Below are 57671 nucleotides of genomic sequence, written 5' to 3'. Positions count from 1 at the left end.
AAGGTATATCCGGGTTTTTAGGAAAATATATGTAACCCATATAACTTATGTACCTTAAAGCGGGCTCATCACCCAGATGATTCTACCTTAATTTCCAAAAGCTAAGTAGTCAATGCTTATCATATAATGAAATAAGGATCTCAATTAGTACAAATGAAGAAGAAAAAGATGCCCTGATCTTTTTTAAAGCAATGTTGATCTGATTGTCAACAGTCTTCGGAGAAATATTGAGATACCTCGCAATTTCTTTGCTGGTCATATGTTTGTGCCTGCTCAGAGTAAATATTTCTCGACACTTGGTGGGCAGTGAAGCTACAGTTTCATCAAGAATTTGCTTAATATCATTTAAAGCAAGATTATGGATTCCATCATTAGTTGCAAAATTCATGATAAAATCTCTCTCTACAGATGCAGCGATAACTTTGTTATGTCTAATGATTTTAAATACCTGAAAACGTGTTGACTGGAAAATATATGATTTGAAGTTATAAATAAAGGCATTATTCCGCTTTAACCATAGATCTGCAAAGACTTCTTGCACTACGTCTTCTGAAACAGAAGCATTATGGAGTATTTTATTGGCGATCTGAAAAGACTGTTTCCAGTAACGAAAATAAAGCTTATCAAAGGCATCAATACTATCCTTTTTCAAGCCATCAAGCAGTTGCTTGTCAGAATAAGACGACGCTTCCATTTTAATTACCTGTAGTTAAAATCCCTAATATATAAATTCGTATTAAATAATAACATTTGTCTGCAGAATAAATAGTTTTAAAAAAGTCGAAAGAAAATTGATTGCTTTAACTGAGGTAATCAAGCTCACAGATGTAGTTTCTCATATGCTATTATTTTTTGAGAATTCAACGAGGTCACTACCCACTGTAGATGCAGCGTGTGCTCCGCTCGAAGTACCTTGCTTTAATCTTATACGGATATGTTTTTTGCATTTATAGAGCACTATTTTCCATTCGGTCTGAGTAAATGATGAAAATCTTTTGTAATTATTTGTGTAATAAGGTCCGAGGATCATAAAGTTTATAACCGGAAAATTTAAAAACATGATAATTTAAATATAAATAATAAGAGAGTAAATATGCATCTGAAAGCTATAATAAGTCTTATAATAGGGTTGCTGGTTCTACAACCTGCATATTTCTACCGCCAGGCGATTCCAAAAAGCTATCAAACTCTTTATCATATTACTATGCTATATGACTTAAGAAAAGTAACTTATTTATCTTAAGTATCGTCAAAAGAACAAAGCATATTGTCCCAATGCGATCAGGCTCTCGTTTATTTCCATTAAAGCGGTTAATACTTTTGAACCTGTGCCACCTGCTCCGATAAGGTTTACCGAAATGGGGTTGGTAGGACTTATTAACACATTGTCCGTAAAATGGACTGCTGTTTTTGCTGTATTCATCACAATAGATTTTTAAGTGTCTTATTATTGCTTTTCAATATTTCTTTAGGAAAGGGTTTGCCTGTTCCGATAAGGTCTTTCCATGTATTCACACAATTCCCTTTTATGGGGCTATGGTTTCCCAATAAGTGGCTGAAATAACTATTAAAAAAGTAGCTTTCCCAAGCCTGTACAAATTCCTCAACCGAAGCCAATTTTTAATGTCAATTGTTACCGTACCCATACACACCCTGCCATCTTCATAGATGTTAAAAAAGGGTGCGTAATGCAAAGGCGTTTTTTCTGTTGGTCTTCTATCTGTTGCAAGGGCAAAAACGGAAAGGCTGTTTTTATTGGCAAACCATAGCATTGGCGGTACTTGTGCCACTTCGTTGGGTATGCCTAAATCATTTACAAAGTACAGTTGTCGTTGGTGTGCTTTGGTGTACCATAGCACCCGTACCTTTCTCGCTCGGATTGATGTGCAGAATGTTTGTCGGCAAAATACCTTTTGGCTTTAAAAAGGCTTTGCTCTTTTCTTCATCAGTTTGTAAAGCCTTTGCCAATACATTGGCTTCTTTTACGTTCAATGGGTGGGCATTTACAGGCATTCCGTTACTGTCCATGTCAAAATGCTCCACGTACATATCGGTTTCCGTTCCTGCGGTTTCATAAAAAACCAATGCCGATTTTGGGTGGTACAATGTGCCGAAATTTTCGGTGACGTTATTTGCGTTGTTCATTTTTCTGTTCTTTTATAGTCATATAATACGTTGCAGAGGTCATCCAGTAGGGTAAACAGACGGTTCTCAAAATCAAGATTAACCTTAGTTAATTTGCTACCGTCAAATGATTTGCTAATGGTCGGCTCTTCCATTTCTCCATATTCATTAAACTCGTTATTGATACTGTCCGTAAGGCTTTCATATAGCCAACCTTTGGTATCTGCAACAAATGAGATATATTTTTGCATCCCTATCACTTCATTCTCATAATCATCATTATAGGGGTCTTTTTCGGGCATTGGTGCATTTCTAAAAATGCTTGCTGTCGGATATTCCGTATATAGGACAAAGGCATTACAAGCCACCTGCCAACATTGCGTGTCAAAGGTCTCAAGGCATTTAAATCGGTTCAAACGCTGTTCAAAGAACTTCAGATTGGCACGGTTAAATAATTTCTGTTCTATCTTGTTGCCAAGATATTCGGCATTTCTCAACTCGCTTAAATACATTGCGGTTTCGTCCGTTTCATCGTCATGTTCTACCCAATCTTTGTGCATTTGATACATCCAATACAGGTAGCTGTCCTGTTGCCTGTAATATGGAATATCTGCGATATGGTACAGGTAACTGCAAACCGAAATAAGTAGTTGTGCCGTCTTTTTGCGGTTTGGGTCTTTGAGCATCTTAAAGAGTGGCACAATAGGAATGTAATATAAGGTTGTACCCACGTTATACTTTTCCTCAGTTGTAAAAAACGTTTTGTTACTGCCCTGTACCAATTTGAAACCATCCCAATTTGTAGTGGTGCGTTTTACTTTGGTTTCCATATCCCACATTGCCAAAACCATATTGTAGGGAAAGCTATAATTCTGTTGGGTCTGCATAGGCTCAATGCTGTAATGCCCGGCAAGTTTGGAAAGGGACTGATAAAAATCCTTCTCCGTTTTCTGACAAGCCTGTACGGGTTGTGCCGTTTTCAGTTTAGGCAGAAATGTACACTTTAGAATACCATTGGTAGCATGGCTATTGGTACGGACTTCTGTTTGTCTTTCTGCACCTGGCTTGCATCCTTTGGTTTTTGTAGCCATTTTGCGAACTTGCCCAACTGTCGGTGCAACTGCTGTTGCCGTTTCTGTTCGGGTAGGCTGATAATGCCCGATATGATGCCCTTTTGCATAATTCATCGTTTTTGATTTTTGATTTAACCTTTCGTACCCATTACGCTCTCAAATTTGTACTCTACCGCATCATCTTTTATCTGCGGTGCAGATACTTTTGCAGTCGTTAGAATAGGGTACAGATTGGTGTAAAAATTCATGACCGCTTCCACGCTCCAACGTGGTTCGGGGTCAGTCAGTCTGATGTCCTGCCCTTTATCTTTGAGTATGAACACTCGTTCTAATTGCGTTGCTAATAACATAACTTTTCGATTTTCGGATTAACACTTTTATACTTCTTCACCTATTTCACGGGTAGGATAATCGGCAGTAACTTCTTCTTCTTGTTGTGGCTCTTGCGGTAGGGGCGCCAGTCCCTCCATTTCCCCAAAAAGGCTTGGTGCTGCAAATTTGTCAGATAACGATGTTTTGCGCTTGCATATCTCGTCCGCTTTTTCAGGAAATTCGGTAAGTCGGGAACTTTCATCCAAGCTTCACGGAACTTTCCTGCTGCCTCCAGTTCATCCGCCTTCGCCATGCCATCTTTAAACTTTTTGTCTTTGGCTTCTTTTTCTTTTTTCGCTTTGTCGGCTTTGTCTTTCTCGATTGCAGATTGCTTTTTAGCTTCTTCCAACTGCTTTAAGAATTTTTCCATATCCACCATTAAACCCGATACCTTTTGTATCGGTGTGGTGATCTGCTCAAAAAATCCCTCATCGAATTCCTGTGGTGTGGCGTTGAATGTCAAAGGCGGAATACCGTTTTTGGCAATATCTCCGCATTTCTCATTATTAAGCAATACCGTTACAATGAGATTGCTTTCTATCCCCTTTGAAATGTTCAGTTGCAATACGCCTGTGAAGTCCAGTTGATGTATTTGTTTAAAAAAATTAGTCGGTGCCATAATTTAATCTGATTTTGTATTCTACCATTATTTTGATTGTTGTTTCGTCATGCCCAATGGCACGTAAACGTTTTTCGTATGCTTCCATCCTAACTTTGTAATCCTCCTCCGTTTTTTCTCCTCTTAGTATCAATAGGTGGGTATTCCAACCTGCCATCGCTTCTGCTATGATGATGTCAAGCTTGAATGCATACAGCCGTTCCTCCAGCTATGCCTTACTACATAATCCTATTTCTGCATATTGAGTTAAGGCGTTCCAGAAAATTAGCGACCAGTCCTGTTTGTCCCTGCGTTCTGCATCTACAAATTGGTTAAAAAGCCAGTCTGCATATGCAAACTTACTTTTACAGTCTTTCTTAGCTATATCCTGATGTCTCTGCATTCGTTCTTTTTTTACGATTTTGATATGTTCAAGGTCTAGAAACGGATGTTTTTTACTTTTTTCATTTGCCATAACCGTATGAATTTTTTGTTTGTTAAAGTGATTTTTCAGCGGTGTAAACGCCATTTCCATAATAGCCTATCAGCCGTTCCCAAAGCCGTATCAGGCTGTTGGCATCGACATAAAAAGATTCCGATCTGTTACAGTAGATGATGTATATCGCTTCATCTCTGTATAGCGTTTCTAGGCTCATTTCCTTAGCTATACTTTTTGCTTCTTCTCTTGTTGCTATCATATAGATTGTTTTAGGTAGGCTACCACCGATTAAGGCGGTAGCCTGTGGTTGTTTAATTAAGGCTGAAGATTTCAGCACCGTCCAAAGCAAATGCGGTACACAATTCAAATGCTTTCTGTGATTTGAGTTGGGCAGTACCACCCATTACAATACTCTGCAACTTGGTTTCGTCATTCTTGTAATTTCTTACATTCTGATAGTAACCTGTAACAGCATTGTACGCTCCGAACAATGTACCTTTGGTTGTTTCCATTTGCTGCGTGTCACTGAGCATCGCATAGGCGAAGGCATCCTCGACGGTATTTTTAAATACAGTGGAAATTTCTTCTTCCGCTCCTTTTTTAATAAGGTCAAGCGTTTCCTTGTTCGGGCAAAGTGCCAGTTGGATGAGTTTTCTTACTTCTTTGTCGTTTACCTTAACTTTCGTCCACTCGTTGAAAATGCCCTCTAACTGTCCACTTAACGTATTGGCAAGTCCCATAATCTTGTGTGCATTCTCAATCCGCTGTTTGGCTCCTGAAGTGTGTTTGATACGCACAACATTGGTCATACTCTTTAGCGAAGCGTTAAGGGTGTTCTGGCATACGATCCTAATGGGGGTAAATGCTGCGGTAATGCTTCCGCTCCCATCGTGTGAAGTGGTTAGGAAGATGTATTTTTCCGTTACATCATCGCCATTGCCCACACGGATATACCCGGGCAGTTTCGCGGTGATAAATATTCGTTCTCCGTTACCTAATGCCCCTGCGGTCTCGTACAGGATGCCCTGGCCACCGCCTACAATACTGTCAAAGAAATTAAAGGACTCGCGGTTCTGTACGATGTGGTAATCTTTACCGACTACGCCCAATATGGCATTGTTATCGGTACGGATGTTGGCGAAATAGTCAGGAACATCTAATTCGCTACTGCCTATCTCTATCCCCTCCGAAGTTTCGATAATGCTCGAACCTTTGGTAAATAGCGGTGATTTAACTACTTCATAATCCAGTCCTGCATATTTGATAGCTTCTTCACTTGTTGGGTATTGTTCCACGATTTGCCCCAAACCGTGCCACGCTTTTTGTTTCACGCTGAAAAATGAATACCGTCCTGTTCTCTCGTTGCAATTAATATTATGTGCCATGATGCTTTAGATTTTGATGTTAAAAAAAGATTGAATTTTCGCTGTTAAAATGGGAGATCATCCTCTGATTTATTCTTTTTTGTTCCTGTAGTAGCCTGTGCGGTCTCGGCTTTTTTGCTACCTCCATGCAATTTAATCTGTGAGGTATTGAAGTTCAGCCCCGCATGTGCTTCTCCGTCTTTTCCTATCCACGCCCTTGTACTTACCCTGCCTGTGAGTTCTACCAGGGTGCCCTTTGTGAGTAGTTTTGCCACATTCGCAGATAGCCAGTAGGCACAATCAAAAAAGGTTGTTTGCTCTACACGCTCGCCCTGTCCGTTGCGGTAGCTGTCGCCCACCGCAACTGAAAAGTTCACTACTTGTTTTTCATTTGACAATGTGCGCACTTCCGCATCTCTTGTCAGTCTTCCGATAATGTTCATAATCGTCCTGTTTTAAAGTTTTTAAATTTTGTTACGTTCGCTTTTCTTGTTCCCGGCTTCCTGTGATCGGCTCGCTTGATTGGCTTTGCCTTGCTTCGCCTGATATTTTCCAAAAGAAAAACCGGAAAAAAGAAAGCAGATAATTCAAGCGGGCTGCGCGGAAAACCAAAAGGAAACGGAATAAGTCCCGAAGGGTGGTAAGGCAACACACTAGCTTCGGCGGAGCCTTCATTTTGTCTTGCCATTATGCCGTAGTCTTTTGGTTGGGTTAGGGTGTTGGGAGCCAGCTATACCTTAGCTGCCTTTTTACCGGTTGATGATGGAAACTATATTATAATTCTTTGTAATAAATAATCAGCCTATCAAGCCTGCAAAGGAGATTTGAAAATCGACGGATTAGGAACCGAATAGGACAAGATTTTCAATTTGCCTTTTTTTAAGTAGCCATAAGCTTATTTACTGGGTGCTGAGAACATGGCGCAAATGGGCTTAGGCTATAAAGTTTTAGGAAAATTCCGGCAGGACTTATTAATGAAATTGGTTGTAATTAAAAAAATCACTATTGAAAAAGCCATCGGTTTGGATAAAAGTCTTAGCACCAATGGCCAGCCATTGGCTAGCTCAAATTAGGTTTTGTGTATGCGATATTTTATATGGTTTTTATAGTTTTGCCTCTCGCCGGTCTCAGATAGTCTCTAAGGAGGGTACTAAATTTTTCATTTAATTTATGTAGTTTATCACTATAAATCAGAATAATAATTAATTAACTGTACACGAGCTTAAATAGCTTTACTGTAAATAAATAAACCATAATCATATATGAGCGAGTTGGAAATAAATCATCAGCAATTTGATAGTCAATTTGCATTTTTGACCACCTGTTTAGGAAGAGTTAAGAACTTATATGCCCTTTTCGAAGAAGAAATAAAGGGTGACAAGTTCGATTATACTTTAAAGTTTGAAGATGCATCAGGAAAGATCAATACATTTTATGAGGAATGCCTAAATAGCATTTTCGATTCGCAATATAATTTTAAATCAGATGTGAATTCATTTTATAAGTTGGCACCCTCTTACGAAGAGTACACTACTTTTTACGCAAGCGTTGCCACACAAATTGCCTTGATGTGTACTTCTATAGGTGAATTTTATCAGAGCCGAAACGTGGACCTGATAGGCGAAGTTTTAATGAATGTAGACGAGGTGATCAATATCATGAAATCTATAGAATATAATCGGCAAAATTTAGGTGATGATCCTTGGGATTACGTATCAGAATTTTTAGAAATAGAACATGCTAACCGAACAGACATACTTGAAGAAATTGTTGATCATAGTTTATCCAAAGAACAATTTTTGGAATTGGTGAGTAAGTATGTCATTAGGGGCTGATATTGTACGAGATCCACCAATAGCTTTTTTAGTCAATTACTAAGAATTATTAAATACCTGAAAGAATTTATCCATAAAAACTGAAATCCAAATTAGCATCCTCAACATGTGAGAGATAAGATCACCGACAAACCCTTTAGCTATCGTAAATTTTCATTATTGGCTCATGTACAGTATGTTCCGGCTGAAATGATTACATTTAAAAGGAATTTAAAAATATCCGTTATGATGACACATATCGCAGGCGAGTTAGTAGCTATGGCCCAGCATGACCTGAAAATCAGGGATGAACTATCCAAATCAGGTAAACTTTCTCCTGGATATAATCCTGACATGGAGAAAGTCCATCGGTACAATGCTTCAAGATTAGAAGAAATTATAGATGCGATCGGTTATCCTTCGATAGAAAAAGTAGGAAGAGAAGCGAGCGACGCAGCATGGTTGATCGTTCAGCACGCCATTAGCGAACCAAACTTTATGAAAAAATGCTATAACCTGCTTTCTGATGATCCAAACGCCAGTCCCAAACAACTGGCTTATCTTTATGACAGGCTTTGTTATTTTGAAGGTAGGCCGCAGAGATATGGTACCCAGTTTGATAAAAACTGTGTATATCCTATAGAGAATTTAGAAGAGATGAAGCTCTTGCGAAAAGAATTGCAATTGGAACCTCGTGATGAAGCTCTTATCATCGAAGTGAAAGATAAAACCGCTCAGTCAGACTTACACCGGGACAATCAGGAGTTTAACCGATGGCGAAAAAAGGTTGGATGGATTTGAGCAGAAAATTTGGAAATTTTTCATCGAGATTCTGTACCCTCTGGTGTATCAAATATAAAAATCCTTTTCACTAATGAAAAGGATTCAAAACACGAGTTAAATATAAAAATTATGTAAACATAAGTTTGGTTAAAAGTACATATTTATCCTCCTCATATTTATGCCATAAATCTCCCGTTGTATTATCAGTTATGGTAATTTTATAATTTCATTGTTCGTAAGAATTATTTATGCTGATCCTAAACTTGCTGGACTTCATGTTCAAGAAAAAATTATAATTTTTTTCGAAATCGTTGCAGTCAATAGGATTTAAGCTTAAAATTTATATTCGTTAAAACCCAAATAAGTCAAAAGAATAAAATCCAAAGCACGTTATCTAGTTTGTTAAACAGATATTACGTATCTCTGTTAAGACAAATGAAAACAAGCTGACAGTATAAACTCAACTAGCAAGTCATCGCTTTTATTTCTGAAGAAAATTTGAATCGCTGAAAAGTAACCCTTTAGCATTGCAGCGTGCGTCTAGTGATGCCCAGCAACTGGCAAACGTGAAGGTCTAAAACTGTTAATTCCATGTCCTGATCTTTTTATCGATTTAAATTACATCTTGGTAAACCATTCTAGCCATCGGTTGCACTGAGTGGTAGTTTTTGTCCGTAAATGTCTTTATTAGTCCTTACAAGGATGTCATCACTCATATATATTAGATCAGGATATTCATAATATAAAATTGTTAAATTAGCAATTACCAAATTCCAATTTATGCTTCTATCATTATACCCTAACATTGCCGCGAAGATTTTGACACAGGAAACTAATTCATTCAATATTGCAAAGATCCGGATTCTAAGCACCTTACTGTTATTATATGGCATCCTTTTTACAGTTCTGACTCTCTTTTTCTCTTTTACTGAAAGAAACTATCTCTTATGGCGGACTGCCATCCTGGATATTGTAATTCTGCTGAATCTTTATTTTCTGATGAAAGGATTTTCCTGGAAAAAGATTGGTCATTCATTTTTGTGCTGTCTATCGATTCTGGTTTTAACAAATGTTATATTCATTCGGGAAGGTATAAATCTAGTCACAGGGCAGTTTATCGTTCTTATAGTTACCTGTGGTTTTTACATTTTTGAAGAAAGGTGGGGAATCACTTATGCAGCTATCAATATTGTACCCCTGCTAATTTTCGGATGGTTCAGCAAATTTATCAAGATCAATTTTGATTTGCAGTTTCAAAGTCTAAACTATCTGGCTTACCAGGTAATACTTGTATATAATTTTGTGTCGATTCTTTACATTCATTACTTTTTTTTTAGAGCACTTAAATTAACTTTCAAAAAAAATCAAGTGCAGCGTGAACGGCTGACAGAAGCTTTACGGGCAGCCAAGTATACTGCTGAAGAGAAAACTAATTTTCTTTCGACAATGTCCCATGAGCTACGTACGCCGCTAAATGCAGTAATAGGCATGACAAATGTGCTGATAACTAAACCGCATTTGAAAGAGCAGGTAGAGAATTTAAACGTACTTCAATTTTCTTCAGAAAATTTGATGAACATCATAAATGATATTCTTGATTTCAATAAGATTGATGCGGGAAAACTAGAAACAAAATCTATTGAGTTCCGTTTGGACAATCTTCTTTCGAATCTTTGCAGTACCTTCAAAGTAGCTGCGGAGAATAAGGGTATCGATTTTAAATGTACGCATTCCGAATCCCTGCTCGGTAGAATCTTAAAAGGCGATCAGCCCCGGCTAGTCCAAATTTTATTTAACCTTGTGGGAAATGCTGTCAAATTTACAAATGCCGGATATGTAAACGTGAAAGTAGAAACATCACAGATAGATGAAGTACATCTAGCTGTCAACTTTTCAATTGAAGATAGTGGCATCGGCATACCAAAAGAGGAGATCGCCTTCATCTATGAGCCTTATGCGCAGGCGAATTCTGGCATAAACCGGCAATATCATGGTACAGGTCTTGGCTTGACCATTGCCAAAAGATTGATTGATTTTCTTGGTGGCAATTTAAATTTGGACACCCAGGAAGGAATAGGTTCATCATTTAGTTTTTCTCTTGAATTTAAGAATGTTGGACAGGAATTTGTTCACGAAAAAAGATCCAGGCCAGAGCTCAGAGATTTGAGTGACCTGAAAATCCTTGTAGCCGAGGATAATCCTATAAATGTGCTTGTGATGACTGAGATTTTATGGGGCTGGTCGATATTACCCATTGTTGTCGAGAATGGAAAGCTTGCCGTTGAAGCAGTATTGGAAAATGATTATGATGTGGTACTAATGGATATCAATATGCCGGTGATGGATGGGTTTGAAGCGTCCAGGTTGATTAGAGAATTGCCGGATCAGAAAAAAGCAGCAACTGTAATTATTGCTGTAACCGCATCCATAGGTGCAGCGATTGAAAAAACCAAGGGATATGAATATCTGGACAATTGTCTGCTTAAACCGTTCAAACCCGAGGATCTCCACGATATGCTGAAGCAAATCCTTTGACTTCCACTGTGAATTCAAAACCGCAATTTATTAACGGCTTTTGGAAGCATAGGAAAGTTGGTGGCTAGGTAAAAGAGATGTATTTCAATCGTAACAACGATGATTTACCAAAGTAATTTTTTCCATAAATTCAGAAGAGGCGCTGGATGTACTTTTTTCTAAAACAGATAACCCCGGAATTAATCCAGGGGATATCGTCGGGGTTGCGGTTCCCTTTTAAATTCTAATAAGGATTTATCTATGCTTTCTATCAGTCCAAAAATAAAACATTATCTAAACTTTTCAAACTAAAACTCTACCTAAGATTATGAAAGCATTAATCTAACCAAAAGGAGCAGTTAGAAGTTATTTCTTCTCCATCTTTTCATACTTATCTAACCAAACGCCAACTTTTTTTGAGCCCTCTATCAGTAGTAGGAAAAATACCAAAATGTCTTTAGTCCAATCCTGAAACAAACTTCAAGGATGAAACTTTAGCCCTGAATAAAACTTGGGGGCATATCTACGGCTTGCGGTTCCCTCTTAAAATTTTTTTTAGCTGTGTTACTAATGATTTTGTGATTTTACCTTCTCTACCATTTTTAGGACACTTTTTGGCAATTCTAAACGATGCTCTAAAATTTCAATGTAAATCTGCCTCCTAGGAGCTATAACTTGTCCAAGAGCATCTTTCTTATCACTGAACATCATCACGGCCTTTATAGCTGTTTTGCCAGTTAATTCTTGTAATTTGGTGCTATGGAATAGATACTTTCGTTAGGGGTCTTCTTTAAATAGATATATGTTGAGTCACAATAGCTATCATCGAGCTTTCTTTTTGGCACATACCGGAAAATCTCAACATTGTCCGCCTCTACTTGTTCAGTAGATATCTTAAGAAAATTATTGCCATGGAACATTGCTCCACGGTTTCCAATATAATTACCTAACAGCTTTGAACCTTGATCTTTCTGCATTTGTTCGATATTACCCAATTGAAAATAATAGGCATTCTTATCGCCCATCTTTTGTATAAAGTATGAATAGCTGGTGACGCTATCGGTTATTTCGACTTCGGTTACGGTTTCTTTTTCAGTGTGCTTTGTATTCGGTTTACCCATGTAGATGGGAACTTGATAAATCATAAAATTTTCCATTTTAAAGATGTTCAATTGCGTATCATTCTTCGTAACCGTTCTGTCAGGCGATAACATTTCAATATGCGTGTTATATCTTACAGCGTTCACTATCGGGCTATCTAGAGGCTTATCTAAAGTTATGGACTTAATTAACGTTGTCATCAGAATTAGTAAAAGTTCCATTAAATAATTATATATTATTGTCCGATAAATGGCGCATCAACATGCCATACTTGCTTTGATTGAATAAATTTATAGGCACTTATGTATGGATGTTCGAGTTCCGTCTATTCCCAACTAGATATTCAAAAATGTTAAAAGCCCCAAAAGAAATATGGGGCTTTTAACATTTGCTGTGAAAGTTAAATTACGTGGTTTAGATATGACTGAACTGCTGTTTAAGCTTGCTCATATCCCGACTTACTTTAATGTCAAGGACTTTAGCATAGTGCTGAGTAGTTTTTAAGGCAGTGTGTCCTAAGATTTTGCTTACCGTCTCGATTGGAACCCCATTAGAAAGCGTGATTGTAGTTGCAAATGTGTGCCTTGCCAAGTGAAATGTCAAATGTTTAGCTATACCACAAACATCCGCTATTTCTTTTAAGTAAGCGTTCATCTTCTGATTGCTTAACACTGGCAATAACAGGCCTTTGTTTTCGCATTCAGGGTTGTCTTTATAGCGGTTCAATATTTCAATGGCACTTGGTAAAATTGGTATATGGGATGATGTATCAGTTTTTTGCCTCTTTGTAAATATCCACTTTTCGCCATCTATCCCTTTAACGATTTCTGTCCGTTTTAGTTTTTTGACATCAGCATAGGATAGTCCTGTAAAGCAACAAAAAATGAAAATATCCCTAACTTGCTGCAACCTCCCTATAACAAACTCTTTGACTATAATCTTATCTATTTCCTCTTGGGTTAGGTAGCTGCGTTCTTTGGCTTTTGCTGTTGATTTATAACCGATAAAGGGAGCGTGTTTTAGCCAGCCATTGGTCATACAGTGGTTGACGATCTTTTTAAGGTGTTTAATATATTTTGCGGCAGAAACATCGCTACACTTGCAATCGGCCCGTAGATAATATTCAAAATTGGTAATGAAGGCATAGTTTAGTTCACTTATTTGGATATCATCCTTGGCGTACTGTTTTCGAAGGAAACCTGTTAAATGTTTTTCAGATGTAATGTAGCCTTTTAGTGTATTGGCTTCAAAGCCATTGCCAATTAATTCCTTTACCCTAGCATTGTGTTCTGCAAATAACTTCATCAGATAGATGCTTTTTTTGGATTTGCCGGTAAACTGTCCTTGTAGGCTCACTGCTGTAACCTGTTGCCCTGTGTCGAGTAAAGCTTGGTGAGCTATCCTCATCTTGCTTTGCAGACTATCTAGATAGGTGTTGAGTGTTCGGATATCTTCCTTAGTGCCAACAGCACGCCCGGCTGAACTATTCCATTTTCCGGGTTCACATTCACGTCCTATAGACATTTCCGCCCGTTTACCGCCTACAGTAATGCGCATATAAATGGCTCTTGGGCCTCCTTTGTAGATTTTTTGCTTTCTTAGATAAAAAAGCAGATAGAAATTACCTTTCATAATTACTTACTTAGAGTGAAACAAAAGTAAGACAACAGCTTTCCGGTATCAAGATGTTTAATGACTGAACATGTTGGTGTTCAGGTGATTGAAATAAATTCGGTGCGTAGTATTTTTATTTTGGATACGCACCGAATTACACACTTTTTTATTGTGATTTGATGCAAGTTTTAGGTTTTTGATACCAATAAAAAAACCTGCAAATGTTTGATTTGCAGGTTTTTGACATCATTTGACATTGATTTTTGTAGCCCGTAGGGGAATCGAACCCCTGTTTCCAGAATGAAAATCTGGCGTCCTCACCCCTAGACGAACGGGCCATTTTAATCAGAGTGTCTTTCAACTCTTTTGGTAGCGGGGACACGACTCGAACGTGCGACCTTCGGGTTATGAGCCCGACGAGCTACCAACTGCTCCACCCCGCACTCTATTTTTCGCCCCAAATATCCGTTTGAGGGAGTGCAAAGGTATAAATTGTTTTCATATCTGCAAAGCTATTTCTGAAATTTTTTAAAATATTGTGGATAGCGCTGTTAACTTAACAAAGTCAGTATGTTTGTATGGATTGATAATGAGTAGGTTGTGTTGTTATAAGGGGAATTATTTGGGGATTGCAATTCCTTATATCCCGGGAAAGACAAAAAGTGGTGCAGGTGGTAAGTGTTGCTTCGTTTCATCAGCACATCGCTATAATTATGTAAAGCAGATTTTTTCAACCACTGATAAAGTTGAATTCAATGCTGCTGACGGCGGCCCTCAAGGAACGCTTTTAGGGAAAAATTAAAAAACATAAAAGGTTTGTATATTATGCAACCGAACTGCCCATCAAAATTCGAAGCCATGGGGCATGCGACTTTGTGGACAGGGGGCATGGCTATTGGTGGTCACGATTATTTTAATGCGAAGCGGAACGGCAAAAGTTACAGTTTGGAAGTTACCATGAAAAAAACATTTTTGATAATGCCATTTATGTGCATTTTACTTTACATAGGAGGCTGCAAGGTGAGTAAAAAACAAGCCAATGTGTCGGTCTTAAACGAAAAACGACAATGGGCAAAGGAGTATGCATTGTGCAGTTGTTTGTCTTTAATAAACAAGCAAGATACAGCACTTCAAAACGACATTAGTAAAACAGTATATGTAGAGATAACTGATTATAATCGTTCTGGCACCCGAAACATTTACAAGGCTATTGACAGCCTGGCATACAAAACTTTTCTTTCTATTGAGCCTTCCCAGATCGCAGATTATGAAGGGAGGAAACCTTATATGAAGTCTTGCATTGAATTTTCACAAAGTAAGCAATTGGATTCATTAATTCGCAGTTATGATTTTCAGATACAGGCCGATCCTCATTAAGCTAATTCAAGGTATTTCGAAGTTATATAAAGCTATTGATAGTGAAGTGAAGATTCCAACGGAATTCGTGCTTCACTATTATTACTATCAAATCTAGACCGAAGTTACTATTTTAAAGCGACCTGGGGAATATACACAACATTTAAATTATCCAACATATCTTAATAATGGCGGTAAGAATACATCAGGTCATCCAGTACCCTATCAAATACAACAAATAATCATTTTTTCAGGCAAAAATAAGTAGCCTCGTAGGGGGATATACTATATTTTAACCTACTAGTCTTCGATGTCTAGATTGTTGTTGATGCTCTACGCACCTAATTACTCACGGCTATCCAGGTGTAGAGTGTGTTATTTGTAATTCGGTGCGTAATGTTGTCCATTCTAGATACGCAGCAGATTACCCAGGTTTTTATTGTGATTTGATGCATACTATGGTTTTTAATATGCAATAAAAAACCCTGCAAATGTTTGATTTGCAGGGTTTGATGTCATTTGCATCGATTTTGTAGCCCGTAGGGGAATCGAACCCCTGTTTCCAGAATGAAAATCTGGCGTCCTCACCCCTAGACGAACGGGCCATTTTTCAGTTTTTAAATTCCCAGTTCCCAGCTTTCAGTTAAATTGATCGCTGTAAACTGCCCACTGAATTAGTAGCGGGGACACGACTCGAACGTGCGACCTTCGGGTTATGAGCCCGACGAGCTACCAACTGCTCCACCCCGCACTCTACATACAACTCGTTTTTCTATGAATTAAATCCTTAACTCTGTTTCCGAATTGGAATGCAAAGATATAATTCGTTTCTTTGTACTGCAAATTTTTTTTAAAAAATATTTAATGGCGCATAAAGCAGGTTTTGTTAGTATAATAGGTAAACCAAATGTAGGTAAATCTACCCTTATGAATGTGCTTGTAGGCGAGCGGCTTAGCATTATTACCCCGAAGGCGCAAACTACAAGGCACCGTATTTTAGGTATCGTAAATGAAGAGGATTATCAGATCGTTTTCTCTGATACGCCCGGCATAATCAAGCCAAAATACAGTTTGCAGGAAAGTATGATGAGCTTTGTTAACGGATCTTTAACCGATGCTGATGTACTTTTATTTGTAACCGACATTAATGAGGTGTATGATGAAGACGACGTTTTGGATAAAATCCTGAATAAAGATATTTCAACAATCGTGTTAATCAATAAGATAGATCAGGCCACACAGGAACAGGTAGAAGAAAAAATTGCCTACTGGCAGGAAAAGTTAAATCCGGTTGCAGTTTATGCGATATCGGCTTTACATCAACACAATGTAGACGGATTGTTGGATCGCGTACTTAATATGTTGCCAGAACATCCGCCATATTACGACAAGGAAGATTTAACCGACCGCTCCGAACGTTTCTTCGTTTCGGAGATGATCCGCGAAAAAATCTTCCTGAATTACCAGAAAGAAATTCCTTATAGCACAGAAGTGATCGTAAAGAGTTTTAAGGAAGAAGAAATGAAAAATGGTAAAGGTTCCATGATCAGGATTACTGCAGAAATTGTAGTCGAACGCGATTCACAAAAAAACATTTTAATTGGTACCGGTGGAAGCATGTTGAAAAAGGTAGGAACCGAAGCGCGTTTAGAGATCGAGAAATTTTTAGACAGCAAGGTTTTCCTGGAAATGTTTGTAAAGGTAATTCCCGACTGGAGAACTAAAAAGAATTATTTAAAAAGCTTTGGTTACGATAATTAATTTCGATTTTAGAAAAGCAGAAAAGTTAATATTAATAGCTGTTACGGAAAAATAACCGTACCTTTGCAGCCCGAAATAAATCGGTTAGTAGTTGATAGTCAATGGCTGAAAGCCAGATCGTTTGAGCAGCTTGCTTAAAACACCAGGACTTTTAACTACAGCCATTAACTATCAAAAGTAGACCCATGAGTAACATTATAGCCATCGTAGGCAGGCCAAACGTAGGCAAGAGCACCCTTTTTAACAGATTAACCGAAAGCCGTAAAGCCATTGTAGACGATATGAGCGGGGTGACCCGAGATAGGCACTATGGTGTGGGCGAGTGGATAGATAAACAATTTACCGTGATCGATACGGGCGGTTATGTAGCCAACTCTGAAGACGTTTACGAAGCGGCTATTCGTGAGCAGGTGATGATTGCCATTGAAGAAGCAACGGTGTTAATTTTTATGGTAGATGTAACCACCGGTATCACTGATTTGGATGATGATATTGCCCAGGTATTGCGCAGAAGTAATAAACCCGTTTTTGTTTGCGCCAATAAAGTAGATAATACCGCACTGTATAACGAAATCCATACTTTCTATGGTTTTGGATTAGGTGAAGTATATCCATTATCATCAATGACTGGTTCTGGAACCGGAGATTTGTTGGATGAAATTGTTAAAAATTTCGAAGACATTCCCGAAGAAGAAAACCAATTGCCTAAGGTGACCATTGCTGGTCGTCCGAATGTGGGTAAATCCTCTCTAGTTAATGCATTAATAGGCAAAGAACGGAATATTGTTACCGCAAATGCAGGTACAACCCGCGATTCAATTAAAATTCACTATAATCAATTCGGTCATGAATTTATGTTGATCGATACTGCCGGATTACGTAAAAAGACAAAGGTCAAAGAAAATCTGGAGTTCTATTCAGTGATGCGTACTATTAAAGCATTAGAAGAAGCTGATGTGGTGGTTTTGATGATTGATGCGGTTGAGGGGATTGAAAGTCAGGATATCAATATTTTCCACTTGGCCGAGAAGAACAAAAAAGGTATTGTAATTCTGGTAAACAAATGGGACCTGATTGAGAAAAATACGCAGACTATGAAAGCTTTCGAAGAGCAGATTCACGAACGTATCCGCCCATTTACCGATGTGCCAATTATTTTTACCTCTGTATTAAACAAGCAGCGGATCTTTAAAGCAATAGAGGCAGCGTTGGAGGTTTATAAAAACCGCAGTAAGAAAATTCCTACATCAAAATTAAATGATGTCATGTTGCCGCTCATCGAGAAATTCCCGCCACCGGCATTAAAGGGAAAACACATTAAGATCAAATACATCACTCAGATTAATGGAAATTCGCCAATGTTTGCCTTTTTCTGCAATTTGCCTCAATATATCAAAGATCCATATAAACGTTTCATTGAGAATAAATTGAGGGAGAATTTCGATTTTTCCGGCGCACCAATTCAGATTTATTTCAGACAGAAATAGGTATTTGGGGTTGAAGGTTTAAAGGTGGATGGCATGAGGTCGATACGCCTAAAACAATATTATTATTTAAACAGGGTTGTTTCTAAAGAAGCAGCCCTGTTTTGTTTATTTTCATTCCGAACGCAGTGAAGAATCTTTTAATTAGGAGCAAAACACAATTTGCTCGTCGAGATTTGTAATTTCGTCGCACCGTTTTGTGGATTTTAAATCCACGAAAATCTAAACTCCAAAGAAGGGTAGAGTCCGTTCTGCTGAACTTGTTTCAGCATCTCGTAAGAGTTTAATTTTATAGACGGATCCCGAAATAAATTCAGGATGATGTTAACCATATAAATTTATATTCAAATACGCTTATGGTTTGAGCTCTAAAACTTACTTCAATTCAATCTTCCAGCTCAACATGTCATCAACCTCTCCAATATGGATAAAATTGTTTTTTTCTAAAATGGAATAGGAGGCCACATTATCTTTGGTCGTAGCTGCAAAAATTGATTTTACTTTGGGCTGTACCTTGGCCCAATCTATTAATCGGCCTACTGCTTCAGTCATAAAGCCTTTGCCTCTAAATTCTTCATAAGTGCCATAACCAATTTCAATTTCGCCATTTTGGTCAGGCTCACCCACAAAACAAATATCGCCTACCATGCTATTGTCCGGTTTTGATATAATTGCCCATAGGGTATGGTACAGGTAATCTTTATCCTTATCAAAAACGTTAGGTAGAATAGTTTGTTCCAATGCCTCTTGAAGCGAAGGAGAAATGTTTTTCTTAGTTGGTAGAAGGCCGAATTCCTGCTCCAAAGAATGGTCATCTTTAGTATATTTTAAAAGCTGATCGTGCGTTAGGGGCTTTAGAATAAGACGTTCTGTTTCTATCATATTTGTTTTGTAGTAAAGGCTAATATATATCTTGGACTTTTGAATAAGTGAAGTTTTATGGTAAACTTTAATTAAGTAATCACATCCTAAACTTGTTCAAAATGCTTAAGGTCGTTAATAAACTTTAATCACCTGACCCGTTACTATACCCAATACACTTTTCTCATAAGCTTTAATTACCTTTTCCATGGTAACCGGGATCTCTCCAGGGAAAGAGTCGAAATAAGCAGGAGAATCTTCAACCACGTTGGGACTGATGGCATTGATGCGAATGCCGTTTCCGAGTTCCGGGGCGGCCGCTATAATAAATGCATTTAAGCCTCCATTTACGGTGCTCAATACCGAACCTGCAGCAACGGGATTTTCGGCTAATATCCCCGAAGTCAGTGTGAATGATCCGCCTTTGTTGATATAATGCTGGCCAATGAGTACCAAATTAATCTGTCCTAATAGTTTATCCAGCAAACCACTTTTGAATATTTCGCCTGTTAGTTGATTTACAGCCGCAAAGGGGCCTTTTCCGCTCGTACTGATCAGGGCATCAAAATCACCGATCTGTTCGAACATGTTTTTGATCGATGTCTCATTGGTAATGTCTACCTGAATGTCGCCTTTTGTATTTCCTACACGTATGATCTCGTGTTTTGATGCAAAAGCTTCGGCTACTTTTTTACCCAGTGTTCCAGTTGCGCCTATAATGATGATTTTCATTTAAATCTGTTTAACTTCTATAATCATCATTAAACAGCCGGTGTATGGAAATGTTTGTAGTACTAATCCTGTAACACCAATTCGGTTTTGAAATCGGCAATCAGGAGATCAATATGTGCTTCTGTTACATTTGGCATACAGATGATATGTGAGTTCCCCTGTTCAGCAGCAAGTTGCCATTTTTTACAGATCTTTGCAGATGGGGTAGGGAAGTTTACGGTAATGGCATTTGCATTTCGCCAGGCGGCGATACCTAATGCTTGAAGCTTTTGTTCGGTATAAGCGGCAGTTGCCAAACTTCGCATGGCCCTGCTTTTTAAACCGGCTATACCCAAACGTTTGATGGTGTACCATAAAAATAATGGACTATGGCCATTTCTCGATCCTGTGATCGTCGTATCGACGCTTCCAATATAAGCTACCGAGCGGGCAATCCGGTCACGGTTGGATTTTTTAGCCACTACCACCCCACAAGGCATGGGCGAACCTAAAAATTTGTGACCGCTAATGGCGATGCTGTCAGCACCATCTTCAAAATCGAATGCTGGTCTTGGTTCAATCAGCGCGCTGTAAGTACCAGAAAGTGCCGCATCAGCGTGTATATAATAATGCTGGATAGCCAGTTTTTTCGAAATGGCTTTAATTTTAGACACATCATCACGTGCTTCTGTCATGGTAGTGCCAATGTTAGCCATAATAATAACAGGCATGTGGCGGTTCATTCTAATGGTGTACTCAAGGTCTTCATAATCAATTTCGCCATTTTCCTGAGTACGGATAACGATATTTGGCATATTAAGTAAATGCAGGTTTTTCTGCACACTATAATGCGTAGCTTCTGAATAATAAACCATCCCCTTTGGATGTAACTCGCGGGCAAGGTACAATCCGTAGAGATTGCCTTCTGAACCGCCATTGGTTACATACCCCCACCAATTATCAGCGGGTGCTCGGAAAAGTTCAGCAAAAAATTGCACTACTTCTTTTTCCAGTTCGCGTGAACCTACGCCATAAGTAGAAGTAACAAAAGGATCGCCCAGATTATTCATCGGGTATTTTAAAAAGTCTGATAGTGTCTGGTAATCAAAATCTTTAGCTACCGGATAGCCTAAAAATAAATCGGTTTGTTCTTTTACCTTCGCTAAAAGCTCTTTTAATACGCCCCGGTCTTTTGCTTCTAATCTGCTCGCTTCCATAAATGTTGTGTTTGCCAGCAAAATTAATTAAAGCAAAACTTAATACCTATATTGTATCTTAAATCGAAATACTATATTGATTAATTGTTTTTTAACGAAATTTAAATCTGATTTTGGTAATCAATTCTACTTTCGAAGCATATTTAATATGGCTACTGGAGGTTGAGGAGTGCCTGCCTTACCGCATTATCGGTTTGGTTTGCAGCTTTATAGTAGCCTACATCACCCAGATAATAGCGGCAAAGTAAAGCTTTAAGGTCATTTAAGATCACGTTTTTTGAATTGTACAATTGAAACCGATCTATCGTGATGTTTTTGCGTTGCAGAAACCCGATAAAATCCTTGAAGTCATTATCGTTTATGGTAAAGATATTGATATTCTGCTCTACAAAACTGGCATTGTACTTATTGGTCAGTACATTGAATACATAATCAGAAAGCACTTTTTTGTTAACTAAATTAGTGTAAAACTTATTATAGCCGGTGGTGTCTAATTTCACAAATACATCTGGTTGGATACCACCAATCGGTTTAATTTTTCGATGATGCTGGATTACCCCTTCAGTTTTCTCGATAGAATCCTGGAAAGAAGTGTGGTCTCCCGTAAGCTCCCCGTCCATCATCCTTTCGTCCAACTCATGTTTATAAGCATCGTAACCTTTTTTATACGATTTTTGAATACTTCTGCCGGATGGGGTATAATATCTTGCAATAGTTAAGTTCAATGCAGAGCCATCACCAAAAGCAAACTGTTCTTGTACCAAACCTTTGCCAAAAGAGCGGCGGCCAACAATAATTCCACGGCCCAGATCCTGGATGGCTCCAGCTACAATCTCACTGGCAGAGGCCGTGTTTTCATTGATCAAAACGGCCAGTTTGCCATTTTGAAAGGCCCCTGTACCGGTAGAAAAATAATCGGTACGCGGCTCATGTTTGCCCTGGGTGTATACAATGAGTTTGTTCTCGCCCAAAAACTGATCTGCAAGACCTGTGGCTGCGGTAAAATAACCACCTCCATTATCGCGCAAATCGAGAATCAGTTTTTTCATCCCCTTAGCTTTCAGGTTATTGGCTGCAGCAGCGAAATCATTATCCGTACTGGCACCAAATTTACTGATCCTTACATAACCGGTTTCGTTGTTAATCATGTAGGCGGCATCAATACTGCTGATGTTTACTTTGCCACGGGTAACCATGATGCGGTTGCTCTGTGATGCGCCCGGGTGCAATAGTACTACACTTACGCCGGTTCCAGATTTGCCTTTAAAGCGTCCGGTAAGTTGATCTTTGGGCAGGTTTCGTCCGCTTACTACAGCAGTATCAATACTTAGAATCTTATCGCCCAGTTTAATTCCTGCCTGGTATGCTGGGCCATCCTTAACTACGCCGGTAACCATCATGGTATCGTTAAGCATATAATATTCTATGCCTACGCCTTCAAAATTCCCTTCTAGATTATCGGTCATATCCTGAACATCAGTTGGAGGCAGGTAAACACTATGCGGATCTAGCTGGTGCAGAACACTATCTATAGGTAAATTCTGAAGTGAATCGGTATTGATATCATCAACATAATTGCCATTGATGATGTGTAAGATTTCGTTTAGTTTTTCGTCGCTATTTTGAGCAAGCTGAGGGCTTTTTTTAACGCCAAATCCCTGATCTTTAATAAATTTTATGCCCAAAAACATACCCACTATCAAGATGACAGAATAGCTTAAAGCGATTAGTATATTGTTTTTGGTATTTTTTTTCATTGGCGGTGCTGCAAATTTATGAAAATTAGCGGGTTGATATATTTTTTAACCGCATTTTCATGTCTTTTGTTTATAATATTTAACATAAAATAACACCTGGTGCAATTGGTTAAAATTGATAGCGGATATTTTTTAGATCTTTAGCCCAGTTTTTAGAAAGAATTTACCGAATTTTATCAAAATTAAATTTATGAACAGAGTTACCGAGCAAGAATCTAATTATAACCACATTGACCAGATGTCTGTACTAGAAGTCTTGCAGGGCATTAATAACGAAGATAAAACTGTAGCATTTGCAGTTGAAAAATCTTTGCCGCAAATTGAAAAGTTAACATCGGCCGTGGCCAATCGGATGAAAAAAGGTGGTCGTCTCTTTTACATAGGTGCAGGTACCAGTGGTCGCTTAGGCGTAGTGGATGCTTCAGAATGTCCGCCTACTTATGGTGTGCCGTTTGATTGGGTTGTTGGTATTATCGCCGGCGGAGATACCGCCATTAGAAAAGCGGTAGAATTCGCTGAAGATGACGCAGAACAGGCTTGGAAAGATCTCCAGACATTTGAGATTAATGAAAAAGATTGTCTGGTAGGTCTTGCAGCATCCGGTACGACGCCGTATGTAGTTGGTGGATTAAAAATGGCACGTGAGCGTGGAATTTTAACGGGTTGCATTGTTTGTAATACTGGCGGACCAATAGCTGCAGCTTCGGATTTTCCGGTTGAAGTGGTAGTTGGCCCTGAATTTATTACCGGCTCTACCCGCATGAAATCTGGTACGGCGCAAAAAATGGTATTAAATATGCTGAGTACCACGGTGATGGTTCAGCTGGGGCGTGTAGTTGGCAATAAAATGGTCGATATGCAGTTAACTAATCATAAACTGGTCGATCGCGGAACACAAATGGTAGCCAACGAACTTAACATCGGTTACGATGAAGCCGCTGAATTGTTAACCCGTTACGGAAGTGTACGCAAAGCTGTAGAAGCAGGACACTAGAAATGAGAAAGGATAGAATGAGTGAATGAAAAATGATGTGATGTAGAAATGATCTTGACATTCACTCATTCGAAACTCACGCATTCAATAATTAAAAAAATATGCACGAAATTGAGCCTTATTACCAGTGGAGAGATGATTATATTTCGGCAGAAGATGAGCGTTCGCCATTTTATAATACCGAATATTCAGAACTTTACTTCGATAAGCAGATCTATAACTTTTTGCTTCACCCTCAGTGGGATGAATTTGGCTCGAATACTTTGTATATGAAAGTATTGTATGCTGATTACGACCGCGGTTATGCTATTATAGAGTTTATTGGCGAGTGGAACGATGCCATTAACAACGACATTATGTTACTTAAACGCGATATTTTAGAGACGATGATGGATGAAGGGCTTAATAAATTTATTCTGATCGGTGAAAATGTGCTGAATTTTCATGCCTCTGATGATAGTTATTACGAAGAATGGTTTCAGGAAGTAGAAGATGGCTGGATTGTTGGGGTGAATTTTCAGGAGCACGTGATCAGCGAATTTCGGGATAACAGCATTGATTATTACATTAACTTTGGAGGCGCGTTTGACAATCTGCCATGGCGTACATTAAAGCCGTTACAGTTCTTTAAAAAAGTTGAAGAACTGCTGACAAAAAGATTGAACTAAATGTTTATTTTTATATAATTTATCATACAAAAATTAAAATGGAACAACAAAATTATCAATATCAAGACAACAGTGTTTTCGTTCAGGAACGATCTGTTTCTAAAAAATTCTTTGCCAACGTTTTCTTATGGATGTTTGTGGCGTTAAGTTTATCGACAGTAGCCGCCTATTTATTTGGAACTAATGAGCAATTGATGCAATACCTGTTAAATATTAATCCAGCAACTGGAAAAGTGAGTATGTCAATTTTTGGCTACATAGCAATGTTTGCACCACTTGGATTAGTTCTTTTAATGGGATTTGGTTTAAGTAGATTATCATTGCCCGCATTAATTGGCGTCTTCGTATTGTATTCAGTACTAACCGGAGTGAGTTTAAGTTTTATCTTGTTAACTTATACCTCAGGTTCAATCGTGAGCTGTTTTGCAGGAGCTGCCGGAATATTTGGGATTATGGCATTTATGGGTTACACCACTAATATCGATCTAAGTAAATTTGGGCCAATTTTAATGGTTGGGGTTATCGGTTTAGTAATTGCCAGTGTAATTAATATGTTTATTCAAAGCGAACAGTTCAGTTTGTTTATGGCATTCATTGGTATTGCAATATTTACTGCATTAACAGCCTATGATGTGCAGAAAATCAAAAGAATTGGCGAGGGAATTGAGGCGAGTGGCGAACAGGTTCTTCAGGTTGAAAGTAAAAAAATGGCTATTGTAGCTGCACTGTCTTTATACTTAGATTTCTTAAATATATTCCTTTTCTTACTTCGTATTTTCGGAAGCAGGAAGTAAACGAACAACCGAATAATATTTTAAAGGCTGCGCAGTTTTGCGTGGCCTTTGTAATTTTATTTGGTAGCAAAGCGATAATTTTTGGAATTGATGTTGCTTTGTTGCATTTTTGTATGCTTATTAAGAAAGACGGAGGGATTAGACCCAACGAAGTCTTAGCAACCTGTAACCTACAAGGTGCTAAATTCTATTCTGCAAATAGCGGAAACAGATAAGTTTAGGATTACGATTCACGTACCAACTTTTTCAATAAGCCATATAAGTATTAGGTATTAAGTATGAAGACAATAATGTCTATACTTTGCTTTTATCTAAAGTTAGTTCCATCTATCATTAATCTTGATACTTGATACTGACTGCTTGTTACTAATAACAACAAATGAGCATAAGAGAAGAATTAGAGAAACGTATTTTGGTGATTGATGGTGCAATGGGTACCATGATTCAGCGATATAACTTAACCGAAGAGGATTTTAGGGGAGAGCGATTTAAAAACCATCCCTGTGATGTAAAAGGCAATAATGATTTGCTCAACATCACGCGTCCGGATATTATCAAAACAATACACCTGGAGTATCTGGCAGCTGGAGCCGATATTATTGAAACCAATACGTTCAGTACACAGCGCATTTCCATGGCTGATTATCAGATGGAAGACCTTTCTTACGAAATGAGTTTTGAAGGCGCACGGGTGGCAAAAGAAGCTGTAAACGAATTTATGGCTGCAAACCCAGATCGTAAATGTTTTGTTGCCGGTGCTATCGGTCCTACAAACCGTACCCTTTCCATGTCGCCAAATGTAAACGATCCTGGTTTTAGGGCGGTTTATTTCGATGAGTTAGAAGAAGCTTACTACGAGCAGGTGCGTGGTTTGGTGGACGGCGGTTCGGATATATTGCTGATTGAAACCATTTTCGATACCTTAAATGCCAAAGTGGCTATTGTGGCCATTAAAAAATATGAAGAGGTAATTGGCCGTAAACTGGAAATCATGATTTCTGGTACCATTACCGATGCTTCAGGGCGTACACTTTCCGGGCAAACTGCCGAAGCTTTCTTAAACTCTGTAATGCATGCAAAACCCTTAAGTATTGGTTTTAACTGTGCTTTGGGTGCAAAAGAAATGCGTCCGCATATTGAGGAGCTGGCCACAAAAGCGGGCTGTTATGTTTCAGCTTATCCAAATGCAGGTTTACCAAACGAGTTTGGTGCTTACGATGAACAGCCGCACGAAACCGCCCACCTGGTTGATGATTTTATTGCCTCGGGTTTTGTGAATATTGTTGGGGGCTGCTGTGGTACTACACCAGAACATATTGGCTGTATTGCTAAAAATGCACGAAAAGCCGAACCCCGAAAATTACCAAAGCTTCCTCCATACATGCGTTTGAGTGGGTTGGAACCGGTAACCATTACACCGGAAAGTATTTTTGTAAACATTGGTGAACGGACCAATATTACCGGATCTCCAAAATTCTCCAAACTGATTTTGGGTGGTGATTATGAAGCTGCATTGGCCGTTGCCTTGCAACAGGTTGAAGGCGGTGCACAGGTAATCGATGTGAACATGGATGAAGGAATGCTCGATTCAGAAGCCGCCATGACTAAATTCTTAAACCTCATTGCCTCCGAGCCAGATATCGCCAAACTACCGATCATGGTCGACTCATCAAAATGGTCGGTGATTGAAAACGGTTTAAAATGCCTGCAGGGAAAAGGAATTGTAAACTCTATTTCCTTAAAAGAGGGTGAAGATAAATTCCGCGAGAGTGCCCGTAAAATTATGCAGTATGGTGCTGCCGTAGTGGTAATGGCTTTTGATGAGCATGGCCAAGCCGATAACTATGAACGCCGGATCGAAATCTGTAAACGCAGTTACGATATCCTGGTAAACGAAATCGGTTTTCCGCCAGAAGATATTATTTTCGACCCGAATATTTTAACGGTGGCCACCGGACTAGAGGAACACAACAATTACGCGGTCGATTTTATTAATGCCACCCGTTGGATTAAAGAAAACCTACCTCACGCTAAAGTGAGTGGAGGGGTTTCTAATATTTCGTTCTCTTTCAGAGGAAATAACGTGGTGCGTGAAGCCATGCACTCTGCCTTTCTTTATCATGCCATTCAGGCTGGGTTAGATATGGGGATTGTAAATGCGGGAATGTTAGAGGTTTATCAGGAAATTCCACCAGAATTATTAGAAAGAGTTGAAGATGTACTTTTAAACCGAAGAGAAGATGCCACAGAGCGGTTGGTAGAGTATGCAGATACCGTAAAATCAAAAGGTAAAGAGGTTGTTAAAGATGAAGAGTGGAGGAAAGGCTCTGTTGAAGAAAGGCTATCTCATTCTTTAGTGAAGGGAATTGTAGAATACCTGGATGATGATGTGGAAGAAGCCCGGCAGAAATATGCACGGCCAATTCAGGTGATTGAAGGACCATTAATGGACGGGATGAACATTGTTGGGGACCTTTTTGGTGCCGGAAAGATGTTCCTGCCTCAGGTGGTAAAATCAGCCAGGGTAATGAAAAAAGCCGTGGCCTATCTATTACCTTTTATTGAGCAGGAAAAACTGAACAATCCCGATCAGAACCAGAATTCTTCGGCAGGAAAAGTATTGATGGCTACCGTAAAAGGCGATGTACATGATATTGGTAAAAATATTGTGGGCGTGGTACTGGCCTGTAACAACTTCGAAATTATAGATATGGGCGTGATGGTTCCAGCACAGGATATCATCAAAAAAGCCAAAGAAATAAATGCGGATATTATTGGTTTAAGTGGATTGATCACACCATCATTGGACGAAATGGTTCACTTTGCCAAAGAAATGGAACGAGAAGGATTTACCATTCCATTAATTATTGGTGGAGCCACTACTTCACGTATCCATGCAGCGGTAAAAGTAGCTCCAAATTATTCAGGGCCGGCTATTCATGTATTAGATGCTTCAAGAAGTGTTACCGTTTGCAGTACTTTGATGAACCCTGAAACAAGAGATGAATATATAGCTGGTATCAAAGCTGAATATGATAAAGCACGCGAAGCGCATTTGAATAAACGTTCAGATAAACGCTTTAAGACTTTAGAAGAAGCACGTGCCAACAAATTTAAGATTGATTTTCAGCCGAACCTGCCTGTTCCGGAATTTACAGGTACCAGGGTTTTCGATAATTATCCCTTAGAAGAACTGGTTCCATATATCGATTGGACGCCATTTTTTCATACCTGGGAGCTCCGTGGCAGTTATCCGAAAATCTTCGACGATAAGAACGTAGGCGATGAAGCAAGGAAACTGTTTGATGATGCACAGGTTTTGTTAAAACGCATTCTCGACGAAAAATTACTAACCGCAAGGGCCGTAATTGGTTTTTGGCCGGCGAATGCTGTAGGAGACGATATTGTTTTGGATGTAAGAGGTAAAATGGAAAATGGAAGTGAAGACCCTTCATCCATCTTACATCAACCATCTTCCGTTACGATCCACACCCTCCGCCAACAGGCAGAAAAAGTAGATGGACAGCCTTATTATGCTTTATCTGATTTTATTGCACCAAAAGAAAGTGGTATTCAGGATTATTTTGGTGGTTTTGCTGTGACTGCGGGGATCGGGATTGATGAACTGGTGAATGAGTTCGAGTCCAATTACGATGATTACAACAGCATTATGGCCAAAGCACTGGCCGATCGTTTGGCGGAAGCCTTTGCCGAGCGCATGCATGAACGTGTACGGAAGGAATTTTGGGGCTATGCGCAGGATGAAAACCTAAGCAATCAGGAGTTGATTAAAGAAGAATATGCAGGTATCCGCCCTGCACCAGGTTATCCCGCATGTCCTGAACACACAGAAAAAGGAACATTGTTCGAATTGCTTGATGCTGAAAATAAAATAGGATTACGCTTAACTGAAAGTTATGCCATGTACCCAACAGCTGCAGTAAGTGGGTTTTATTTTGCACATCCTGATTCAAGATATTTTGGATTGGGAAAAATTACCAAAGATCAGATTGAAGATTACGCCACCAGAAAAAACATGCCGGTTAAAGAGGTAGAGCGGTGGTTGAGTCCAAATTTAGCTTATTAAACCCCAAGCCCCTATAGGGGAGGGAATTGTATATATTAAAATTTAAAGTCTCAATTATTCGGGATTAGGGGTATGAAGATTACAGACCATATAAAAAACGCAAAGGGTAAAACCCTGTTCTCTTTTGAATTATTACCGCCTATTAAAGGGCAAAGCATACAATGGATTTATGATGCGATAGAGCCATTGCTAGAGTTTAATCCGCCTTTTATTGATGTGACTTCACTTCGTGAGGATTATATTTATAAAGAACAGGCCAATGGTTTGTTACAAAAGGTATCTTACCGTAAACGTCCCGGTACCATTGCCATTTGTGCGGCTATTATTCATAAATATAAGGTTGATGCTGTTCCACACCTCATTTGTGGTGGATTTACCAAAGAAGAAACAGAAAATGCACTGATCGACCTACAGTTTTTGGGGATCGATAATGTTTTGGCTTTGCGTGGCGATGCGCGTAAAGCAGATGGGAATTTCGTGCCAACCCCCGGCGGACACTGTTATGCTACAGATTTAATCGAACACATCAAGAACCATAACGAAGGCAAATTTCTGCACGAAGATGTAGACACGTTTAAAAGTGATTTCTGTATTGGTGTGGCAGGTTATCCTGAAAAACACTTCGAAGCACCCAATATGAATACCGATTTTAAATATTTGAAAAAGAAGGTTGAAGCAGGAGCGGAGTTTATTGTTACGCAGATGTTCTTCGATAACCAGAAATATTTCGACTTCGTAAAAAAATGTAGGGAAAATGATATCAATATTCCAATTATACCAGGCTTGAAACCCATCAGTACCCTATCACAGTTAAATGTATTGCCCAAAATATTTCATATTGATTTACCAGATGAGTTAACAGATGCACTATCACATGCTAAAAACAATAACGAGGCAAAGGAAATTGGTACGGAAGCGATGATTAAACAATGCAAAGAACTGATTGATTTTGGCGCGCCGGTATTGCACTTTTACACCATGGGCCGCCCTGAACAAACCAAACAAATTGCGAAGGCTATTTTTTAGCAAAAAGACCTCGCAGGTTAAAAAAAATCCGCGAGGTCTGATTCAAGCCATCATTGAAAAAATCACCTTGCTTTTGTAAACTCGCGCATAGCATCTGCCCGATATTTCAAATTCTTACAGAACTTTAACCTTAATTTTGTTGTTTTAATATAATAGCATTTATATTTGTAACAATGAAATCAGGTAGTTTTAAATATATATTGATTTTCTGCATCTCGCTTGCTTTTTTCTTAAAAGTAAGTCATGTAGTTTCGTATTTGAGCTATACTGACCACAATGTTGAGCTTTTGTCTACAAATGACGACGCAACAGAAAAGGAAGAAAAGAAAACGGAAAGCGAACTTGCGGTGCAGGAGATATCATTTAACGGGACCTTATATTTCCCATTTCAGACTTCAAAAAAGGTGATCATACCTAATCATACTTTCCAACTGGCATACTTTCCAGAGGTTTTAACACCGCCTCCATCCATTTAATACATCTATTTAGATTTAATTTCCTGTTTTCAACCAAACAGAACCAATTTTCTATTTCAAAAATTCAAATAATTAATAGATATGAAACGAGCAATTTCATTCGCAGTGCTTTTGATCGCTGCCTCTTTTAAACTCAGTGCGCAGGAAGTGGTGCAAAATAATGTTAAACCTGTAGAAAATGCTTTAAGCCAGGTTACTAAATTAGAGCCCGTAAGTTTTAATTATGATAAAGCCTGGGCCGAAAAATTAAAGTTATCAGCCAGGCCGCAATATGGTTTTGTAGGTGCTGATGCAAAGGCAGCAGTTCCAAATATTGTTTCGGTACAATCCAAAGATTATAGTGCTGGGAAAAATGCTTTTAGAAGTGCTACCATAACCAAGGTAGATTATGAAAGTTTAGTTCCGCTTTTGGTAGCCAGCATAAAAGAGCAACAACAACAGATCGAAGCACTAAAGCATGAGCTTAAAATGCTAAAAACGCAAGGCGCTAAGTAATAACAGATCCCTTAAGTTGGTCCGGATTTGTAATCCGGGCCAATATTTCTTCAGATTCAAAATCTTGTTATGAGTAGCTAATCATAAATGAACAATTTTAGGTTGGTCTGGATTTGCAATCCAGACCTATAATGCTCCAGATTTACAATCTGGTTATAGGCCCTCAATCATAAATAAACAACCTCCAACAGGCCTAAACCACCAGCGTAGTTTATAGCAGAGCTATAATTATAATGTTCTGCTTCAGAAACAATTTCTGATTCAATAGGATTATTATGGATATAATCTAATTTTGATCTTTAAATTCGTTTGAATATAAAGCAATGGGATGGAAGCCATCTTGCCAAAATTTATATTCCTTGTTTTTCATATTGATCCGCGCCGCAAACGAAAACTTATCTAAGAGCCATTCTCTACTTTCATTGATTTCTCCAATCGTTATGATCTTTTTAAAAGTGAATTTTTTAAAGTCCCTGATAATGTCCGAAAGTTTGTAATTTTCTTTTGCACTAACAATCATATGTAAATGGCTTGGCATTAAACACCATGCATAAATAACTAATCCTTTTTCCGATTGGCAATATCGAAGACTCTCGATGATAACTTCGGCCAGTTCTTTTCTTGTAAACGCATCAATCCATCCCACTACCGTTGTAGTAATGAAATAAATATCATTTTGATCGGTAACAGCATATTTGAAAGCCATGTTTTATAAGTTTCGCTAATAATTAGGATTATAAATCCTAAGTCCAAAAGTCGGGATTGCAAATCCCGACTAAATTCAGCTATTCCATGTGTTGGTCCGGATTTGTAATCCGGATCTATAGTTCTCTAGATTTGTAATCTGGTTAAGGTAAATTACTAAAAAAAATAATCCAGCTGGTATTGTACTAACAAACTTAATATCCTGACTATTTTATTTTACAAATATGATCTTAAATAGTGCTTAAGTTTTTATCTTTATATAATTAACCAATATGAAATCTACATCAAAAAACAATTGTTATGAAAAAGCTTATTCAATTATTCCTGTTTTGTACAGTGCTGGCTGTATTACCTTTGCAAAATACCAAGGCTGAAGTTAATGCCAGGAAATTTTTTAGCATCGGTTTAAATTTAAATAATGGAACTGGCGATAACGGATCCATCTACTTATACGGACCTACGCCTGTTAGTGCCTATTTTGGTCCAGGTGCAAGTTCATATGGCCCGTTGACAGCTGGCACCTATACGGTTATTATTTACACTGCAGCGCCAGGTTCACGCACTTTTAGATTTAATGGGCAAGCCATCACCACCAGCTCGGGGAGCGCGACATTTAATAACGTTACCATTACTTCTACAGCTTTCGCTTCTGTTAATTAAATAAATATATTTCCAAACAGAGGCTGTATCATATTTGTATTTTACCTCTAATTTGTCACATTGAGCCTGTCGAAACGTCCTTAAAATATTTAAAAGGTCCGACGACAAGCTCAAGATGACGATATTCTAACATTATCTAATTACAAACTATCCCCTAAGCAAATACTTTTTAAACCCATCGAAATCTACACCTAACTGATCAGCATGTTTAGGTTTGCTTTCTAAAGTTTTAACCTGTGCGGGAATCTCTATTTTTGCAGCAATTTCTGTAGGAAAGATATCAGGGAATTTACAGGCATGTGCTGTTGATAAGAAAACAGCTGCACTATTATCTGTGGGATTTTCATTTCGGTATTTTTCGATGGCCAGATAAGCAATTGCGGTGTGTGGACAAGCCACGTAATTTAATTTTTTATCTATTTCTTTGATTCCCTCAAGCGTTTCATCATCAGTAAAACGGTAAGAAGTAACCACTTTTTTAACCTCTTCCACATCCTGATCAAAAAGATCCATAATGCGGACCCAGTTGCTTGGCGCACCAACATCCATAGCGTTTGAATAGGTTTGGGTTGAAGGCCTGGTTTCATAAATGCCACTTTCTAAAAAACGTGGCACCGTATCATTAACATTGGTAGCCGCAATAAATTGTTTAACAGGCAAGCCAAGCTTATATGCCAATAAGCCAGCGCCAATATTTCCAAAGTTTCCGCTCGGAACAGAAAATACCACATCTTTAAATCCGTGCTTCTTAAGCTGGGCATAAGTGTTGAAATAGTAAAATGTTTGTGGAATCAATCGGGAGATATTAATCGAATTTGCAGAAGTTAGCCTGAATTTCGCATTCAGTTCATCATCAGCAAAAGCCTGTTTTACTAAAGCCTGGCAATCATCAAATGTCCCCTTTACTTCAACGGCCCTGATATTTTTACCATTGGTAGTCAATTGTAACTCCTGAATTGGGCTTACTTTTCCTTCCGGATAAAGGATGGTCACCCTGGTATTAGGTACGCCTAAGAATCCCAAAGCTACCGCGCCGCCGGTATCACCTGAAGTGGCGACCAAAACATCCAAGAGCTGTTCGCCATCTTTCAAGAAATAAGCCATTACACGGCTCATAAAACGGGCACCAAAATCTTTAAATGCTAAAGATGGGCCATGGAAGAGCTCCAAAACAAAGGTTTTATCATCTAATTGAACAGCCGGTGCATCAAAATTGATGGCATCATCAATTAAAGCCTTTAAATCTTCAGCAGGAATCTCCTCTTTTAATAACGTTGAAGCTACTTGGTAAGCAATTTCAGGTAAAGAGTATTGTTCAATATTTTGAATGAATCCCGCATCAAGCTTTGGCACTTCAACAGGCATATATAAGCCTTTATCCTGTGGCATGCTATTAAAAACGGCTTCTTTAAAAGAAACACGTAAGTCTTTATTATTGGTTGAGTATAGTTCCATTTTAGGGTGTAGGGTTTAGGGTGTAAGGTTTAGGGTTAAAACGCTGAATTTGTATTCCATACGCCTTAAACCTTTTACCTTACACCTTATTCACATTACTCTAGGTCCTTCGGCATTAACCGGAGAAACAAAAGCTTTGCTGTTAATATTTATTTTATGTAAATGTTGTTGCTGCGATTTGGTGATTATTCTGGCTGTTTCTTCGTTTTGGGTTAAAGCAAAAACAGATGGGCCTGAACCTGAAATCCCGAAACCAATGGCGCCGTTTTCTGTCGCTAGTTTTCTCATTTCTTCAAAACCAGGAATCAGGATCGAGCGTGTTGGTTCTACCAGAACATCTTGCATGCTTCTCCCAATCAGGTCGAAATCGTTCATAAATAGTCCACTTACCAAACCTGCAACATTTCCCCACTGCGTAACCGCATCTTTTAATGCCACCTTACTGCGGATCATTTGGCGGGCATCTTTAGTCGGCACATCAACTTCCGGGTAAACAATTGCAGCGTACATGCCTGCAGGAGTAGGTAATGAGATTACATCCAATGGTTCGTAACTTCTTACCAGTACAAAACCGCCTAACAAAGCTGGCGCAACGTTATCGGCATGACCATAACCGCAGGCCAGTTCCTCACCTTTCATGGCAAAAGGAACGAGTTCCTTAGCCGTCAATAAATCGCCCATTAATTTGTTAATGGCAAATAAACCGGCTACGGTACTGGCAGAGCTTGAACCTAAGCCACTGCCGATAGGCATTTTTTTGTGCAGTTCAATTTCTACGCCTACATCTAAACGGTTGATGTGTTTTAAATAATGCTGAACACTGGCACTTACGGTGTTTTTTGCTGCATCTAAAGGCAAACGGCCATCATCGCCGGTAATTTTTTTGATCACCACACCGGGCGTATCGGTGAATCGCATTTCAACTTCGTCACCAGGTTCGTTTACGGCGAAACCAAGAACATCGAAACCGCAAACTACATTTGCAACGGTTGCCGGAGCGAAAACTTTTATACTATTTTTCATTATTTCTGTATCAAGTGCCTTTGTAATATCAAGAATAAAACCTGTATTTAAGGGCTTTCTTTTTTATTTGCTTTAGTTTATCTGCTCAGAGTACCTACGTTAATGATGTCAGCAAAAACACCAGCTGCCGTTACTTCGGCGCCAGCACCAGGGCCTTTTACCACCAATGGACGTGTTTTGTAACGATCTGTGGTAAAAGAGATAATATTATCACTTCCCGAGAGCATATAAAAAGGATGACTATCATCCACCATCTGCAGGCTGATTTCTACGTTTCCATCTTCCAGCTTACCGATATAACGTAAAACCTTTCCTTCGCTCGCGGCGGTATTTTTTAAATTTTCGAAGTAAGCAGCATTGGCTTGTAATTCTGAATAAAAATCTTCAACAGATGCTGCATTTAAGCAGGCATCAGGCAAAATATTGTCGATTTTCACATCACTGGCTTCTAGTGGATAACCTGCATCGCGGGCAAGGATCAACATTTTACGCATAAAGTCTTTTCCATTTAAGTCGTCGCGGGGATCTGGTTCAGTATAACCCAGTTCCTGTGCTTCCTTTACCGTTTCGTAAAATCCAGCCTCATCTTTAAAGTTATTAAAGATGTAAGAAATCGTTCCTGATAAAATAGCTTCAATTCGGGCGACTTTATCGCCACTCATCATCAGCTCGCGGAGTGTACGGATAATCGGTAAACCCGCACCAACATTAGTTTCGTAATAAAAATCAACGCCAAATTTACGGGCAGTCTCTTTGAATGATTTATACTGTGCATAATCTGCTGAGTTTCCTTTTTTGTTACAGGTTACCACTGAAATGCTGCTTTCGAATATGCCCTGATAAAATTCAATAGGCTGTTCAGCAGCAGTGTTATCTACAAAAACACAGTTGGGTAGGTTTAAGGCTTTCATTTTGGTAACAAAACCTGCTAAATCTGCTTGTTCGCCAGCTGTATTCAATTCTGTTTCCCAATTTTCCAAAGAAAGTCCATCAGCATTGAATATCATTTTGCGTGTATTGCTAATACCTGTTACCTTCACTTGCAGATCGTTATTGGCTGCAAGAAAAGGCATCTGCTCTTTTAACTGGTTAAACAAGGTTTGGCCTATATTTCCAGTGCCTAAACAAAAAACATTTAATGTCCTTTTCAGGTCCGTAAAAAAGGCATCATGCACTGCATTTACAGCTTTTGATAGGTCAGCTGCACTGATAATTACAGAGATGTTATATTCCGAAGAACCCTGGGCGATTGCCCTTACGTTGATCCCATTACGGCCTAGAGCGCTGAACAGGCGTCCGCTCATTCCTGGGGTGCGTTTCATGTTTTCGCCAACAATGGCCAAAACAGCCAGGTTATTTTCAACTTCCGGTAACTCCAGTTTTTTAGCATCCAGTTCCAGCTCAAATTCTTTTTTGATCAGGGAAATGGCCTGCGAAGCATCTGTTGGTTTAACAGCAAAAGTAATACTATGTTCTGATGAAGATTGCGTAATCAGTACCACATTAATCTGTTCGCGTGAAAGCAGTGAAAATAGTCTCCCGCTAAAGCCTGCTTTACCTACCATACCGCTTCCGGTAAGGTTGATGATGCTAATATGATCAATGGAAGAAATTCCTTTGATAGGTAAATTTGATGTTTTTACATCGCTTTTGATGTAGGTTCCCGCGAAATCAGGCTGGAAAGTGTTTTTGATCACAATCGGAATCTTTTTCATAAAAGCCGGGATCATGGTTGGTGGATAAATTACTTTCGCACCAAAGTAGCTCAGTTCCATGGCTTCGGTATAGCTCAATTCTGGTAAGGAGAAAGCCTTTTTAACGATGCGCGGATCAGCAGTCATCATGCCATTTACATCAGTCCATATTTCTATTTCTGCTGCATTCAATGCTGCACCCCAAACCGCTGCAGTATAATCAGAGCCGCCACGGCCCAGCGTAGTAACCCTACCAGCGGCGTTGCTGGCGATAAAACCAGTTACAAAAAGTACTTTGTTTTTATTTTCCTGATAAAAGTTGTTGATCAGCAGTTCTGTTAGTTCAGTATCAACCTTTGCCTGCCCAAAGTTACTGTCTGTTTTAATCAGTTCAGCACCATTTACATAAAGTGAATCGCCAATATTTTGCGAAGCAATATGGCTGATCATAAAGGTAGAACAGCGTTCACCATAACTCAAAATCTGATCTTTGGTTTGTAAACTTAGTTCTCGCAGATTGGTCACGGCTTGTAGCAGATCTTCTAGCTCGTTAAAAAAGATTTTCAAACGGGTAAACACTGGGTTTTGTGCTGCCGCAGGCAAAAGCGCGCGGATTACAGCAAAGTGTTTAGACTCAATCTCTTTTAAATGCGAGTCATAATCTTCACCCCTTTCAGCCATTTCGGCCATGTCGGTAAGCAAATTGGTTACACCACTCATTGCCGATAATACAACTACCGGACTATTCTTCAGTTTTTCTTCGCCAACCAGGCGTAAAAGCGTTTTAATGTTCTCGGCCGAACCTACGGATGTGCCGCCGAATTTGAGTACTTTCATTGTTTATATATGGTTTAACTGTTTGTTGCTGCATTCAACTTTGTTTAAAATGCTCGTTTGTGCAGTTTCATTCAGCATGGGTTTAAAAAAAAAGCGTCCCGATTTTCATCGGGACGCTCTCTGTGTTTTATATTTTTTCAATTTACAACAAATTAGCCCCGCTGGTTTATACCGGTGGTAATAATAATCGTTGTAATAATTGAAGTATTAAAATTCATCTTGTCTTTGTGTACTTTGTACACCGTAAAGTAGAAGATTATTTTTTTAAAATGCAAATGTTTTTTGATTTTTATTTCCAAATTCCTATTAAAACGTTTAAGCAAATGAAATAGCTGCATTTTTTGAACCCGAAACCAAATCATTCCGCTCTTGAACAGTACCAGCAGGGCAAGGAGGTTGATCTGTATTTTTTTGAAAAGATGTTCCAGCGGCTTTTTGGATAGGACAGCCCTGCTAACCGCTATAATCCCGATGGTAATGCTGTTTTATCGTTTGTACAATCGGGAGCTACCGCTTTTATCAGGTTTATTTCACGCAGGCTTGTGCTGCTATTTAAGTTTCTTGCCTTTCCAGCGTCTAATTATCCCCTCCTTTTTGCAAGGGGGTGCCCATAGGGCGGGGTGGTTTGATCATTAAATTTTAATCATTAGAAAATATGCTGCAGTAATGCTTCTATCCGTGCAGCCCTGCTAACCGCTATATTCCCGATGGTAGTGCTGTTTTATTGTTTTTGCGATCGGGAGCTGCCGCTTTTATCAGGTTCAATCCATGCGGGCTGATGTTGCTATTTAAGCGGCTTGCCTTTCCAGTGTCTAATTATTCCTCCTCGCAGAGTCTGCTCCAATTCTTTTCAGAGGTGCTAGTAGTGTAAGTAATGAATTGATGTTTAATCGAAAAAGAATAACTTCTTCAATCCATTATAGGTGTGTATCTTCATAAGAATTTAAACGTACTAAAACCATTTATTAAATTTTACTTAGTGTATATTTTTAAATTTTTTTATATTTAAAATTGTGATTTAATTGCCTTTATATCAATTAATTAAATAATAGTGTATTTACTACAATATGTAAAAAATTACGTTTTAAAACTCGTTTTTGTGCACAATAAGTTTTTACCTTTGCCTCACTAACTAACTTATTGTTATGAGCAAAAAGAAACTGCAAACGCCAGATTTAAGCTATGTAAATCTAGGCGATAACATTGCTGTAAAGTACCAATTATCTCCAGAGGAATTAATTGATGAAGCCTTATTAAATGAAGAAGGTATGTTGGCCGCTTCAGGGGCACTTGCGGTTGATACCGGAAAGTTTACCGGACGTTCTCCAAAAGATCGTTTTATTGTATGCGACGACATCACCGAAGATCAGGTTTGGTGGGGAGATGTGAACATTAAAATTTCTCCTGAAAAATTCGATCAGCTATTTTATAAGCTAGCCAGTTACCTTGAGAATAAGAAGATCTATGTCCGCGATTCTTCCGCGTGTGCACATCCAGATTATTCAATATCCATCAGGGTCATTACCGAAACAGCCTATCAGAATCTTTTTGCCCATCATTTGTTTATTCGACCGGATGAAGATCATTTAGGGAGAGTACCAGAATGGACCATCCTTGCGGCACCAGGCTTCTTTGCCGATCCGGAATTAGATGGAACCCGACAGCAAAACTTTTCTATCATCAATTTCACCAAAAAAATGATTTTGATTGGCGGAACTGGTTATACAGGTGAGATAAAAAAAGGAATTTTTTCTGTCCTAAATTTTATTTTACCCGTATATCATAACACTTTATCCATGCATTGCTCGGCAAATAGAGGTAGAGATGGCGATACGGCTATATTTTTCGGCCTGTCGGGAACAGGAAAAACTACGCTTTCAGCTGATCCGGAAAGAGGATTGATTGGCGATGACGAACATGGCTGGGGCGAAGATTCGGTATTTAATTTTGAAGGCGGTTGTTATGCAAAATGTGTAGATTTAAGCGAAGAGAAGGAACCTCAGATTTTTAAAGCAGTTAAATCAGGAGCACTATTGGAGAATGTTAATTTTTTTCCCGGTACACAGCAGGTTGATTATAGTGATATCAGTAAAACGGAGAACACCCGCGTAGCCTATCCAATAGATTATATCGATAATGCCATCTTACCTTCAATAGGAGCTGTTCCAAAAAATATCTTTTTCTTAACAGCAGATGCATTTGGTGTATTACCTCCCATTTCAAAGTTAAATGTAGAACAGGCCATGTTCCACTTTATGAGCGGTTATACTGCAAAGGTAGCTGGAACAGAAACCGGAGTAACAGCGCCGCAATTAACTTTTTCGGCTTGCTTTGGTAAGGCTTTTCTACCATTGCACCCCTCAAAATATGCTGCATTATTGGGCGAGAAGATGGAAAAACACCAGGTAAACGTATGGTTAGTGAATACCGGTTGGAGCGGAGGCCCTTATGGCGTTGGCGAAAGGATGAAATTAACGTATACCAGGGCAATGGTTTCTGCAGCTTTAGATGGTAGATTAGGTCATAATAGATATAAACAACACCATGTGTTTAAACTGATGATGCCATTAAGTTGTCCTGGGGTGCCAAATGAAATTTTAGATCCAGCTAAAACATGGGACAATCAGGAAGAATACTTTTTAAAAGCCTATGAACTACTAAATGCTTTTACAGAGAATTTTAAGCAGTTCGACCTGACAAAAGTGCCAAAAAGCGGTCACATGACGTTAAAATTATGTTAAATGTGCTTTAAAATGCATTTTTTGAACGAAAAATTTGCAATTCGATTTTTTTTTAGTTTTTATTGTGAAAGAATTGCCTCGGCTGGGGCAATTTTTTTGTTATACACCGTGTTGATTTAGCGGAACAAAATTCTAGGTAACGATTTAATTGCTTATTGATTTATTAATTTGTAATTTAAAATCAATTTATAAATTTGTTTTTCGCAACAATTTCGGATATGAAACGTTGAGTGTAGTACAAAAAGAACAAACAGCTAAAATTAAAAACAAGAACTAAAACTAAAAATTCAAAAAAAAATGGCAAACGCACCAAAACCAGCAACTGTTAAAAAAGAGAGCTCTTCTAGTGCTTCAAATGTTTTCGCAACATTAGTTATTCCTATTTGTATCATTATCGGATTCGTGATTTGGAAATATGTATTAGGAGATCCGTCAAACTTTATCGATAACAACAACGAAAACTTACCATTACCAAACAACTATCCAGGTACAGCTTACAAAGGTGGTCCTATTGTTGCCGTTTTGATCGGTTTATTATTAACAACAATCGTTTTCTCTATCGAGCGTTTAATTGTTATTGGTAAAGCTAGTGGTAAATCAAGCTTAGATTCTTTCATCATTAAAGTAAAAGGTTTATTAAATGCAGGTAATATAGAAGCAGCTAAAGCTGAATGCGATAAACAACAAGGTTCAGTTGCTAATGTAATTAAATCTGGTTTAAAAAAATACAGTGAAGTTGAAGCTGATACCAATATGGATGTTGAGCAATCTATCGTTGCTATCCAAAAAGAAGTTGAAGAAGCTACCGCTTTAGAAATGCCAATGTTAGAGCAAAACTTAACTATCATTGCTACGTTGGTATCAATCGGTACTTTGATCGGTTTATTGGGTACAGTAACAGGTATGATTCGTGCATTCGCCGGTTTAGCTAACTCTGGTGCTCCAGATCAGGCAGCATTAGCGGTAGGTATCTCTGAGGCCTTGATCAATACCATGACAGGTATCTCGGTATCAACTTTGGCGATCATCATGTACAACATCTTAACATCTAAAATTGATAAGTTAACTTACGCAATCGATGAGGCTGGTTTCAGCATCGTTCAAACATACGCTAGTTCGCATAAATAAGAATTTTGAAAAAATTTTTACCGGCTTTATGGAAAACCGGAAAAAAGATCATCATTATTAAAACTAGTAAAAAAAATTATGCCTAGAATTAAAGTAAAAAGGACAAGTACAGTAACAGACATGACCGCAATGTGCGATGTGGCGGCATTGTTACTTACGTTCTTCATTTTAACTGCTACGGCAAGACAACCAGAACCCCTAGCTGTTTCTACACCTTCATCTACATATGAATTTAAGGTGCCAGTAGAAAACAATGCAATATTAACCATTGGCCAGGGAAAAGTTTTCTTTGAAGTAGCAGGACCAAAAGTGAGAGAAAAAACATTGCAGCTAATGGGCGAACAATATGGTGTAAAATTTACACCTGAAGAAACGGTTAGATTCTCAGGAATCGGAAGTTTTGGTGTTCCTATTCAAAGCTTAAAGCAGTTAATTGCGATGAATGCGGGCGACCGTATGAAACCAGGTATTCAGCCGGGTATCCCTACTGATTCAACCGACAACCAGTTAAACGCTTGGGTGCTGAACGCACGTAAGGCTACAAAAGAGATCAACAATCAGGATATGCGTATCAGTATCAAAGGCGATGCTAAAGAAGAGTATCCGGTTGTGAAAAAGGTTATTGATGTACTTCAGAAACAAAGTGTAAACAAATTTTTGTTGGTAACTAATTCTGAAGCTAAAAAGAAGAAATAAGAAATGGCAGAATTAAACACGGGCGGGAAGAAAGCCACGCCAAGGGTTGATATGACCCCAATGGTGGATCTAATGTTTCTTTTGGTAACTTTCTTTATCTTAACAACAGTAATCTCTACGCCACAAGCGATGGATATTGCAAAGCCGGATAAAAACGAGAAGTTGCCTGAAAATAGATTAGAGCTGAAAGCGAGTAAAACGATGACCATTTTATTGGGTAAAAACAATAAGTTAGCTTGGTACATGGGAGTAGCTGGTGAAAGCGCGCCAACAATCGAATCAGCTTCGCAAATTGAAGATGCTATTGTTAAAAACAGGAAAGTAGCTGATGCTTCTGGCGTTGCAGGCGACTTTGTTGTTCTAGTAAAACCAACATCAGGTTCTACCTTTCAGAACTTTGTTGATATTATGGATGAGTTGGAAATTCTCAAGGTAAAAGTTCGTCAGATCGATGATGATAATATCATGCCTATCGAGAAACAGTTCATGAAAGAACAAGGAATTTTATAATCAAATAAAACCAATTTTATGTCGAAGTTAGATATATTCAGAAAAGAATGGCTCGAAGTGGTTTTTGAAGATAAAAACAAAAGCTATGGTGCTTACCAATTGCGTAAAACCAATGGTGCTAACACTACAAGAGCCTTAATTATTGGATCTATTATCTTCCTTATTTTATTTTTCTCTCCAAAGATCTATAGCCTTATCAAAGGCTCAATGGATCAGCAGGAAGAGCAGGTAAAAGCACAGGAAGTGATTTTAGCTCCACCACCTCCGGTAAACCCGGAAACACCTCCACCGCCACCGGTAGAGCCACCGCCACCAAAGGTTGACCAGGTAAAAATGCCACCTCCAATTGTAAAACCTGATATCGAGGTTCGTGATGAACCACCTACGGTTGAAAAATTGAAGGAAGCTGATCCAGGTCAGAGAGATATCAAAGGTGATCCAACGGCAGAGATTAATATCGCTGAACCGGTAGGAGAAGGACCAAAAAGAGAAGCTGCTGTTGCGGTTGATGACAACAAAGTTTACGACTTTGTGAGTATCGAGAAGCAACCAGAATTTCCGGGAGGTATCTCTAAATTTTATGCCTACTTAGGTAAAGCAATAAAATACCCGCCAATGGCACAAGAAAACAACGTTCAGGGTAAAGTATTTTTATCTTTCGTTGTTGAAAAAGATGGTAAATTAACTGATATCACAGTTACCCGTGGTTTGGGTAGCGGAACTGATGAAGAAGCCATCCGTGTATTGAAAGCGAGTCCACGTTGGAACCCAGGTATCCAAAATGGTAAGCCGGTAAGGGTAAAATATAACATCAACGTTAACTTTACATTGAACTAATCGTAAATGTTAAATTTCGATATCTTTAAGCAAAAATCGCCTAAACAGCGGTTTTTGCTCATTTTAGGCCTTATCATGTTCATCTTTTACGTGATACTGGGTGTTGCATTTATATTTTATAAACCTATTGCACTCCGTTTAAGTGCTATTCCGGAATGGGGACGCATCACGATTGGGATATTCCTCATTATTTATGCTTTTGTAAGACTTTTAAGCCTTGGTAGGCGCGATTAATCATTTAATGAAAAAAATCCTTTTAATATTTTGTGTACTGACTTTGTTGTTATCCTGCAAACGTAAGAATAAGGCGGTTGTTGTTAAAGAAACCAGAACAAGTGGTACGTTAAAAATATTGGTTGATGAAAGTGTCGGGCCGATTGTTCAGGATCAGATCAATATTTTTAGCTTGGATTATCCTGACGCCAAATTTCAGGCTACAGTTAAACCTGAAGAAAGGTTGTTACCTGCGTTTTTGAATGATAGCATAAGGGTAATTGTTTTGCCAAGATTATTAACCAAGGCAGAGGAAAAATATTACAATCAACGTCAAATTAAAATCAACACTTCGCGTTTCGCCATTGATGGCATTGCTTTAATTACCAATAGGGGCAATATAGACAGTACAATCAACGTTAAAGAAGTAATTGACATCTTACAGGGTAAAAAATCAGATAAAAAATTGGTCTTTGATAACGCTTATTCAAGTACCTTTCAGTATTTTAAAACGTTGGCCAATATCAGTCAATTTCCTGCTTCAGGTGTTTACTCAAAAAATTCTAGCAGAGAAGTAATTAAACTTATTGCAGAAGATAAAAATTTTATTGGTATTTTGGGCGTGAATTGGATCACGGGCAAAAACGCAGAGATGAACGAATATCTTTCCAAGATAAGAGTATTGGGAGTGAAGAATGTAAAAGGCAAGGTGGGAGATGACCAGTTCTATAAACCAACTCAAGATAACTTGATTAATGGTGTCTATCCTTTCTTAAGAAATATAAACATTATTGATTGCGAGGGAAGAGATGGTTTAGGCACAGGATTTGCAACATGGTTAAGAAGTCAGAGGGGACAATTGATTGTACTTAAATCTGGACTTGGCCCACATAAACTAATGCCAAGACAGATTAACCTGACCAAAGGAAATTAAAATAAAAGTTATAAATTGAACCACGAAGTAATCCAAGGAGACACTTCATTTGTATTAAATAAATAGAACAGAATATCAGATGGAACTTGTATGATAAGCAAGTTTCATGACCATTAAAAAAACAAGAAAGAACTATGAAAATTTTAAAGAAAGCAATAACCTTAAATGTAGGTTTGGTGTTGATGGGTTCTGCAGTTTTTGCTCAAAATTTAAATGACGCGAAAAAAGCCATCGACGCGGAGCAATATCAAAAAGCGTCATCAATGCTTAAATCATTGGTGAGTTCAAAAGCTTCAGATGGTGAAAATTATTACAATCTTGGTTTGGTTTACTTGAAAACCGGTTATATAGATTCAGCTAGGGCCGTATTTAATAAAGGTATTACTGCTGATCCAAAAAACAACTTAAACTTAATTGGTTTGGGTGAAGCAGATCTATTATCCAATGATCCAACATCTGCAAAGACTAATTTTGATAAAGCTGTAGCATTAGCTCCTAAAGATTACAAAACTTATTTGTATATCGGTAAAGCTTATTTAGCCCAGGATAAACCAAGTGATGATGTGTCAAAACCTGACTTTACCAATGCGTTAGCTAATATTACGAAGGCCGATGAGTTGGACGCTAAAGATAAAGATGCTGAAGTTTTCTTGGCTCAAGGTGATGCTTATGCCTTACAAAAGAAAAACTCTGAAGCACTAGGCCCATACATGCGTGTGAATGATGTTGATCCGAACAACAGAAGAGCTAAAACGCAGATTGGTAAAATGTATAAAGAATCAAGGGCTTTTCCTGAAGGAGAGAAAGAATTGCAAGATGTAATTGCAGCTGATCCAAATTATGGTCCTGCTTACCGTGAGTTAGGTGAGTTATACTTACAGTGGAGTAGCTTTGGTGTGGATAAAGAAAAAGCAGCAAAAGCGATAGAGAATTATAAGAAATACATGGATTTAACTGACAAATCTTTGGAATCTCAATTGCGTTATGCCCAGTTCTTATTTTATGCAAAAGATTATAAAGCATTAGAGCAAGTGGCTTCCTCATTACAGGTTCCTGCAAATGACCCTAAAGGTAATGTTGTTGCCAGGATGAAAGGTTGGGCAGCTTATGAAAATGGTAACTACCCTCAGGCATTAACCAGTTTGACTGAATTTTTTGCCAAAGAAAAAGATAAATCAAAAATTTTAGGTAATGATTACCTTTATTTAGGTAAAGCTCAGTTAAAAGCTGGACAGGATAGTTTAGGTGTAAATAACATTATTGAAGCAGCTAAAATCGATTCAACTAATGCCGATGCCTTAGCTGAAGCAGGTTTAGCGCTATATAAAGCTAAAAAATATGGTAAAGCTGCCGAAATTTATACTTTAGCAACTAAATATAATCCAAATGGAAAAGGTTCGTTAACCAATTACTACTATATTGGTCAAACTAGGTTCTTGGAAGGTTATTTTGCACAAAGAGATAAAAAACCTTTAAATACTGCTGCATTAGTTGAAGCTGATTCAGCGTTGAGTCACTTAAATAAAGTTTCTCCTGAATTCGCATTGGGTTATTTTACCAGGGCTAGGATTGCCAATCTTTTAGATGATAAGGCAAATCCAAAATATGCTTCAATTCCATTGTTTGAAAAGTATATTAGCTTAGTTAAACCAGAAGAACAGGCTGCCAATAAAACAAACCTTGTAGAGGCTTATGATTATCTTGGTGCGTACTATGCTGATAAAGACAAAGCTAAAGCGATCGACTTTTTAAATAAAAGTATAGCGCTAGATCCTCAAGGCCCTTTTGCGTCAGCAAAACTTAAAGAATTGCAATCACCTGCTGCGGCTTCAAAAGCCAAAGGTAAAGGCAAATAATTTTAAAGTTAAATAATTTAGAAAAGGCAGAGTTTGGTTACTCTGCCTTTTTCTTTTACTTTTGCATCACAAAATAAAAATTATGCAAGCGCAAAGTTCAGCTATAGATTTTTTACCAATTATATTTCAAGTAATTGTTGCTTTAGGTTTTGTGGTAACTACGTTGGTTGCTACCCACTTTTTAGGGCCAAAACGCAAAACCAGTGATAAGTTAGAAACTTTTGAAGCAGGTGTAAAATCGATTGGTAATGCCCGTCAGCCTTTTTCTATCAAATATTTTGTTGTGGCAATCCTATTTGTACTGTTTGATGTGGAAGTTATATTTATGTATCCATGGGCAGTTAATTTCCGTGCCTTAAGAATGGATGGAATGATTGAGATGTTCATTTTTATGGGAACATTATTGCTTGGGTTTATCTATGTAATTAAAAAGAAAGTTTTAGACTGGAACTAGTCATTTGGAGGTTGTCAGTTCACAATTAGTAAGTAATGGTTCTTGGTTTAGTAACTGTAAACCGAAATGTGCCAACTGAAAACTGAATGTGTATTGCTTACACTAACCAATGGCAGTTTCTTTTATTTAGAAAGGTTCTAAATCAAGTAAAGCTCGCTTTTTTGCCTTTAAAATATTGTAAATTTGTTGCTCATTCTTTAAAGGGATGAGCATTTTTTGTTTATAAACATGAGTGAAATTAATATAGTTGATGCGCCTCCAGGAACCGAAGGGCCTGGCTATTTTGCCACCTCTTTAGATAAGGTAATTGGTTTGGCCCGTTCGAATTCATTATGGCCTCTACCTTTCGCAACTTCTTGTTGTGGAATCGAATTTATGGCAACCATGGGTTCTCACTATGATTTAGGTCGTTTTGGTGCCGAACGCTTAAGCTTCTCTCCTCGCCAGGCCGATGTTTTAATGGTTATGGGTACCATTGCTAAAAAAATGGCTCCGGTATTAAAACAGGTTTATATCCAAATGGCAGAGCCACGTTGGGTAATGGCAGTTGGTGCCTGCGCAAGCAGTGGCGGTATCTTCGATACTTATTCTGTATTGCAAGGCATTGATGAAGTAATTCCGGTGGATGTTTACGTGCCAGGATGCCCGCCAAGACCAGAAGCTATTTTAGATGGTTTCCAACGTATTCAGGATTTAGTGAAGAACGAATCGGGAAGAAGAAGAAATTCTGATTATTACAAAGAACTTTTAGGTCAATACGGCATTAAATAATGGAAGAAACGACGCTAAATAACAATATACACGTTAAGCTGACCGAAAAGTTTGGCGAAAAAGTTACGGCAGTTTCTGAACCTTATGGTTTATTAACTTTTGTAACTTATAAAGATGTTATCGTAAATGTGCTTTCACATCTTAAAGAAGAATTAAAATTCAATTTCCTTACTGATATCACAGCGGTTCATTATCCTGGTAAAGATCACGGTATTGCGGTAGTTTACCATTTGCATAATATGGTTGAAAAAGTAAGGATTAGGATAAAAGTATTTATTTCAGAGCAGAACCCTACCATCCCAACAGCAACGACGATATGGAAAGGTGCCAACTGGATGGAGCGTGAAACTTACGATCTGTTCGGGGTTAAATTTGAAGGTCACCCAGATTTACGCCGTATTTTAAATATGGATGATTTAGGTGTTCACCCGATGCTGAAACAATATCCTTTGGAAGATCCGAACAGGGTAGATAAAAAAGATGAATTTTTTGGAAGGTAAATTATGAATCATAACCATCCGGTATTTACAGATAACGACCCGCAAAGTGAGCTGGTAACCCTAAATTTAGGTCCAACACACCCTGCAACCCACGGCGTTTTTCAAAATGTTTTGCAGTTAGACGGCGAACGTATTGTAAGCGGTGTTTCTACTATTGGGTACATACACCGTGCTTTCGAAAAGATTGCCGAGCATCGCCCGTTTTATCAGATCACACCACTTACCGATCGTTTAAATTATTGCTCTTCGCCTATTAACAATATGGGTTGGCACATGACGGTGGAGAAGTTGTTAAATATTCAGATGCCGAAACGTGTAGATTATCTTCGGGTAATCATCATGGAGCTTTCGCGCATTGCCGATCACATTATCTGTAACACGATTATTGGTCAGGATACAGGAGCTACCACCACGTTCTTATACCTTTTCCAGTTCCGTGAGCATATCTACGAAATCTTTGAAGAAGTATGTGGTGCGCGTTTAACAACGAACATTGGACGCATAGGTGGCTTTGAAAGAGATTTCAATGATATCGCCTTTGCCAAAATCGATAAGTTTTTAAAAGAATTCCCTAAAGCATTAAAAGAATTTGAAAATCTGTTGACACGTAACCGTATTTTTATTGATAGAACGGCTGGCGTTGCAGAAGTAAGTAAAGAAACTGCTTTAGAATATAGCTGGACGGGTCCATTATTACGTGCAACTGGCGTAGATTATGATGTTCGTGTAAGCGATCCGTATTCTTCCTATCAGGATTTCGATTTTGAAGTACCGGTTGGTACCAGTGGAGATATTTATGATAGGTATTTGGTACGCAATGAAGAGATGTGGCAAAGTGTCCGCATTATCGAACAGGCAATTGTGAAGCTAAAAACAGAACCAAAAGGTATTTTCCACGCCGATGTTCCTGAATTTTACCTTCCTCCGAAGCAAGAAGTTTACAACAATATGGAAGCATTAATCTACCACTTTAAAATTGTGATGGGTGAAATTGATGCACCAAAAGCAGAGGTTTATCACGCTGTAGAGGGCGGAAATGGTGAATTGGGATTTTATCTGATTAACGATGGAGGTCGCACACCATACCGTTTACACTTCCGCAGACCAAGTTTTATAAACTACCAGATGTTTGCACCAATGAGTGAAGGCATGTTATTGTCTGACGCTATTATCAACATGAGTAGTATGAATATTATTGCAGGAGAATTAGATGCTTAAAGTAGAAGAACAAACACCTGTAGTGTTTTCATCAGAATTGCTGGCCAAATTTGATGAAGTAAAAAGCCGTTATCCAGAAGGAAAACAAAAATCAGCCTTATTGCCATTATTACATTTGGTACAAGCTGAGTTTCTGTGGGTGCCTACTTCAGCCATGGATCAGGTTGCTGAGTATTTAAACATTCAGCCGATTGAAGTTTACGAGGTAGCTACATTTTATACCATGTACTTTTTAAAACCACAAGGTAAATATGCCTTAGAGGTTTGCCGTACTGGCCCTTGTTGCCTGGTTGGTGCCGAAAAAATATTAAGTCACCTGGAAAACAAGTTGGGTGTTAAAGAAGGTGAAGTTACTTCCGATGGTTTATTCAGCTTTAGAGGAGTTGAATGTTTAGCCGCCTGTGGCTACGGACCGGTATTGCAAATTAGCCCGGAATATACTTTCTACGAAAACTTAACTACCGAGAGTGTAGATAAATTGATTGAAGATTTGAAAAATAAGTCCTAAGTCGAGAGTCTTAAGTCATGAGTCGATTTGATTCAGGACTATGGACTACAGACTACAGACTATAGACTAATAAAAATGTCTCGAAAACTGTTACTTGAGCATATAAACGTACCAGGCATCAATACACTTGAGGTCTATCGCCAGAAAGGCGGGTACCGTGCTGTGGAAAAAGCCCTGAAAACCTTAACACCGGAGGAAATTGTTGAAGAGGTTAAAAAATCGGGTTTGCGCGGTCGCGGAGGTGCAGGTTTCCCAACCGGGATGAAGTGGAGCTTTTTGGCTAAACCAGAAGGTGTTGCACGTTATTTGGTGTGTAATGCAGATGAATCTGAACCAGGAACTTTTAAAGACCGTTATTTGATGACTTACATTCCTCACGCTTTAATTGAGGGAATGATTGTGTCAAGTTTCGCATTGGGTGCAAAGGTTTCTTATATCTATGTGCGCGGCGAGATGATGCCGCAGATCCGCATTTTAGAAAAAGCAATTGCTGAAGCTAAAGCTGCCGGATGGTTGGGGAAAAACATTTTAGGAACGGGTTACGATTTAGAATTATATGTTCAACCTGGCGGTGGTGCTTACATTTGCGGCGAAGAAACTGCTTTGTTAGAATCACTGGAAGGAAAAAGAGGTAATCCACGTATCAAACCACCGTTTCCAGCCATTGCAGGTTTGTATGGTTGCCCTACTGTGGTAAATAATGTTGAATCTATTGCTGCAGTAGCGCCAATTATCAATGATGGTGGCGATGAATATGCCAAAATCGGTATCGGTAGAAGTACAGGTACAAAATTAATATCAGCGTCTGGTAATTTGGTAAAACCAGGTGTTTATGAAATAGAATTAGGTTTGCCCGTAGAAGAATTTATTTACTCTGATGAATATTGTGGCGGTATTGCCAATGGCAAACGCCTTAAAGCAACAGTTGCAGGTGGTTCTTCTGTACCAGTTTTACCAGCTAACCTCACTTTAAAATTAGCTAACGGCGAACCTCGTTTAATGAGCTACGAATCATTATCAGAAGGAGGATTTGCAACTGGAACCATGTTAGGTTCAGGTGGTTTTATCGCTTTTGATGAAGATCAGTGTATTGTTCGTAACACCTGGAATTTCTCCCGTTTTTATCACCATGAAAGTTGTGGACAATGTTCTCCTTGCCGGGAAGGTACAGGATGGATGGAGAAAGTATTGCACAAGATTGAACATGGCCATGGAACCATGGAAGATGTGGATCTATTATGGGATATCCAACGCAAAATTGAGGGAAATACCATTTGTCCGTTGGGTGATGCAGCAGCCTGGCCGGTTGCCAGTGCAATCCGTCATTTCAGGGATGAATTTGAATGGCACATTAAAGAACCGGTAAAAAGCCAGAGCCTGAATTACGGTATCGCAAATTATGCAACACCGATTGAAAAAGCTCCGGTAGCGGAAGAGAAATAAAGACGTGTCACAGAATGTGATACCTTGGATAACAACCGGCCGCAATTTGCGACCAGTTTAATATTTGATTTAACGATAAGATCACAGTTTGTTATTTTAGAAAATAAACTTGTAAATGCCGAAAGAAGAGATATCAATAATTCCTAATGAGATAATTGTAAACAAAATTTATCTTTTTAGAGGAGTTAAGGTGATGCTAGATTCTGATTTAGCAGAACTCTTTGGTGTTGAAACTAAGCGATTAAAAGAACAGGTTCGAAGAAACATAGAAAGATTTCCTGAACATTTTATGTTCGAATTAACAAAAGAAGAAAATGAAGTCTTAAGGTCGCAAATTGCGACCTTAGAACAAGGTAAGTATTCAAAGTATCTTCCTTTTGCATTTAGCGAACATGGTATTTTGCAACTATCAAATGTTTTAAAAAGTAAACAGGCAGTAGAAGTAAGTATTAAAATTATTGATGTGTTTGTACAACTTAGGACAATGGTTTTAAGTAATGCTGAGATAAGATTAGAAGTAGAAAAGATAAAAAAGAAGATAGATAATCAGGATAAGAATATTGAAGTGATCTTTAGATATTTTGATGAATTACTAGCGCAACAACAACAGCCAAGGAAAGAAATTGGTTATAAAATCTCGAAAGAGAAATAATATAATAGAATTGGTTCGTGGGGACACGAACCAGGGTGAGATAAAGAAATAAAAAGAATATCATTAACCATGAGTGAAAAAGTTAAGGTTACGATAGATGGGATAATAGTAGAGGTTGATAATGGAACAACCATTCTGAATGCTGCAAGGCAAATCGGAGGGGATATTGTTCCGCCGGCCATGTGCTATTATTCTAAATTACAAGGCAGTGGCGGTAAATGCCGTACCTGCATTGTAAAGGTGACTAAAGGTTCGGAGAAAGATCCACGCCCTATGCCTAAATTGGTGGCTTCCTGCCGTACCACAGTAATGGATGGGATGGAGGTGCTTAACATCACTTCACCAGAAGTTTTGGAAGCACGTGCGGGTGTGGTAGAGATTTTGTTGATTAATCACCCTTTAGATTGCCCTGTTTGTGATCAGGCAGGCGAATGTGACCTCCAGAATTTGGGCTACGAACACGGTTTGCAAAAAACACGTTATGAGTTTGAGCGCCGTACTTTCGAGCGTATTGATATTGGCGACAAGATCCAATTGCACATGAACCGTTGCATTTTATGCTACCGTTGTGTTTTTACTGCAGATCAGATTACCAATAAACGTGTTCATGGTATCTTAAACCGCGGCGACCATTCAGAAATTTCTACTTATATCCAGCAGGCTGTTGACAACGATTTCTCAGGAAACGTAATTGATGTTTGCCCTGTTGGTGCTTTAACCGATAAAACTTTCCGTTTCAAAAACCGTGTTTGGTTTACCAAGCCTGTTGATGCACACCGTGATTGCGATCATGAAAAATGTAGTGGCAAAGTAACGCTTTGGTATAAAGGAGCAGATGTGTTACGTGTTACTGCCCGTAAAGATCAGTTTGGGGAAGTAGAGGACTTTATTTGCAATACTTGCCGCTTTGATAAAAAAGCAACTGCTGATTGGGTAATTGAACGTCCAACCCACATTGATGATACTTCGGTAATTGCATCTAACCACTACGAAACATTAAAACCTTTGCATGTAATTCAGCCAAATGAGGCTTTACAGGCTGCAAATGAAATTGAATTACATAAAACAGTTAAATACTAATGGATAGCGCTTTTGTTATAGAAAAATTTATCCTGGTAGCTGTAATTTTCGGCATCAGTTTAGTTATTGCCATGTATTCTACGTATGCAGAACGTAAAGTTGCTGCATATTTACAAGATCGGTTAGGTCCGGACAGAGCTGGGCCCTTTGGTATTTTACAACCACTGGCAGATGGTGTTAAAATGTTTATGAAGGAGGAGATTATTCCAACCACATCAAACAGATTTTTATTTATCGCCGGACCAGGCTTGGCGCTGCTTTGTGCTTGTATCGGTACGGCCGTTATCCCGTGGGGAAGCCCTGTTTTAATTGCAGGTAAAACTGTTTCCTTGCAGGTTTCGGACATCAACGTTGGTGTGCTGTACATTTTTGGAGTAGTATCATTAGGTGTTTATGGTGTAATGATTGGGGGATGGGCCTCAAACAACAAATATTCTTTGCTGAGTGCGATCCGTGCAGCTTCTCAGAATATCAGTTATGAAATTGCAATGGGATTATCGATCATCGCTTTGCTTTTAATGACCAATACATTAAGCTTAAAAGAGATTGTTGCTCAGCAGCATGGATTAAACTGGAACGTTTGGTACCAGCCACTTGGATTTTTAATCTTTATGGTTTGCTCTTTTGCAGAAACCAACCGTGCACCTTTCGATTTACCAGAATGTGAAACGGAGTTAATTGGTGGTTACCATACAGAGTATTCATCAATGAAATTAGGTTTTTACCTTTTTGCAGAATATATCAACATGTTCGTATCATCGGCAGTAATGGCAGCCTTATATTGGGGTGGTTATAACTATCCTGGTATGGATTACGTTGCGGCACATTTAGGCCCAACCTGGGCACCGCTTGTTGGTACAGCTGTTTTCTTTGGAAAAATAGTCATGTTCATCTTTTTCTTTATGTGGGTACGTTGGACAATCCCTCGTTTCCGTTATGACCAATTGATGAATTTAGGTTGGAAAGGTTTAATACCTTTGGCAATCGCCAATATTATAATAACAGGTGTTGTGATTGCGATTATTGAGAAGTTTTAATTATGGAATCATTAAGTAATAAGAAAAAAGTACTGGAGCAAAAGCCTTTGAGCTTTATGGAACGCATGTACCTGCCGGCAATTGCAAAGGGCATGGGCATCACCATCAGTCACTTATTTAAAAAAGAGGCTACAGTAAGATATCCTGAAGTAGAACGCGAATTCTCGACTAACTTTAGGGGAATGCATTCGCTAAAACGCGATGAGAATGGTAAAGAACGCTGTACTGCTTGTGGCCTGTGTGCTTTATCTTGTCCGGCTGAAGCCATTACCATGATTGCCGCTGAACGTAAGCCCGAAGAAAAACATTTATACCGCGAAGAAAAATATGCAGCTACTTACGAAATTAATATGTTGCGTTGCATTTTCTGTGGATTATGTGAAGAAGCTTGCCCTAAAGAGGCCATTTATTTAGATGGCCCGATTGTACCTGCTGATTATTTACGTAAGGATTTCATTTACGGAAAAGATAAGCTGGTGGAGGCGCCATTGGAAATGAAAAAATAAAGTATGCTTCGTGAGTACACGAACAATATAACTAAGATAATCGTCATGCTGAATTTATTTCAGCATCTCCTTTAAAGACCCTGAAATAAATTCAGGGTGACGAAAACAAATAAAATAAATAACAATTAATGAGTACACAAGTATTCTATTTCGTAGCCACGTTAAGTATTGTCTTTTCGCTGCTGGTGATTTTTGCAAAAAATCCGATCCACAGTGTACTGTACTTAATCCTTACCTTTTTTACTTTCACCGTTCACTATGTACTTCTAAATGCACAGTTTTTAGCAGTAGTAAACTTTATTGTTTACATGGGGGCAATTATGGTACTTTTCTTATTTGTACTGATGTTGCTTAACCTGAATAAGGAAACGGAGCCAAGTAAATCACCGCTGATTAAAATCGTTGGCGTTATTGCCGGTGGTTGTTTGGTGGTTACCTTAATCGGTTCTTTAAAATCAGCCAGTATTGCAAGTCCGCTAATTTTAAAAGATCCTGGATTAGGATTGGTAGAAAATTTAGGCAAGGAGCTTTTTGGTCCGTTCTTATTGCCATTTGAATTATCATCTCTATTACTATTGGCAGCAATGGTTGGAGCTGTTTTATTATCTAAAAGAGATGAGGTAGAAGCATAATGGAAAATTTAACATCACAACTTCAGGGCGTTCCGCTAAATCACTACATCTATTTAAGCGCCATTATTTTTTCTATTGGCGTAATCGGTGTACTTACCCGTAGAAATGCAATCGTAATCTTTATGTCGGTTGAGCTGATGCTTAATGCTGTTAACTTGCTGTTAACCGCTTTTTCTGTGCATAGCAACGATCCATCCGGACAGGTTTTCGTATTTTTTATTATGGCCCTGGCCGCTGCAGAAGTTGCAGTAGGTTTAGCCATTATCGTAATGGTTTACAGAAATACGAAATCGATAGATATTAATGTTTTAAATCGCCTTAAGTGGTAAATATATAATAAGAATGACAATAGAACAATTGATTTGGTTGGTTCCGTTACTTCCTTTCTTAGGGTTTGTAATTAATGGACTGGGCAGAAACTCTTTATCTAAAGGACTTGTTGGTATTATCGGTAGCGGGGTAATTCTAGCCTCCTTTGTTATCAGTTTAGTTATTTTCTTTAGTTTACAAGGCGACACACAAAAATCTCACGAAGTATTTTTATTTGATTGGATCAGCGCAGGTGCATTACACATTCCACTATCTTTCCTGGTCGACCCTTTAAGCTCGATCATGCTTTTGATCATCACCGGAATCGGTTTTCTGATCCACTTATATTCCACCAGCTATATGCACGATGATGCAGGCTTCGGTAAGTTTTTTGCTTATTTAAACCTGTTTGTATTTTTCATGCTCTTGTTGGTATTGGGCTCCAACTACATTGTCATGTTTATAGGTTGGGAAGGAGTTGGGTTATGTTCTTACCTGCTAATCGGGTTCTGGTACACCAATAGTGCATATGCATCAGCTGCTAAAAAAGCTTTTGTAATGAACCGTATTGGCGATTTAGGTTTTCTTTTAGGCGTGTTTTTAGTATTCACTACTTTTGGAAGTGTAGAATTTGCCAAGGTTTTCACTCAGGCAGCTAATATGTTGCCTGGTAACGATACTTTAGTTTTAATTACGATTTTGTTATTTATCGGCGCCTGCGGTAAATCGGCTCAATTGCCGTTGTTTACCTGGTTACCTGATGCAATGGCCGGACCTACGCCGGTTTCAGCTTTAATCCACGCTGCAACGATGGTAACGGCAGGTATTTATATGATTGCACGCTCTAGTGTATTGTTTGATTTAGCACCGCTTACTCAACATATTATTGCTATTGTAGGCGCAGCAACGGCGTTAGTGGCTGCCATTATTGCTTTAACGCAGACTGATATTAAAAAGGTATTGGCTTACTCTACCGTATCGCAATTGGGATATATGTTTTTAGGTTTGGGCGTTGGTGCTTATACGGGTTCATTCTTCCACGTACTAACACACGCATTCTTCAAAGCATTGTTATTTTTGGGTGCCGGTTCTGTAATTCATGCCATGCACCACGAACAAGATATGCGCCATATGGGGGGCTTGAGAAAGAGACTTCCGGTTACTTTTTTAACCATGATGATCGGTACTATTGCCATTGCAGGTTTACCACCATTCTCTGGTTTCTTTTCAAAAGATGAAATTTTGGCGCATGCTTTCCAGACTAGTCCGATACTTTGGGGAGTTGGTGTTTTAACAGCATTCTTAACGGCATTTTATATGTTCAGGATGATGTTTTTGACCTTCTCCGGAAAATACCGCGGAACGCATCATGAAGAAAGTCATGTACACGAATCGCCGACAGCGATGACCTTGCCTCTAATTATTTTAGCTGTTCTTGCTGCAATTGGTGGATTAATTAATCTTCCTCATGTTTTTGGTGGAAATGAATGGTTGGCTCTTTGGTTATCGGGCGCTGGTGTTGCGCAGCATGAGCTGGAATTAAGCCATTCAACTGAATATTCTTTAATGGCCGTTTCGGTAGCGGTGGCTGTAGTGGCTTTATTGTATGCTTACACCAGGTACGTTAAAGGTGCACGGGTTCCTGTTGCTGATGAAGCACCGCGTTCACCATTGGCAAAACTATCGTACAACAAATTCTATTTAGATGAAATCTATGATTTCATCATTACAAAACCTTTAGATGCATTATCGAAATTCTTTTACAGGATTATCGATAACAAATTTATTG

General features: G+C 38.6%; 59 protein-coding genes, 4 tRNA genes and 1 riboswitch (1 of these 64 running past the window's edge). Of the genes, 35 read left to right on the top strand and 28 right to left on the bottom strand.

The annotated features are described in order from the left end of the window. Positions 1–109: 109 nt before the first annotated feature. The 14 genes from PGN18_RS02520 to PGN18_RS02455 form a co-directional block, all read right to left on the bottom strand. The gene (locus PGN18_RS02520; protein WP_335317786.1) at positions 110–694 is read right to left on the bottom strand and encodes an RNA polymerase sigma-70 factor; all 585 of its coding nucleotides are present in this window, start codon (positions 692–694) and stop codon (positions 110–112) included. Positions 695–1249: 555 nt separating this feature from the next. Further along, positions 1250–1423, bottom strand: a complete 174-nt coding sequence (locus tag PGN18_RS02515; RefSeq protein ID WP_335317785.1) for a hypothetical protein — start codon at positions 1421–1423, stop codon at positions 1250–1252. Further along, complete coding sequence (locus PGN18_RS02510) at positions 1423–1548, bottom strand: hypothetical protein (RefSeq protein WP_335317784.1); 126 nt, start codon at positions 1546–1548, stop codon at positions 1423–1425. The genes PGN18_RS02515 and PGN18_RS02510 overlap by 1 nt, the downstream gene beginning before the upstream one ends. Further along, on the bottom strand, positions 1527–1859 hold the full coding sequence (locus tag PGN18_RS02505; protein WP_335317783.1) for a hypothetical protein: 333 nt from the start codon (positions 1857–1859) through the stop codon (positions 1527–1529). The genes PGN18_RS02510 and PGN18_RS02505 overlap by 22 nt, the downstream gene beginning before the upstream one ends. Beyond that, a complete protein-coding gene (locus tag PGN18_RS02500) occupies positions 1810–2145 on the bottom strand; it encodes a hypothetical protein (protein WP_335317782.1) in 336 nt (111 codons plus the stop codon). The genes PGN18_RS02505 and PGN18_RS02500 overlap by 50 nt, the downstream gene beginning before the upstream one ends. Further along, positions 2142–3311 (bottom strand): hypothetical protein, encoded by a 1170-nt coding sequence (locus PGN18_RS02495; RefSeq protein WP_335317781.1) that lies wholly within the window; start codon positions 3309–3311, stop codon positions 2142–2144. Before PGN18_RS02495 ends, PGN18_RS02500 begins: the two co-directional genes overlap by 4 nt. Positions 3312–3328: 17 nt before the next feature. Continuing rightward, positions 3329–3547, bottom strand: coding sequence for a PRTRC system protein C (locus PGN18_RS02490; RefSeq protein WP_335317780.1), 219 nt, complete (start codon positions 3545–3547; stop codon positions 3329–3331). 41 nt (positions 3548–3588) lie between these two features. After that, positions 3589–4188 (bottom strand): PRTRC system protein E, encoded by a 600-nt coding sequence (locus PGN18_RS02485; RefSeq protein WP_335317779.1) that lies wholly within the window; start codon positions 4186–4188, stop codon positions 3589–3591. Continuing rightward, complete coding sequence (locus tag PGN18_RS02480) at positions 4175–4345, bottom strand: hypothetical protein (protein WP_335317778.1); 171 nt, start codon at positions 4343–4345, stop codon at positions 4175–4177. Before PGN18_RS02480 ends, PGN18_RS02485 begins: the two co-directional genes overlap by 14 nt. A gap of 51 nt (positions 4346–4396) precedes the next feature. Further along, positions 4397–4642, bottom strand: a complete 246-nt coding sequence (locus PGN18_RS02475; RefSeq protein ID WP_335317777.1) for a hypothetical protein — start codon at positions 4640–4642, stop codon at positions 4397–4399. A 22-nt stretch (positions 4643–4664) separates the two neighbouring features. Next, positions 4665–4865 carry a DNA-binding protein gene (locus PGN18_RS02470; RefSeq protein ID WP_335317776.1) on the bottom strand — a complete coding sequence of 67 codons (201 nt, stop codon included), beginning with the start codon at positions 4863–4865 and terminating at the stop codon, positions 4665–4667. A gap of 52 nt (positions 4866–4917) precedes the next feature. Further along, on the bottom strand, positions 4918–5991 hold the full coding sequence (locus PGN18_RS02465; RefSeq protein ID WP_335317775.1) for a DUF932 domain-containing protein: 1074 nt from the start codon (positions 5989–5991) through the stop codon (positions 4918–4920). A gap of 44 nt (positions 5992–6035) precedes the next feature. Further along, on the bottom strand, positions 6036–6413 hold the full coding sequence (locus PGN18_RS02460) for a single-stranded DNA-binding protein (protein WP_335317774.1): 378 nt from the start codon (positions 6411–6413) through the stop codon (positions 6036–6038). Next, positions 6410–6658, bottom strand: coding sequence for a hypothetical protein (locus tag PGN18_RS02455; RefSeq protein ID WP_335317773.1), 249 nt, complete (start codon positions 6656–6658; stop codon positions 6410–6412). Before PGN18_RS02455 ends, PGN18_RS02460 begins: the two co-directional genes overlap by 4 nt. A gap of 574 nt (positions 6659–7232) precedes the next feature. Between PGN18_RS02455 and PGN18_RS02450 the strand changes: the two genes are divergently transcribed. From PGN18_RS02450 to PGN18_RS02440, 3 genes are all read left to right on the top strand, one after another. Then, complete coding sequence (locus PGN18_RS02450; RefSeq protein WP_335317772.1) at positions 7233–7805, top strand: hypothetical protein; 573 nt, start codon at positions 7233–7235, stop codon at positions 7803–7805. 225 nt (positions 7806–8030) lie between these two features. Further along, entirely contained in the window at positions 8031–8585 is a 555-nt protein-coding gene (locus PGN18_RS02445; RefSeq protein WP_335317771.1) for a DUF6624 domain-containing protein, read from the top strand. A 981-nt stretch (positions 8586–9566) separates the two neighbouring features. Next, positions 9567–11102 (top strand): ATP-binding protein, encoded by a 1536-nt coding sequence (locus tag PGN18_RS02440; RefSeq protein WP_335317770.1) that lies wholly within the window; start codon positions 9567–9569, stop codon positions 11100–11102. A gap of 716 nt (positions 11103–11818) precedes the next feature. Here PGN18_RS02440 and PGN18_RS02435 read toward each other — a convergent pair. From PGN18_RS02435 to PGN18_RS02420, 4 genes are all read right to left on the bottom strand, one after another. Next, positions 11819–12403: a hypothetical protein gene (locus tag PGN18_RS02435; RefSeq protein WP_335317769.1), complete on the bottom strand. Its 585-nt coding sequence runs from the start codon at positions 12401–12403 to the stop codon at positions 11819–11821. Between the two features lie 193 nt (positions 12404–12596). Beyond that, positions 12597–13814, bottom strand: coding sequence for a site-specific integrase (locus tag PGN18_RS02430; RefSeq protein WP_335317768.1), 1218 nt, complete (start codon positions 13812–13814; stop codon positions 12597–12599). Between the two features lie 248 nt (positions 13815–14062). Next, positions 14063–14134 (bottom strand) — tRNA-Glu (locus PGN18_RS02425). Between the two features lie 29 nt (positions 14135–14163). Beyond that, positions 14164–14239 (bottom strand) — tRNA-Met (locus tag PGN18_RS02420). A 382-nt stretch (positions 14240–14621) separates the two neighbouring features. Here PGN18_RS02420 and PGN18_RS02415 point away from each other — a divergent pair. After that, on the top strand, positions 14622–15173 hold the full coding sequence (locus PGN18_RS02415) for a hypothetical protein (protein ID WP_335317767.1): 552 nt from the start codon (positions 14622–14624) through the stop codon (positions 15171–15173). Between the two features lie 512 nt (positions 15174–15685). On the opposite strand, the gene PGN18_RS02410 is transcribed toward PGN18_RS02415, so the two are convergent. Both PGN18_RS02410 and PGN18_RS02405 read right to left on the bottom strand, forming a co-directional pair. Beyond that, a tRNA-Glu gene (locus PGN18_RS02410) sits at positions 15686–15757 on the bottom strand. Positions 15758–15830: 73 nt separating this feature from the next. Beyond that, positions 15831–15903 (bottom strand) — tRNA-Met (locus tag PGN18_RS02405). Between the two features lie 113 nt (positions 15904–16016). On the opposite strand from PGN18_RS02405, the gene era reads away from it, so the two are divergent. Further along, entirely contained in the window at positions 16017–16913 is an 897-nt protein-coding gene (gene era / locus PGN18_RS02400) for a GTPase Era (protein WP_335317766.1), read from the top strand. Between the two features lie 185 nt (positions 16914–17098). Beyond that, on the top strand, positions 17099–18400 hold the full coding sequence (gene der / locus PGN18_RS02395) for a ribosome biogenesis GTPase Der (protein ID WP_335317765.1): 1302 nt from the start codon (positions 17099–17101) through the stop codon (positions 18398–18400). A gap of 372 nt (positions 18401–18772) precedes the next feature. Here der and PGN18_RS02390 read toward each other — a convergent pair whose 3' ends face one another. From PGN18_RS02390 to PGN18_RS02375, 4 genes are all read right to left on the bottom strand, one after another. After that, complete coding sequence (locus PGN18_RS02390; protein WP_335317764.1) at positions 18773–19279, bottom strand: GNAT family N-acetyltransferase; 507 nt, start codon at positions 19277–19279, stop codon at positions 18773–18775. 114 nt (positions 19280–19393) lie between these two features. Continuing rightward, entirely contained in the window at positions 19394–19990 is a 597-nt protein-coding gene (locus tag PGN18_RS02385) for a short chain dehydrogenase (protein WP_335317763.1), read from the bottom strand. Positions 19991–20052: 62 nt separating this feature from the next. Then, a complete protein-coding gene (locus PGN18_RS02380) occupies positions 20053–21186 on the bottom strand; it encodes a histidine decarboxylase (RefSeq protein WP_335317762.1) in 1134 nt (377 codons plus the stop codon). A gap of 152 nt (positions 21187–21338) precedes the next feature. Then, entirely contained in the window at positions 21339–22943 is a 1605-nt protein-coding gene (locus PGN18_RS02375) for a S41 family peptidase (protein ID WP_335317761.1), read from the bottom strand. A 190-nt stretch (positions 22944–23133) separates the two neighbouring features. Here PGN18_RS02375 and murQ point away from each other — a divergent pair, with 190 nt between their 5' ends. From murQ to PGN18_RS02340, 7 genes are all read left to right on the top strand, one after another. Beyond that, the gene (murQ, locus tag PGN18_RS02370; RefSeq protein ID WP_335317760.1) at positions 23134–23937 is read left to right on the top strand and encodes an N-acetylmuramic acid 6-phosphate etherase; all 804 of its coding nucleotides are present in this window, start codon (positions 23134–23136) and stop codon (positions 23935–23937) included. Positions 23938–24038: 101 nt separating this feature from the next. Next, positions 24039–24605, top strand: a complete 567-nt coding sequence (locus PGN18_RS02365) for a hypothetical protein (RefSeq protein WP_335317759.1) — start codon at positions 24039–24041, stop codon at positions 24603–24605. Positions 24606–24643: 38 nt separating this feature from the next. After that, positions 24644–25399, top strand: a complete 756-nt coding sequence (locus PGN18_RS02360) for a Bax inhibitor-1/YccA family protein (protein ID WP_265851486.1) — start codon at positions 24644–24646, stop codon at positions 25397–25399. A gap of 114 nt (positions 25400–25513) precedes the next feature. Then, positions 25514–25617, top strand: a riboswitch (SAM riboswitch). A gap of 161 nt (positions 25618–25778) precedes the next feature. Then, entirely contained in the window at positions 25779–29486 is a 3708-nt protein-coding gene (metH, locus tag PGN18_RS02355) for a methionine synthase (RefSeq protein WP_335317758.1), read from the top strand. 72 nt (positions 29487–29558) lie between these two features. Beyond that, on the top strand, positions 29559–30512 hold the full coding sequence (gene metF, locus PGN18_RS02350) for a methylenetetrahydrofolate reductase [NAD(P)H] (protein WP_335317757.1): 954 nt from the start codon (positions 29559–29561) through the stop codon (positions 30510–30512). Between the two features lie 173 nt (positions 30513–30685). Further along, positions 30686–30988: a hypothetical protein gene (locus tag PGN18_RS02345; protein WP_335317756.1), complete on the top strand. Its 303-nt coding sequence runs from the start codon at positions 30686–30688 to the stop codon at positions 30986–30988. 81 nt (positions 30989–31069) lie between these two features. Beyond that, positions 31070–31483 (top strand): tail fiber domain-containing protein, encoded by a 414-nt coding sequence (locus tag PGN18_RS02340; protein ID WP_335317755.1) that lies wholly within the window; start codon positions 31070–31072, stop codon positions 31481–31483. A 286-nt stretch (positions 31484–31769) separates the two neighbouring features. On the opposite strand, the gene PGN18_RS02335 is transcribed toward PGN18_RS02340, so the two are convergent. After that, positions 31770–32189 carry a transposase gene (locus tag PGN18_RS02335; protein ID WP_335317754.1) on the bottom strand — a complete coding sequence of 140 codons (420 nt, stop codon included), beginning with the start codon at positions 32187–32189 and terminating at the stop codon, positions 31770–31772. 299 nt (positions 32190–32488) lie between these two features. On the opposite strand from PGN18_RS02335, the gene PGN18_RS02330 reads away from it, so the two are divergent. After that, complete coding sequence (locus PGN18_RS02330) at positions 32489–32848, top strand: hypothetical protein (protein WP_335317753.1); 360 nt, start codon at positions 32489–32491, stop codon at positions 32846–32848. 147 nt (positions 32849–32995) lie between these two features. Here the strand turns inward: PGN18_RS02330 and thrC are convergent, their stop codons facing one another. The 3 genes from thrC to thrA all read right to left on the bottom strand — a co-directional run bounded on the left by thrC (position 32996) and on the right by thrA (position 37857). Continuing rightward, positions 32996–34303, bottom strand: coding sequence for a threonine synthase (gene thrC / locus PGN18_RS02325; protein WP_335317752.1), 1308 nt, complete (start codon positions 34301–34303; stop codon positions 32996–32998). 90 nt (positions 34304–34393) lie between these two features. Further along, entirely contained in the window at positions 34394–35326 is a 933-nt protein-coding gene (locus PGN18_RS02320) for a homoserine kinase (protein WP_335317751.1), read from the bottom strand. Positions 35327–35403: 77 nt separating this feature from the next. Beyond that, positions 35404–37857: a bifunctional aspartate kinase/homoserine dehydrogenase I gene (gene thrA / locus PGN18_RS02315; protein ID WP_335317750.1), complete on the bottom strand. Its 2454-nt coding sequence runs from the start codon at positions 37855–37857 to the stop codon at positions 35404–35406. Between the two features lie 1145 nt (positions 37858–39002). Here thrA and pckA point away from each other — a divergent pair. The 21 genes from pckA to nuoL all read left to right on the top strand — a co-directional run. Beyond that, positions 39003–40598: a phosphoenolpyruvate carboxykinase (ATP) gene (gene pckA / locus PGN18_RS02310; RefSeq protein WP_335317749.1), complete on the top strand. Its 1596-nt coding sequence runs from the start codon at positions 39003–39005 to the stop codon at positions 40596–40598. Between the two features lie 297 nt (positions 40599–40895). Continuing rightward, positions 40896–41726, top strand: coding sequence for a MotA/TolQ/ExbB proton channel family protein (locus PGN18_RS02305; RefSeq protein ID WP_293787500.1), 831 nt, complete (start codon positions 40896–40898; stop codon positions 41724–41726). A gap of 78 nt (positions 41727–41804) precedes the next feature. Continuing rightward, a complete protein-coding gene (locus tag PGN18_RS02300; protein ID WP_293787502.1) occupies positions 41805–42422 on the top strand; it encodes a biopolymer transporter ExbD in 618 nt (205 codons plus the stop codon). Positions 42423–42425: 3 nt separating this feature from the next. Continuing rightward, positions 42426–42932 carry an ExbD/TolR family protein gene (locus tag PGN18_RS02295; RefSeq protein WP_335317748.1) on the top strand — a complete coding sequence of 169 codons (507 nt, stop codon included), beginning with the start codon at positions 42426–42428 and terminating at the stop codon, positions 42930–42932. Positions 42933–42950: 18 nt separating this feature from the next. Further along, a complete protein-coding gene (locus PGN18_RS02290; protein ID WP_335317747.1) occupies positions 42951–43769 on the top strand; it encodes an energy transducer TonB in 819 nt (272 codons plus the stop codon). Positions 43770–43775: 6 nt separating this feature from the next. Continuing rightward, on the top strand, positions 43776–44003 hold the full coding sequence (locus PGN18_RS02285; RefSeq protein WP_335317746.1) for a hypothetical protein: 228 nt from the start codon (positions 43776–43778) through the stop codon (positions 44001–44003). A gap of 7 nt (positions 44004–44010) precedes the next feature. Beyond that, positions 44011–44916 carry a PstS family phosphate ABC transporter substrate-binding protein gene (locus PGN18_RS02280; protein WP_335317745.1) on the top strand — a complete coding sequence of 302 codons (906 nt, stop codon included), beginning with the start codon at positions 44011–44013 and terminating at the stop codon, positions 44914–44916. 134 nt (positions 44917–45050) lie between these two features. Beyond that, positions 45051–46772, top strand: a complete 1722-nt coding sequence (locus PGN18_RS02275) for a tetratricopeptide repeat protein (RefSeq protein WP_335317744.1) — start codon at positions 45051–45053, stop codon at positions 46770–46772. An 82-nt stretch (positions 46773–46854) separates the two neighbouring features. Continuing rightward, entirely contained in the window at positions 46855–47226 is a 372-nt protein-coding gene (locus tag PGN18_RS02270) for an NADH-quinone oxidoreductase subunit A (protein WP_090504276.1), read from the top strand. A gap of 228 nt (positions 47227–47454) precedes the next feature. Continuing rightward, complete coding sequence (locus tag PGN18_RS02265) at positions 47455–47997, top strand: NADH-quinone oxidoreductase subunit B (RefSeq protein ID WP_039472971.1); 543 nt, start codon at positions 47455–47457, stop codon at positions 47995–47997. Continuing rightward, the gene (locus PGN18_RS02260) at positions 47997–48497 is read left to right on the top strand and encodes an NADH-quinone oxidoreductase subunit C (RefSeq protein ID WP_335317743.1); all 501 of its coding nucleotides are present in this window, start codon (positions 47997–47999) and stop codon (positions 48495–48497) included. Before PGN18_RS02265 ends, PGN18_RS02260 begins: the two co-directional genes overlap by 1 nt. 3 nt (positions 48498–48500) lie before the next feature. Continuing rightward, on the top strand, positions 48501–49715 hold the full coding sequence (locus tag PGN18_RS02255) for an NADH-quinone oxidoreductase subunit D (RefSeq protein ID WP_335317742.1): 1215 nt from the start codon (positions 48501–48503) through the stop codon (positions 49713–49715). After that, positions 49708–50223, top strand: coding sequence for an NADH-quinone oxidoreductase subunit NuoE family protein (locus PGN18_RS02250; protein WP_335317741.1), 516 nt, complete (start codon positions 49708–49710; stop codon positions 50221–50223). Before PGN18_RS02255 ends, PGN18_RS02250 begins: the two co-directional genes overlap by 8 nt. 75 nt (positions 50224–50298) lie before the next feature. Further along, the gene (gene nuoF, locus PGN18_RS02245; protein WP_335317740.1) at positions 50299–51666 is read left to right on the top strand and encodes an NADH-quinone oxidoreductase subunit NuoF; all 1368 of its coding nucleotides are present in this window, start codon (positions 50299–50301) and stop codon (positions 51664–51666) included. A 115-nt stretch (positions 51667–51781) separates the two neighbouring features. Further along, positions 51782–52318: an ORF6N domain-containing protein gene (locus PGN18_RS02240; RefSeq protein WP_335317739.1), complete on the top strand. Its 537-nt coding sequence runs from the start codon at positions 51782–51784 to the stop codon at positions 52316–52318. Between the two features lie 69 nt (positions 52319–52387). Further along, positions 52388–53398, top strand: a complete 1011-nt coding sequence (locus PGN18_RS02235) for a 2Fe-2S iron-sulfur cluster-binding protein (protein WP_335317738.1) — start codon at positions 52388–52390, stop codon at positions 53396–53398. Next, a complete protein-coding gene (nuoH, locus tag PGN18_RS02230; protein ID WP_335317737.1) occupies positions 53398–54435 on the top strand; it encodes an NADH-quinone oxidoreductase subunit NuoH in 1038 nt (345 codons plus the stop codon). Before PGN18_RS02235 ends, nuoH begins: the two co-directional genes overlap by 1 nt. A 2-nt stretch (positions 54436–54437) precedes the next feature. Then, the gene (locus PGN18_RS02225) at positions 54438–54941 is read left to right on the top strand and encodes a NuoI/complex I 23 kDa subunit family protein (RefSeq protein ID WP_090504254.1); all 504 of its coding nucleotides are present in this window, start codon (positions 54438–54440) and stop codon (positions 54939–54941) included. Between the two features lie 128 nt (positions 54942–55069). Further along, complete coding sequence (locus tag PGN18_RS02220; RefSeq protein ID WP_335317736.1) at positions 55070–55573, top strand: NADH-quinone oxidoreductase subunit J family protein; 504 nt, start codon at positions 55070–55072, stop codon at positions 55571–55573. Next, positions 55573–55902 (top strand): NADH-quinone oxidoreductase subunit NuoK, encoded by a 330-nt coding sequence (gene nuoK, locus PGN18_RS02215; RefSeq protein ID WP_055908793.1) that lies wholly within the window; start codon positions 55573–55575, stop codon positions 55900–55902. The genes PGN18_RS02220 and nuoK overlap by 1 nt, the downstream gene beginning before the upstream one ends. A 13-nt stretch (positions 55903–55915) precedes the next feature. Next, positions 55916–57671, top strand: the 5' portion of a protein-coding gene (nuoL, locus tag PGN18_RS02210) for an NADH-quinone oxidoreductase subunit L (RefSeq protein ID WP_442955332.1). The gene runs 146 nt beyond the window's last position; the window shows 1756 of its 1902 coding nt (coding positions 1–1756); the start codon lies at positions 55916–55918; the stop codon falls past the right edge of the window.

The sequence above is a fragment of the Pedobacter terrae genome (assembly GCF_036946585.1).
In the GTDB taxonomy this organism is placed as follows: Bacteria; Bacteroidota; Bacteroidia; order Sphingobacteriales; family Sphingobacteriaceae; genus Pedobacter; species Pedobacter terrae_C.
This window is presented reverse-complemented; position numbering and strand designations above follow the sequence as displayed.

What these genes read in the sequence shown, in the direction of transcription:
- PGN18_RS02520 (WP_335317786.1), bottom strand. Translation starts at nt 694, where the DNA reads ATGGAAGCGTCGTCTTATTCTGACAAGCAACTGCTTGATGGCTTGAAA.
- PGN18_RS02515 (WP_335317785.1), bottom strand. Translation starts at nt 1,423, where the DNA reads ATGAATACAGCAAAAACAGCAGTCCATTTTACGGACAATGTGTTAATA.
- PGN18_RS02500 (WP_335317782.1), bottom strand. Translation starts at nt 2,145, where the DNA reads ATGAACAACGCAAATAACGTCACCGAAAATTTCGGCACATTGTACCAC.
- PGN18_RS02495 (WP_335317781.1), bottom strand. Translation starts at nt 3,311, where the DNA reads ATGAATTATGCAAAAGGGCATCATATCGGGCATTATCAGCCTACCCGA.
- PGN18_RS02490 (WP_335317780.1), bottom strand. Translation starts at nt 3,547, where the DNA reads ATGTTATTAGCAACGCAATTAGAACGAGTGTTCATACTCAAAGATAAA.
- PGN18_RS02485 (WP_335317779.1), bottom strand. Translation starts at nt 4,188, where the DNA reads ATGGCACCGACTAATTTTTTTAAACAAATACATCAACTGGACTTCACA.
- PGN18_RS02480 (WP_335317778.1), bottom strand. Translation starts at nt 4,345, where the DNA reads ATGGCAGGTTGGAATACCCACCTATTGATACTAAGAGGAGAAAAAACG.
- PGN18_RS02475 (WP_335317777.1), bottom strand. Translation starts at nt 4,642, where the DNA reads ATGGCAAATGAAAAAAGTAAAAAACATCCGTTTCTAGACCTTGAACAT.
- PGN18_RS02470 (WP_335317776.1), bottom strand. Translation starts at nt 4,865, where the DNA reads ATGATAGCAACAAGAGAAGAAGCAAAAAGTATAGCTAAGGAAATGAGC.
- PGN18_RS02465 (WP_335317775.1), bottom strand. Translation starts at nt 5,991, where the DNA reads ATGGCACATAATATTAATTGCAACGAGAGAACAGGACGGTATTCATTT.
- PGN18_RS02460 (WP_335317774.1), bottom strand. Translation starts at nt 6,413, where the DNA reads ATGAACATTATCGGAAGACTGACAAGAGATGCGGAAGTGCGCACATTG.
- PGN18_RS02455 (WP_335317773.1), bottom strand. Translation starts at nt 6,658, where the DNA reads ATGGCAAGACAAAATGAAGGCTCCGCCGAAGCTAGTGTGTTGCCTTAC.
- PGN18_RS02450 (WP_335317772.1), top strand. Translation starts at nt 7,233, where the DNA reads ATGAGCGAGTTGGAAATAAATCATCAGCAATTTGATAGTCAATTTGCA.
- PGN18_RS02445 (WP_335317771.1), top strand. Translation starts at nt 8,031, where the DNA reads ATGATGACACATATCGCAGGCGAGTTAGTAGCTATGGCCCAGCATGAC.
- PGN18_RS02440 (WP_335317770.1), top strand. Translation starts at nt 9,567, where the DNA reads ATGAAAGGATTTTCCTGGAAAAAGATTGGTCATTCATTTTTGTGCTGT.
- PGN18_RS02435 (WP_335317769.1), bottom strand. Translation starts at nt 12,403, where the DNA reads ATGGAACTTTTACTAATTCTGATGACAACGTTAATTAAGTCCATAACT.
- PGN18_RS02430 (WP_335317768.1), bottom strand. Translation starts at nt 13,814, where the DNA reads ATGAAAGGTAATTTCTATCTGCTTTTTTATCTAAGAAAGCAAAAAATC.
- PGN18_RS02415 (WP_335317767.1), top strand. Translation starts at nt 14,622, where the DNA reads ATGCAACCGAACTGCCCATCAAAATTCGAAGCCATGGGGCATGCGACT.
- era (WP_335317766.1), top strand. Translation starts at nt 16,017, where the DNA reads ATGGCGCATAAAGCAGGTTTTGTTAGTATAATAGGTAAACCAAATGTA.
- der (WP_335317765.1), top strand. Translation starts at nt 17,099, where the DNA reads ATGAGTAACATTATAGCCATCGTAGGCAGGCCAAACGTAGGCAAGAGC.
- PGN18_RS02390 (WP_335317764.1), bottom strand. Translation starts at nt 19,279, where the DNA reads ATGATAGAAACAGAACGTCTTATTCTAAAGCCCCTAACGCACGATCAG.
- PGN18_RS02385 (WP_335317763.1), bottom strand. Translation starts at nt 19,990, where the DNA reads ATGAAAATCATCATTATAGGCGCAACTGGAACACTGGGTAAAAAAGTA.
- PGN18_RS02380 (WP_335317762.1), bottom strand. Translation starts at nt 21,186, where the DNA reads ATGGAAGCGAGCAGATTAGAAGCAAAAGACCGGGGCGTATTAAAAGAG.
- PGN18_RS02375 (WP_335317761.1), bottom strand. Translation starts at nt 22,943, where the DNA reads ATGAAAAAAAATACCAAAAACAATATACTAATCGCTTTAAGCTATTCT.
- murQ (WP_335317760.1), top strand. Translation starts at nt 23,134, where the DNA reads ATGAACAGAGTTACCGAGCAAGAATCTAATTATAACCACATTGACCAG.
- PGN18_RS02365 (WP_335317759.1), top strand. Translation starts at nt 24,039, where the DNA reads ATGCACGAAATTGAGCCTTATTACCAGTGGAGAGATGATTATATTTCG.
- PGN18_RS02360 (WP_265851486.1), top strand. Translation starts at nt 24,644, where the DNA reads ATGGAACAACAAAATTATCAATATCAAGACAACAGTGTTTTCGTTCAG.
- metH (WP_335317758.1), top strand. Translation starts at nt 25,779, where the DNA reads ATGAGCATAAGAGAAGAATTAGAGAAACGTATTTTGGTGATTGATGGT.
- metF (WP_335317757.1), top strand. Translation starts at nt 29,559, where the DNA reads ATGAAGATTACAGACCATATAAAAAACGCAAAGGGTAAAACCCTGTTC.
- PGN18_RS02345 (WP_335317756.1), top strand. Translation starts at nt 30,686, where the DNA reads ATGAAATCAGGTAGTTTTAAATATATATTGATTTTCTGCATCTCGCTT.
- PGN18_RS02340 (WP_335317755.1), top strand. Translation starts at nt 31,070, where the DNA reads ATGAAACGAGCAATTTCATTCGCAGTGCTTTTGATCGCTGCCTCTTTT.
- PGN18_RS02335 (WP_335317754.1), bottom strand. Translation starts at nt 32,189, where the DNA reads ATGGCTTTCAAATATGCTGTTACCGATCAAAATGATATTTATTTCATT.
- PGN18_RS02330 (WP_335317753.1), top strand. Translation starts at nt 32,489, where the DNA reads ATGAAAAAGCTTATTCAATTATTCCTGTTTTGTACAGTGCTGGCTGTA.
- thrC (WP_335317752.1), bottom strand. Translation starts at nt 34,303, where the DNA reads ATGGAACTATACTCAACCAATAATAAAGACTTACGTGTTTCTTTTAAA.
- PGN18_RS02320 (WP_335317751.1), bottom strand. Translation starts at nt 35,326, where the DNA reads ATGAAAAATAGTATAAAAGTTTTCGCTCCGGCAACCGTTGCAAATGTA.
- thrA (WP_335317750.1), bottom strand. Translation starts at nt 37,857, where the DNA reads ATGAAAGTACTCAAATTCGGCGGCACATCCGTAGGTTCGGCCGAGAAC.
- pckA (WP_335317749.1), top strand. Translation starts at nt 39,003, where the DNA reads ATGAGCAAAAAGAAACTGCAAACGCCAGATTTAAGCTATGTAAATCTA.
- PGN18_RS02305 (WP_293787500.1), top strand. Translation starts at nt 40,896, where the DNA reads ATGGCAAACGCACCAAAACCAGCAACTGTTAAAAAAGAGAGCTCTTCT.
- PGN18_RS02300 (WP_293787502.1), top strand. Translation starts at nt 41,805, where the DNA reads ATGCCTAGAATTAAAGTAAAAAGGACAAGTACAGTAACAGACATGACC.
- PGN18_RS02295 (WP_335317748.1), top strand. Translation starts at nt 42,426, where the DNA reads ATGGCAGAATTAAACACGGGCGGGAAGAAAGCCACGCCAAGGGTTGAT.
- PGN18_RS02290 (WP_335317747.1), top strand. Translation starts at nt 42,951, where the DNA reads ATGTCGAAGTTAGATATATTCAGAAAAGAATGGCTCGAAGTGGTTTTT.
- PGN18_RS02285 (WP_335317746.1), top strand. Translation starts at nt 43,776, where the DNA reads ATGTTAAATTTCGATATCTTTAAGCAAAAATCGCCTAAACAGCGGTTT.
- PGN18_RS02280 (WP_335317745.1), top strand. Translation starts at nt 44,011, where the DNA reads ATGAAAAAAATCCTTTTAATATTTTGTGTACTGACTTTGTTGTTATCC.
- PGN18_RS02275 (WP_335317744.1), top strand. Translation starts at nt 45,051, where the DNA reads ATGAAAATTTTAAAGAAAGCAATAACCTTAAATGTAGGTTTGGTGTTG.
- PGN18_RS02270 (WP_090504276.1), top strand. Translation starts at nt 46,855, where the DNA reads ATGCAAGCGCAAAGTTCAGCTATAGATTTTTTACCAATTATATTTCAA.
- PGN18_RS02265 (WP_039472971.1), top strand. Translation starts at nt 47,455, where the DNA reads ATGAGTGAAATTAATATAGTTGATGCGCCTCCAGGAACCGAAGGGCCT.
- PGN18_RS02260 (WP_335317743.1), top strand. Translation starts at nt 47,997, where the DNA reads ATGGAAGAAACGACGCTAAATAACAATATACACGTTAAGCTGACCGAA.
- PGN18_RS02255 (WP_335317742.1), top strand. Translation starts at nt 48,501, where the DNA reads ATGAATCATAACCATCCGGTATTTACAGATAACGACCCGCAAAGTGAG.
- PGN18_RS02250 (WP_335317741.1), top strand. Translation starts at nt 49,708, where the DNA reads ATGCTTAAAGTAGAAGAACAAACACCTGTAGTGTTTTCATCAGAATTG.
- nuoF (WP_335317740.1), top strand. Translation starts at nt 50,299, where the DNA reads ATGTCTCGAAAACTGTTACTTGAGCATATAAACGTACCAGGCATCAAT.
- PGN18_RS02240 (WP_335317739.1), top strand. Translation starts at nt 51,782, where the DNA reads ATGCCGAAAGAAGAGATATCAATAATTCCTAATGAGATAATTGTAAAC.
- PGN18_RS02235 (WP_335317738.1), top strand. Translation starts at nt 52,388, where the DNA reads ATGAGTGAAAAAGTTAAGGTTACGATAGATGGGATAATAGTAGAGGTT.
- nuoH (WP_335317737.1), top strand. Translation starts at nt 53,398, where the DNA reads ATGGATAGCGCTTTTGTTATAGAAAAATTTATCCTGGTAGCTGTAATT.
- PGN18_RS02225 (WP_090504254.1), top strand. Translation starts at nt 54,438, where the DNA reads ATGGAATCATTAAGTAATAAGAAAAAAGTACTGGAGCAAAAGCCTTTG.
- PGN18_RS02220 (WP_335317736.1), top strand. Translation starts at nt 55,070, where the DNA reads ATGAGTACACAAGTATTCTATTTCGTAGCCACGTTAAGTATTGTCTTT.
- nuoK (WP_055908793.1), top strand. Translation starts at nt 55,573, where the DNA reads ATGGAAAATTTAACATCACAACTTCAGGGCGTTCCGCTAAATCACTAC.